At 61.4% G+C, this 51,115-nt stretch carries 45 protein-coding genes (1 of these 45 cut by a window edge); 20 read left to right on the top strand and 25 right to left on the bottom strand.

Annotation, left to right across the window (positions count from 1 at the left end):
- From KX729_RS24215 to KX729_RS24245, 7 genes are all read left to right on the top strand, one after another.
- On the top strand, positions 1-312 hold the 3' portion of the coding sequence (locus tag KX729_RS24215) for a M48 family metallopeptidase (protein ID WP_219745050.1). Its footprint begins 450 nt before the window's first position; 312 of the gene's 762 nt are visible here — the last part of the coding sequence; its start codon lies beyond the left edge, outside the window; it ends in the stop codon at positions 310-312.
- A 65-nt stretch (positions 313-377) separates the two neighbouring features.
- Complete coding sequence (locus tag KX729_RS24220; RefSeq protein ID WP_219745102.1) at positions 378-779, top strand: endonuclease domain-containing protein; 402 nt, start codon at positions 378-380, stop codon at positions 777-779.
- Positions 780-1,524: 745 nt separating this feature from the next.
- Complete coding sequence (locus KX729_RS24225) at positions 1,525-2,181, top strand: phosphoribosylanthranilate isomerase (RefSeq protein ID WP_219745051.1); 657 nt, start codon at positions 1,525-1,527, stop codon at positions 2,179-2,181.
- A gap of 10 nt (positions 2,182-2,191) precedes the next feature.
- A complete protein-coding gene (gene trpB, locus KX729_RS24230; protein ID WP_219745052.1) occupies positions 2,192-3,412 on the top strand; it encodes a tryptophan synthase subunit beta in 1,221 nt (406 codons plus the stop codon).
- 1 nt (position 3,413) lies between these two features.
- Positions 3,414-4,253: a tryptophan synthase subunit alpha gene (gene trpA / locus KX729_RS24235; protein WP_219745053.1), complete on the top strand. Its 840-nt coding sequence runs from the start codon at positions 3,414-3,416 to the stop codon at positions 4,251-4,253.
- A gap of 47 nt (positions 4,254-4,300) precedes the next feature.
- Positions 4,301-5,197: an acetyl-CoA carboxylase, carboxyltransferase subunit beta gene (accD, locus tag KX729_RS24240; protein ID WP_219745054.1), complete on the top strand. Its 897-nt coding sequence runs from the start codon at positions 4,301-4,303 to the stop codon at positions 5,195-5,197.
- A gap of 25 nt (positions 5,198-5,222) precedes the next feature.
- On the top strand, positions 5,223-6,575 hold the full coding sequence (locus tag KX729_RS24245) for a bifunctional folylpolyglutamate synthase/dihydrofolate synthase (RefSeq protein WP_246617810.1): 1,353 nt from the start codon (positions 5,223-5,225) through the stop codon (positions 6,573-6,575).
- Positions 6,576-6,653: 78 nt separating this feature from the next.
- Here the strand turns inward: KX729_RS24245 and trxA are convergent, their stop codons facing one another.
- The 13 genes from trxA to KX729_RS24310 all read right to left on the bottom strand — a co-directional run bounded on the left by trxA (position 6,654) and on the right by KX729_RS24310 (position 24,717).
- A complete protein-coding gene (gene trxA / locus KX729_RS24250; protein WP_219745055.1) occupies positions 6,654-6,974 on the bottom strand; it encodes a thioredoxin in 321 nt (106 codons plus the stop codon).
- Between the two features lie 72 nt (positions 6,975-7,046).
- Positions 7,047-10,610 (bottom strand): double-strand break repair helicase AddA, encoded by a 3,564-nt coding sequence (gene addA / locus KX729_RS24255; protein WP_219745056.1) that lies wholly within the window; start codon positions 10,608-10,610, stop codon positions 7,047-7,049.
- Positions 10,603-13,812 carry a double-strand break repair protein AddB gene (gene addB, locus KX729_RS24260; RefSeq protein ID WP_219745057.1) on the bottom strand — a complete coding sequence of 1,070 codons (3,210 nt, stop codon included), beginning with the start codon at positions 13,810-13,812 and terminating at the stop codon, positions 10,603-10,605. The genes addA and addB overlap by 8 nt, the downstream gene beginning before the upstream one ends.
- 5 nt (positions 13,813-13,817) lie before the next feature.
- The gene (locus tag KX729_RS24265) at positions 13,818-14,564 is read right to left on the bottom strand and encodes a nucleotidyltransferase family protein (protein ID WP_219745058.1); all 747 of its coding nucleotides are present in this window, start codon (positions 14,562-14,564) and stop codon (positions 13,818-13,820) included.
- Between the two features lie 12 nt (positions 14,565-14,576).
- The gene (gene tsaE / locus KX729_RS24270) at positions 14,577-16,100 is read right to left on the bottom strand and encodes a tRNA (adenosine(37)-N6)-threonylcarbamoyltransferase complex ATPase subunit type 1 TsaE (protein WP_219745059.1); all 1,524 of its coding nucleotides are present in this window, start codon (positions 16,098-16,100) and stop codon (positions 14,577-14,579) included.
- Positions 16,097-18,676, bottom strand: a complete 2,580-nt coding sequence (locus KX729_RS24275) for a sensor histidine kinase (protein ID WP_219745060.1) — start codon at positions 18,674-18,676, stop codon at positions 16,097-16,099. The genes tsaE and KX729_RS24275 overlap by 4 nt, the downstream gene beginning before the upstream one ends.
- A gap of 227 nt (positions 18,677-18,903) precedes the next feature.
- Positions 18,904-20,316, bottom strand: coding sequence for an adenosylhomocysteinase (gene ahcY, locus KX729_RS24280; RefSeq protein WP_376776055.1), 1,413 nt, complete (start codon positions 20,314-20,316; stop codon positions 18,904-18,906).
- Positions 20,317-20,465: 149 nt separating this feature from the next.
- Complete coding sequence (locus tag KX729_RS24285; RefSeq protein ID WP_219745062.1) at positions 20,466-20,744, bottom strand: HPr family phosphocarrier protein; 279 nt, start codon at positions 20,742-20,744, stop codon at positions 20,466-20,468.
- Between the two features lie 32 nt (positions 20,745-20,776).
- Positions 20,777-21,178, bottom strand: coding sequence for a PTS sugar transporter subunit IIA (locus tag KX729_RS24290; RefSeq protein ID WP_219745063.1), 402 nt, complete (start codon positions 21,176-21,178; stop codon positions 20,777-20,779).
- A 123-nt stretch (positions 21,179-21,301) separates the two neighbouring features.
- Positions 21,302-21,766 carry an HPr kinase/phosphorylase gene (locus tag KX729_RS24295; RefSeq protein WP_219745064.1) on the bottom strand — a complete coding sequence of 155 codons (465 nt, stop codon included), beginning with the start codon at positions 21,764-21,766 and terminating at the stop codon, positions 21,302-21,304.
- Positions 21,763-23,541 carry a sensor histidine kinase gene (locus KX729_RS24300; RefSeq protein ID WP_219745104.1) on the bottom strand — a complete coding sequence of 593 codons (1,779 nt, stop codon included), beginning with the start codon at positions 23,539-23,541 and terminating at the stop codon, positions 21,763-21,765. Before KX729_RS24300 ends, KX729_RS24295 begins: the two co-directional genes overlap by 4 nt.
- Before the next feature lie 102 nt (positions 23,542-23,643).
- Positions 23,644-24,375, bottom strand: a complete 732-nt coding sequence (locus KX729_RS24305) for a response regulator transcription factor (protein ID WP_219745065.1) — start codon at positions 24,373-24,375, stop codon at positions 23,644-23,646.
- A 183-nt stretch (positions 24,376-24,558) separates the two neighbouring features.
- Complete coding sequence (locus tag KX729_RS24310) at positions 24,559-24,717, bottom strand: hypothetical protein (RefSeq protein WP_219745066.1); 159 nt, start codon at positions 24,715-24,717, stop codon at positions 24,559-24,561.
- Between KX729_RS24310 and KX729_RS24315 the strand changes: the two genes are divergently transcribed.
- The 3 genes from KX729_RS24315 to KX729_RS24325 all read left to right on the top strand — a co-directional run bounded on the left by KX729_RS24315 (position 24,716) and on the right by KX729_RS24325 (position 27,500).
- Positions 24,716-26,329: a phosphoenolpyruvate carboxykinase gene (locus tag KX729_RS24315; RefSeq protein ID WP_219745067.1), complete on the top strand. Its 1,614-nt coding sequence runs from the start codon at positions 24,716-24,718 to the stop codon at positions 26,327-26,329. The genes KX729_RS24310 and KX729_RS24315 overlap by 2 nt on opposite strands.
- 108 nt (positions 26,330-26,437) lie before the next feature.
- Positions 26,438-26,872, top strand: coding sequence for an alternative ribosome rescue aminoacyl-tRNA hydrolase ArfB (gene arfB / locus KX729_RS24320; protein WP_219745068.1), 435 nt, complete (start codon positions 26,438-26,440; stop codon positions 26,870-26,872).
- Positions 26,873-26,888: 16 nt separating this feature from the next.
- The gene (locus KX729_RS24325; protein WP_219745069.1) at positions 26,889-27,500 is read left to right on the top strand and encodes an alpha-ketoglutarate-dependent dioxygenase AlkB; all 612 of its coding nucleotides are present in this window, start codon (positions 26,889-26,891) and stop codon (positions 27,498-27,500) included.
- 73 nt (positions 27,501-27,573) lie between these two features.
- On the opposite strand, the gene coaA is transcribed toward KX729_RS24325, so the two are convergent.
- The 4 genes from coaA to hisA are packed head-to-tail and all read right to left on the bottom strand — an operon-like array spanning position 27,574 to position 30,447.
- Positions 27,574-28,560 (bottom strand): type I pantothenate kinase, encoded by a 987-nt coding sequence (coaA, locus tag KX729_RS24330; protein ID WP_219745070.1) that lies wholly within the window; start codon positions 28,558-28,560, stop codon positions 27,574-27,576.
- Positions 28,561-28,585: 25 nt separating this feature from the next.
- Positions 28,586-28,906 carry a phosphoribosyl-ATP diphosphatase gene (locus KX729_RS24335; RefSeq protein ID WP_219745071.1) on the bottom strand — a complete coding sequence of 107 codons (321 nt, stop codon included), beginning with the start codon at positions 28,904-28,906 and terminating at the stop codon, positions 28,586-28,588.
- Between the two features lie 12 nt (positions 28,907-28,918).
- Positions 28,919-29,707 (bottom strand): imidazole glycerol phosphate synthase subunit HisF, encoded by a 789-nt coding sequence (gene hisF, locus KX729_RS24340; protein ID WP_219745072.1) that lies wholly within the window; start codon positions 29,705-29,707, stop codon positions 28,919-28,921.
- Positions 29,704-30,447 (bottom strand): 1-(5-phosphoribosyl)-5-[(5-phosphoribosylamino)methylideneamino]imidazole-4-carboxamide isomerase, encoded by a 744-nt coding sequence (gene hisA, locus KX729_RS24345; protein WP_219745073.1) that lies wholly within the window; start codon positions 30,445-30,447, stop codon positions 29,704-29,706. The genes hisF and hisA overlap by 4 nt, the downstream gene beginning before the upstream one ends.
- Before the next feature lie 263 nt (positions 30,448-30,710).
- On the opposite strand from hisA, the gene KX729_RS24350 reads away from it, so the two are divergent.
- Complete coding sequence (locus tag KX729_RS24350; protein ID WP_219745074.1) at positions 30,711-30,995, top strand: hypothetical protein; 285 nt, start codon at positions 30,711-30,713, stop codon at positions 30,993-30,995.
- On the opposite strand, the gene hisH is transcribed toward KX729_RS24350, so the two are convergent.
- Genes hisH through hisB form a run of 3 tightly spaced genes read right to left on the bottom strand, consistent with a single transcriptional unit; the run spans position 30,992 to position 32,770 of the window.
- Entirely contained in the window at positions 30,992-31,642 is a 651-nt protein-coding gene (gene hisH / locus KX729_RS24355) for an imidazole glycerol phosphate synthase subunit HisH (protein ID WP_219745075.1), read from the bottom strand. The genes KX729_RS24350 and hisH overlap by 4 nt on opposite strands.
- Positions 31,642-32,127, bottom strand: coding sequence for a DUF2628 domain-containing protein (locus KX729_RS24360; RefSeq protein WP_219745076.1), 486 nt, complete (start codon positions 32,125-32,127; stop codon positions 31,642-31,644). Before KX729_RS24360 ends, hisH begins: the two co-directional genes overlap by 1 nt.
- 34 nt (positions 32,128-32,161) lie before the next feature.
- Positions 32,162-32,770, bottom strand: coding sequence for an imidazoleglycerol-phosphate dehydratase HisB (hisB, locus tag KX729_RS24365; RefSeq protein WP_219745077.1), 609 nt, complete (start codon positions 32,768-32,770; stop codon positions 32,162-32,164).
- A 218-nt stretch (positions 32,771-32,988) separates the two neighbouring features.
- Between hisB and hslV the strand changes: the two genes are divergently transcribed.
- From hslV to KX729_RS24405, 8 genes are all read left to right on the top strand, one after another.
- Positions 32,989-33,513 carry an ATP-dependent protease subunit HslV gene (hslV, locus tag KX729_RS24370; RefSeq protein ID WP_219745078.1) on the top strand — a complete coding sequence of 175 codons (525 nt, stop codon included), beginning with the start codon at positions 32,989-32,991 and terminating at the stop codon, positions 33,511-33,513.
- Positions 33,500-34,024 (top strand): GNAT family N-acetyltransferase, encoded by a 525-nt coding sequence (locus KX729_RS24375; protein ID WP_246617811.1) that lies wholly within the window; start codon positions 33,500-33,502, stop codon positions 34,022-34,024. The genes hslV and KX729_RS24375 overlap by 14 nt, the downstream gene beginning before the upstream one ends.
- Before the next feature lie 17 nt (positions 34,025-34,041).
- Positions 34,042-35,349: an ATP-dependent protease ATPase subunit HslU gene (gene hslU, locus KX729_RS24380; RefSeq protein WP_219745079.1), complete on the top strand. Its 1,308-nt coding sequence runs from the start codon at positions 34,042-34,044 to the stop codon at positions 35,347-35,349.
- Between the two features lie 219 nt (positions 35,350-35,568).
- Entirely contained in the window at positions 35,569-36,504 is a 936-nt protein-coding gene (locus KX729_RS24385) for a DUF1402 family protein (RefSeq protein WP_219745080.1), read from the top strand.
- Between the two features lie 168 nt (positions 36,505-36,672).
- Positions 36,673-38,103, top strand: coding sequence for a cytochrome P450 (locus KX729_RS24390; RefSeq protein ID WP_219745081.1), 1,431 nt, complete (start codon positions 36,673-36,675; stop codon positions 38,101-38,103).
- A 52-nt stretch (positions 38,104-38,155) separates the two neighbouring features.
- The gene (locus tag KX729_RS24395) at positions 38,156-40,159 is read left to right on the top strand and encodes a hydantoinase/oxoprolinase N-terminal domain-containing protein (RefSeq protein WP_219745082.1); all 2,004 of its coding nucleotides are present in this window, start codon (positions 38,156-38,158) and stop codon (positions 40,157-40,159) included.
- A 77-nt stretch (positions 40,160-40,236) separates the two neighbouring features.
- Positions 40,237-41,166 (top strand): LysR family transcriptional regulator, encoded by a 930-nt coding sequence (locus tag KX729_RS24400; RefSeq protein ID WP_219745106.1) that lies wholly within the window; start codon positions 40,237-40,239, stop codon positions 41,164-41,166.
- Between the two features lie 92 nt (positions 41,167-41,258).
- Positions 41,259-43,430 (top strand): malate synthase G, encoded by a 2,172-nt coding sequence (locus tag KX729_RS24405; protein ID WP_219745083.1) that lies wholly within the window; start codon positions 41,259-41,261, stop codon positions 43,428-43,430.
- A gap of 226 nt (positions 43,431-43,656) precedes the next feature.
- Here KX729_RS24405 and KX729_RS24410 read toward each other — a convergent pair whose 3' ends face one another.
- Positions 43,657-44,334, bottom strand: a complete 678-nt coding sequence (locus KX729_RS24410) for a L,D-transpeptidase (RefSeq protein WP_219745084.1) — start codon at positions 44,332-44,334, stop codon at positions 43,657-43,659.
- A 175-nt stretch (positions 44,335-44,509) separates the two neighbouring features.
- Here KX729_RS24410 and KX729_RS24415 point away from each other — a divergent pair, with 175 nt between their 5' ends.
- The gene (locus KX729_RS24415; RefSeq protein WP_219745085.1) at positions 44,510-45,013 is read left to right on the top strand and encodes an MmcB family DNA repair protein; all 504 of its coding nucleotides are present in this window, start codon (positions 44,510-44,512) and stop codon (positions 45,011-45,013) included.
- 6 nt (positions 45,014-45,019) lie between these two features.
- Here the strand turns inward: KX729_RS24415 and KX729_RS24420 are convergent, their stop codons facing one another.
- The 4 genes from KX729_RS24420 to lhpI form a co-directional block, all read right to left on the bottom strand.
- The gene (locus KX729_RS24420) at positions 45,020-45,595 is read right to left on the bottom strand and encodes an ActR/PrrA/RegA family redox response regulator transcription factor (RefSeq protein WP_281423259.1); all 576 of its coding nucleotides are present in this window, start codon (positions 45,593-45,595) and stop codon (positions 45,020-45,022) included.
- A gap of 86 nt (positions 45,596-45,681) precedes the next feature.
- Complete coding sequence (locus KX729_RS24425; protein ID WP_219745086.1) at positions 45,682-46,989, bottom strand: ActS/PrrB/RegB family redox-sensitive histidine kinase; 1,308 nt, start codon at positions 46,987-46,989, stop codon at positions 45,682-45,684.
- A gap of 106 nt (positions 46,990-47,095) precedes the next feature.
- Positions 47,096-49,582: an ATP-dependent helicase HrpB gene (gene hrpB, locus KX729_RS24430; RefSeq protein ID WP_219745087.1), complete on the bottom strand. Its 2,487-nt coding sequence runs from the start codon at positions 49,580-49,582 to the stop codon at positions 47,096-47,098.
- The gene (gene lhpI, locus KX729_RS24435) at positions 49,582-50,535 is read right to left on the bottom strand and encodes a bifunctional Delta(1)-pyrroline-2-carboxylate/Delta(1)-piperideine-2-carboxylate reductase (protein ID WP_219745088.1); all 954 of its coding nucleotides are present in this window, start codon (positions 50,533-50,535) and stop codon (positions 49,582-49,584) included. The genes hrpB and lhpI overlap by 1 nt, the downstream gene beginning before the upstream one ends.
- Positions 50,536-51,115: the final 580 nt, after the last annotated feature.

Consider the following 51,115-nt stretch of genomic DNA (forward strand, 5'->3'; position numbering starts at 1 on the left):
GACCTCGAAATCCTCGTCGCCCGCCACGCGGCAGCGATCCGCAAACCGGTCAAGTCCGTCAGTATGAAGGACACCCGCAGCCGCTGGGGCTCCTGCTCCTGGGATGCAAACCTGAGCTTCTCCTGGCGCATCGTCATGGCACCGCCGGTGGTGATCGATTATCTCGCGGCCCATGAAGTGGCACATCTGAAGGAGATGAACCACGGACCGAAATTCTGGGCGCTCTGCAAGGAGCTCTGCCCCCGGATGGAAGAGGCGCGGAAATGGCTCAAGCAGCATGGGTCGCAGTTGCACGCGATTGATTTTGAGTAGGTAGCGCGGCTCAAAAGGGAAGGCCGGGTTGCTGTGATTGTCTTTTCACAAGGAGGCTGATGACGGTGAGGGGGCCTGAAGAAAAGACGACAGCGCGCGCAAGAGGGCTTCGGCAAATCGAAAACGACGCGGAAGAAAAGCTTTGGAGCGACCTCCGCAATCGGCGCCTGAATGGTTTCAAATTCGTCCGACAGTTCCCCATCGGCCCTTATTTTGCAGACTTTGCTTGCCGGGACGCGCATTTGGTTATCGAGGTCGATGGCAGTCAGCATGCGGATAGCGTCCATGACCGGAGACGTGATGCGTTTATGGTTGCCGAAGGGTGGTCTGTGGCACGGTTCTGGAATGTCGATGTGTTGAGTGACATCGCGCTGGTTCTTGAAACGATTATCGCGATTTTGGATGGTCGAATAGTCGATGAAGTTCGGTCCTACGATTTCAACTTTGCGCCTGCACGACGTCTTTGAGTGTTTCCCACGCCGCGGCCCCTCATCCGCCTGCCGGCACCTTCTCCCCGTTAAAACGGGGAGAAGGAAACGAGCCGCACCGTTCCTCCCACGATCTCAACCGTCGCGCAGGGCACGTCCCCTCTCCCCGTCAGAACGGGGAGAGGGTTAGGGTGAGGGGCACGATACAAACTCTGCCGGCAACGATTTCAGTATCTTAAGCATTTTCTCATCCCCGCCTCAAGCACCGCACCTACAATCTCCCCGTCCCGCTTCGGCTACACCGGTCGGCATAACCGGCGAGGCGGGACCGGTGATCCGGAAAACCGTCCTTATGCAGGCGGGTTTCCGGGGGCTGCGCAGAAAATGGTTCCCCTCTCGTCGGCTCGATCGGCGGGGCGTGCGTGTGTCGCACACATACCGGTCCTTATAACCATAACCAAAGGGGGCCGCCGCAGAGGAACCGGAGTTGCGTGGACAAACACACCGAACGGGACACGTCGCGTGTCATTTATAAAATTTCAATCAGAGGCACCCGACGTGTCCCGGCCGAAACAAAATTCCCAGGATCGCCAAGGGTTCATTGCGTCCGCACTCCCCTCAACCGGGCAAGGCGGACCCGAAGATGGCTCCACGCGCAACGCGCCGTACCGCTGCGCACAAGCCTCGCCGCCGTCATCCTGCTGTCATTAGTTTTTGGCCGAGTTCGATGCGAAAGAATGGATTTGCCTCGACTCCGGCAAAATTTCATGTCAATCCGCCCATCATGAGACCTGATGTCAAATTCTGCGGGTTGAAGACCCCCGAGGCCGTCGATCGCGCCGTCGCGCGGGGCGCCACGCATATCGGTTTCATCTTTTTTCCAAAGAGCCCACGCAATATCTCTCCCGATCTCGCCGGTGAACTGGCCGACCGCGTTCGCGGCCGCGTCAAGGTCGTCGCCGTCACGGTGAATGCCGATGACGAGGAGCTGGACGACATCGTTTCGCTGCTGCGTCCGGATATCTTGCAGTTCCACGGCAATGAAAGCCCGGAACGCATTCTGCACGTGAAGGCGATCTACGGCCTGCCGGTCATGAAGGTGTTTTCGATCCGCGAAGCCGGCGATCTCGATCGCGTCGATCCGTTCATCGGCGTCGCCGACCGCTTCCTGTTCGATGCGAAGGCGCCTGCCGGTTCGGAACTGCCGGGCGGCAACGGGGTTTCCTTCGACTGGAGCCTGATGGCTTCGCTTGACGAAAGCGTGGATTACATGCTTTCCGGAGGATTGAACAAGGATAATGTCGCGACCGCACTCGCATCCACGCGGGCAACCGGTATCGATATGTCGTCCGGCGTGGAAAGCGCGCCGGGTGTGAAAGATCTTGGCATGATCGATGCGGTCTTCGACGCCATCGCGGCGGCGAACAGGAAGATCGCCTGAGGAGTTTTAAGTGAACCAGACGCCCATTCCCAATTCGTTCCGTTCCGGCCCCGACGAAGACGGCCGTTTCGGTATTTTCGGTGGACGCTTCGTCGCCGAAACGCTGATGCCGCTGATCTTGGAACTGCAGGGCGAATGGGAAAAGGCCAAGAACGATCCGGCCTTCCAGGCTGAACTGGCCGATCTCGGCACCCACTATATCGGCCGTCCGAGCCCGCTCTATTTCGCTGAACGCCTGACCGAGCACCTCGGCGGCGCCAAGATCTATTTCAAGCGCGAAGAGCTGAACCACACCGGTTCGCACAAGATCAACAATTGCATCGGCCAGATCCTACTGGCCAAGCGCATGGGCAAGACCCGCATCATCGCCGAAACCGGCGCCGGCCAGCATGGCGTGGCGTCGGCCACCGTTGCCGCCCGCTTCGGTTTCCCCTGCGTGGTCTATATGGGCGCCACCGACGTCGAACGTCAGGCCCCGAACGTCTTCCGCATGAAGCTCCTGGGTGCCGAAGTCATTCCAGTGACAGCCGGCAACGGCACGCTGAAGGATGCCATGAACGAGGCGCTGCGTGACTGGGTCACTAATGTCGACGATACCTATTACCTGATCGGCACGGCTGCCGGCCCGCATCCCTATCCGGAACTCGTGCGCGATTTCCAGTCGGTGATCGGCAAGGAAGCCCGCGAACAGATCCTGGCGGTCGAAGGCCGTTTGCCGGACATGGTCATCGCTGCCGTCGGCGGCGGTTCGAACGCGATCGGCATCTTCCATCCGTTCCTGGATGACGAAGGCGTGCAGATCGTCGGCGTTGAAGCCGGCGGCCGCGGCCTGCAGGGCGTCGAGCATTGCGCCTCGATCACTGCCGGTTCGCCGGGCGTGCTGCACGGCAACCGCACCTACTTGCTGCAGGACCATGACGGACAGATTCTCGAGGGCCATTCGGTTTCGGCCGGCCTCGATTATCCCGGCATCGGCCCGGAACACAGCTATCTGCACGATATCGGCCGCGCCGAATACGTGCCGATCATGGACCAGGAAGCGCTCGACGCCTTCCAAGTGCTGACCCGTCTTGAAGGCATCATCCCGGCGCTCGAGCCGAGCCATGCCTTGGCCGAGGTGATCAAGCGCGCGCCGAAAATGCGCAAGGACCAGATCATCGTGATGAACCTCTCCGGTCGCGGCGACAAGGACATCTTCACCGTCGCCAAGATTCTCGGAATGGATATGTGACATGACCGCTCGTATGGACAAACGTTTCGCGGCCCTCAAGGCTGAAGGCCGCCCCGCTCTCGTGACCTATTTCATGGGCGGCGATCCGGATTTCGAAACCTCGCTCGGCATCATGAAGGCGCTGCCTGGCGCCGGTTCCGACATTATCGAACTCGGCATGCCCTTCTCTGATCCGATGGCCGACGGCCCGGTCATTCAGATGGCCGGCCAGCGTGCCCTGAAGGCCGGCCAGACGCTCGGGAAGACACTTGAACTCGCGGCGAAATTCCGCGAAACCGACAGCGACACGCCGATCGTCATGATGGGTTACTACAATCCGATCTATGTCTACGGCGTCGACAAATTCCTCGACGACGTGTTGGCTGCCGGTATCGATGGCCTGATCATCGTCGATCTGCCGCCGGAAATGGATGACGAGCTCTGCATCCCGGCGCTCGCCAAGGGCATCAACTTCATCCGCCTGGCGACGCCGACGACGGACGACAAGCGCCTTCCGGCCGTTCTCAAGAACACCTCGGGCTTCGTCTATTACGTCTCGATGACCGGCATCACCGGTTCGGCGCTGCCGGATACGACGAAGATTTCCGGTGCCGTGGAGCGCATCAAGGGCCATACGGACCTGCCGGTCTGCGTCGGTTTCGGCGTCAAGACGGCCGATCATGCCAAGGCGATCGGCGCTGCGGCAGATGGCGTCGTGGTCGGCACCGCGATCGTCGCCCAGATCGCCGGTAGCCTCACAAAGGACGGCAAGGCTGGACCGGATACGATTGCCTCGGTCGCGACGCTCGTGAAGGGTCTTTCGACCGGCGTTCGCGCCGCCCGCCTTGTTGCTGCCGAATAGGCGGCCCACATAAACGACAATAAGACAAACAAATCGGAGTACGACCAGTGAACTGGATTACCAACTACGTCCGGCCGCGCCTCAACTCCATGCTCGGCCGCGAAAGCAAAGTTCCGGAAAACCTCTGGATCAAATGCCCTGAAACCGGGGAAATGGTCTTCCACAAGGACCTCGAAGAGAACAAGTGGGTCATTCCGGCCTCCGGCTTCCACATGAAGATGCCGGCCAAGGCGCGTCTGACCGACCTGTTCGACGGCGGCGTTTTCGAATCGCTGCCGCAGCCGAAGGTCGCCCAGGATCCCCTGAAGTTCCGCGATTCCAAGCGTTATGCCGATCGCCTGAAGGACAGCCGCGTCAAGACCGAGCAGGAAGACACGATCCTCGCCGGCCTCGGCCAGGTCGAAGGGCTGAAGCTTGTCGCAGTCGTGCATGAATTCAACTTCATCGGCGGTTCGCTCGGCATGGCGGCCGGCGAGGCGATCGTGAAGGCCTGCGAACGTGCGGTCGCTGAAAAGTGCCCGCTCATCATCTTCCCGGCGTCCGGCGGCGCCCGCATGCAGGAAGGCATTCTGTCGCTGATGCAGCTCCCGCGCACCACGGTTGCGGTCGATATGCTGAAGGAAGCCGGCCTGCCTTACATCGTCGTGCTGACCAACCCGACCACAGGCGGCGTCACCGCTTCCTATGCAATGCTGGGCGACGTCCACATTGCCGAGCCGGGCGCCGAAATCGGCTTTGCCGGCAAGCGCGTCATCGAACAGACGTTGCGCGAAAAGCTGCCGGAAGGTTTCCAGACCTCGGAATACCTCCTGGAACACGGCATGGTCGACATGGTGGTCAAGCGCCACGACATTCCGTCGACGCTGGCGCGGATTCTCAAGATCCTCACCAAGCAGCCGGCCAACCAGTCGGCGGCGACGGTGCCGGCGGCGATCAGCGCCTGACATTATCGGGGAATTGGGCGGCGGGATGACGACGATGGGCGAAGCCGTGACGAGCGAGGCGGAACGCGAGATCGACAGGCTGATGACCCTTCATCCGAAAGGTTTCGACCTTTCGCTTGATCGTATCATCCGGCTTCTCGCGCTTCTCGGCGATCCGCACAAAAAACTGCCGCCGGTCATCCATGTGGCCGGCACCAATGGCAAAGGCTCGGTCACGGCCTTCTGTCGTGCGCTTCTGGAAGCGGGCGGGTATGCCACCCATGCCCATACCTCGCCGCATCTCGTCCACTGGCACGAACGGTACCGGATCGGCGTCAAGGGCGGTCGCAGCCAGCTGGTGGACGATGCATTGCTCGCCGATGCGCTTCGCCGCATCGCTGCCGCCAATGACGGCCAGCCGATCACCGTTTTCGAAATCCTGACAGCGGCAACCTTCCTGCTGTTTTCCGAACAGCCGGCCGATGTGGTGATCCTCGAAGTCGGCCTTGGCGGCCGTTTCGATGCGACCAACGTCATTTCCAATCCGGCCGTTTCGGTCATCATGCCGATCTCGCTCGACCATCAGGCCTATCTCGGCGACCGGGTCGAACTGATCGCGGCTGAAAAGGCCGGCATCATGAAACGCGGCCGGCCGGTGGTGATCGGTCAGCAGGAATTCGACGCGGCCCGCGAAGTGCTGGTCTCGACCGCAGAACGGTTAAGCTGTCCGATGTCCGTCTACGGTCAGGATTTTTCCGCCCACGAGGAATTCGGCCGGCTGGTCTATCAGGACGAAGACGGCCTGCACGATCTGCCTCTGCCCAGGCTTCCCGGCCGGCATCAATATGCCAATGCGGCGGCGGCGATCCGCGCCGTCAAGGCGGCCGGTTTTCCGGTTACCGATGCGATGATGGAAAAGGCCATGACGACGGTCGAATGGCCGGCTCGCCTACAGCGCCTCACGGACGGCAAGCTCATCGAACATGCGCCGGAAGGGTCGGAAATCTGGCTGGATGGCGGCCATAATCCGGCCGGCGGCGAAGTGATTGCCGAAGCTATGGCGGCTTTCGAGGAACGCCAGTCGCGCCCTCTCTACCTCGTGACCGGCATGATCAACACAAAGGATCCAGTCGGTTATTTCCGCGCCTTCGCGGATATCGCCGAACACGTCTTCACCGTCCGCATCCGCGGCAGCGAATCGGCGCTTGATCCCGTGGTTCTCGCTCACGCCGCCTTCGACGCGGGGCTGGTGGCGGAACCGGCCGGCTCGACGGTCGAGGCTTTGCAAGAGATTACCCGCCGCCACGTGCCGGGCGCACAGCCGCCGCGTATCCTGATCGGCGGTTCGCTCTATTACGCGGGCAATGTTCTGGCCGACAACGGCACTCCGCCGACCTGAGACGGGCTCGGATCGGACAAAAGAAAAGCCCGGCTGAATCGCTTCAGCCGGGCTTTTTCATGCAATCAACTCAACCGATCAGGCGGCGCTGGAAATCCAGGCCGAAAGCGCGGTCTTCGGGGCAGCGCCGACCTTGATATCGGCCACTTCGCCGCCCTTGAACATGGCGAGCGTCGGGATCGAACGTACGCCGAACTGGGCAGCCAATTCCGGGTTTTCGTCGATGTTCAGCTTGACGACCTTGACCTTGCCGGCGAGCTCGTTCGAGATTTCCTCGAGGCTCGGGCCGATCATCTTACAAGGGCCGCACCATTCAGCCCAGAAATCCACGACAACCGGCTCTACGGAGTTGAGGACTTCGGCCTGGAAATTGCTGTTATCGACTTTCACGGTAGCCATGGGGCTCTCCTTAACGATTCTCTGTTGACCCAAATGTGAGCGCGAGCCCCACATATTTCAATGTCCGTCATCTCACTTTGTTTTGAGTTCCGCAAGCGAGCGCGACATGAGCTCCGGCGACAGGCGGATGAGGGCAGCTGATTCGGTATAGACCAGAACGCAGTCCACTTCCCGGCCGGGATAAAGCGGCATCAGAATTTCGCGATAGATGGCAAGCTGCGCCCGGTGCGGCAGCGCCACGTCTTCGGCATCCTTCGGCGGCATGCGGTTGGTCTTGTAGTCGAGGATGACGACGCGGTCGTCTGTCACCACCAGCCGGTCGATCCGGCCGGAAATAGCAAAATCCCGGCCTTCCAGCGTCAACGTCCCCATGATCGAGACTTCGGACTGGCTGCGGGCCGAAAAGACGTCGGCCAGATCCCGATGGGAAAGCACCGACATGACGGCCGCGACAAGCTTTTGCCGTTCCGCCGCCGGCCAGAACCGGGCGGCACGCTCCGCATAACGCCTTGCCGCCGCTTCCCGTTCGGTCTCGGCAAATTCCGTCAGCATCTGCAGCATGCGGTGAACGAGCTTGCCCTTCTGCAGCGCAAGTCCAGCGCTCTCCCGATCGCCGAAAAGCGGCGAAGTGACGATCAGATCGTCCGCATCGTCATCGATCATCGTACCGGCGCCGGAAGGGCTCAGCGGGCGCGGCAAAACCTTTTGGGCCGGCAGGCTGCGCGACAGGGCAGGCGGCAAAGGCTGTTTCTCGGCCGGGGCGTTTTCCCGATGCTCGGCCTTCGAGATCTTGCCGCCGGTATTCGGCAGCCGCCACTGAAGCCCACCCCATTGCCCGTCCCGGTCGACAAATTCTTGCGTGCTGCAATGATGTTCGTCGCCGGCGAGCGCCCGCGAAATCGTCGCCGCCCAGGTATCCGGGTTGTCTATCTTGCCGCGATAACCGCAAACGATCAGCCGGTCGGCGGCGCGCGTCATGCCGACATAGAGCAGGCGGCGATATTCTTCTTCGGTCAGGGTCTTGAGCCGGGCATCGTCGGTGGCCGTCAATGCGTTTCCGAGCCCCTTGCCGGGCACCCAGGCCGGGACCTCTTCCACGCCGACCCGCAGCAGCCGGAATTTCGGCACATGCGAGGAGATAAAGGCCTTAGAGCCGCTATCGACGAGGAAAACCACCGGCGCTTCCAGACCCTTGGAAGCATGCACGGTCATGATCCGCACTTCGTTGCGGCCGCCATCCTGTTCGCGCTTCACTTCCGGTGATTCGAGCTCCAGCGTCGAGACAAAGGCCTGCAGGCCGGGCAGGCCGGAAGTTTCGTGGTCGAGCGCAAAGGTCAGGAATTCGTCGAGAATGTCGCCGGCCTCGGTGCCGAGCCGGCCGAGAAACTTTCGCCGCCCGCCATATTGGCCGAGAATCCGGGCAAACAGATCATGCGGACTGAGCTGGCGGGAGAGGAACAGCAGGTGATGCAGCCGCTCGGATGCGTCGCGGAATTGCAGCGGCTGTTCCTCGGCCAGGCGGTTGAGCTGCGCCCAGGCGCTGGCTCGGTCCGAACGAAGGGCCGTGACCTCGAAAACCTCATCTTCGGAAAGGTTGAAAAGCGGGCTCTTCAGAAGCGCGGCCAGCGAAAGATCGTCCTGCGGCAACAGGAGAAAGCGTCCGAGCGCCAAAAGGTCCTGAACGGCGATATGGCTGGTCAGCCGCAGCCGGTCGGCACCGGCGACGGGAATATTGTCGCGCCGCTTCAACGCCCGGGTCAGCGCGTTGACGAAGGCATCGCGCTTGCGCACCAGAACGAGGATGTCGCCCGGCTCGATCGGCCGCGCCACGGAGCCGTCGGCGCCCTTTTCGATGATCGTTTCCTTGCCGATCATCTCTTCGATACGGTTGGCGATCCGACCGGCAAGAATGGCGGAGGGCGCCTTGTCCGGCGTCGAATCGAACGGCGCGGTCCAGTCCTCCTCCCGTTCGGAAACCTCCGGCACGACGACATCCCAGAGATCGACCTCGCCGGGATGGCCCATGCGGTTCGAACGATGCTGGACAGGGTCGCCGATGGCGCTCAGGCCTTTCGCATTCTCCTCCAGCGAAAACACCTGGTCTACGGCGGCCAGCACATCGGCGGTGGAGCGGAAGGAAAGCGGCAGGCGGATGGCATGGAAGGACTGGCCGCTGCCGCGCACCCGCTTTTCCGTCTCGCTGCGTTCGTCGGCAAACCGTTCCGGCCGGGCGCCCTGGAACGAGTAGATCGACTGTTTTTCGTCGCCGACCGCAAAGATAGTGCGCAGCGTCTCGCGGGCGCTGGTGCCGGAGTAGAAATCCTCGGCGAGCGACTTGATCACCGTCCACTGGATCGGGCTGGTATCCTGCGCCTCATCGACGAGAATGTGGTCGATGCCCTGATCGAGCTTGTAATGCACCCAAGCGCCGACGCCGTCGCGGGTCAGGAGATCGGCGGTGCGGGCGATCAGGTCCTCGAAGTCGAGCAGGCTGCGGCTCTTCTTCAGGTCCTCGTAATCGTCGTTCAGCCGCTGGGCGAGCGTCAGCGCCGCCCTGGTCGCCGCGAACATACGGATCAGCCGCAACCGGTCGCGGCAGGCGACGATGTGGTTGCGGGCGGCATCCACGGCACCGGCCAGTTCCGGCGCCATGGTCACCATCGCCTTGGCGACCAGCGACGAATCCGCCTTCGGCTTGCCCTCGCGGGTAAGAAAAATCTGGTCGAGATAATCGGCGCGCTTGAAAGGCTCGGTCTCCCGCATCGCCATTCGCAGACCATAGGCGACCTCGGTCACCTTCGAGCCGCCCTTCTGGTCGGCGAGCGACAGGTAGAGATCGAGCGTAATGCCGGAAAGCTCCGGCAACGGCCAGTAGCCGGCGGCGATACTCTCTTGCGTATCCGCCGGTCCAAGCCCCATAATACGTTTCAGCTCGGCGCCGATGCCGCCATGGCGTTCAGCGAAGGCCGTGAACCGGCGGATTGCGGTGCGATTGGCGATGATGTCGCCAAGCAAGGTCTCCAGCCCGAATTCGTCACCGAGATCGAGGACATGCGCAAAGGCTTCCGCCAGATCGGGGTCATCCTCCGCCGAGGTGGCAGTCAGCAGCGAACGGCGCGCTTCTGCAAGCAGTGTCGAGGCGGCCCGGTCGTCGAGCACTGAAAAATGCCCGGCGACATTGGCCTCCAGCGGAAACTGATGCAGCAGCGCCTCGCAAAAGGCATGGATGGTCTGGATCTTCAGCCCGCCCGGCGTTTCCAGCGCCTTGGCAAACAGCCGCCGCGCTTCGGCAAGCTTGAACGAATCCGGCTCATGACCTTCGACATCCCGGATCCTTTTGGCGAGATCCATGTCGGAAAGCACGGTCCATTCGGAAAGCCGCTGGAAGACACGGTTCGACATTTCGGACGCCGCAGCCTTGGTATAGGTGAGGCAGAGGATGGAGGATGGCCGGCTGCCGGCAAGCAGCAGCCGGATGACGCGCTGGGTCAGCACATGCGTCTTGCCGGAACCGGCATTGGCCGACACCCAGGCCGAACTTTTGGGATCGGAGGCGCGCGATTGCTGGACGGTCGTCCAGTCGATCCATTTGATCGGGTCGTCATCGGCGGGGAGATCATCGAGATGGTCACTCATCCGCTTCGGCCTCTCCATCGTCATCGGCTGTCGACCATTCCGCTACCCGCGCCAGATGGTCGTATTCGCCGCCGAAATCGCCCTGGGCAAACGGAACGAGCCGCGATGCGAAACCGGCCTCGCCATTCCTCAGCGTCGCCACGAACCGGGTAAGCTGTTCGATCGATTCCTGCGCAAGATCGAGAGCAGATTTCGGCTGGCGTTTGGCCGTGGCCGTCGTGCCCTCGTTATTGACTTTCTCGGCCCGGAACCGATCGCCCGGTCGAAGCCGGACATAGAGCAGATCGCCCGGTCGCTGCGCGCCTATATTGCGGAAAGCGCCGGCCTGCAGAGCTGCGGCCTCCAGTGCCAACTGCGGATCGAGCAGGGCGCGGGCCTGCGACACCGAAGGGCTGAGACCGGTCTTGTAATCGATGAGATCGGTCTCGCCGGATCCCTTGATGTCGATCCGGTCGGCAATGCCGGTGACGCGAATGCCGGCGGCTTCTACCTCGAAACCGGCACTGACTTCGGTTGCCGTGCTGCGGATATCCGGCGCCCGGCCGACTTCCCAGTCGAGAAAGGCGCGCGCCACCTCGACGAAACGTGGCCGCCAGACCCGGTCGATATGCGGCGGCAACTGCTCGGCATCGAACATGTCTTCCGTTATCCGGCTCATTGCTTCACGTGAAACGGGCGTGCCGGGCTTGTGGCCTTCGCGGGTATAACGATCGATGATCGCATGATAGAGCGTGCCGCGCTGGGCCGCACCCGGATCTTCGTTGAACGGCGCCAGCGGATCGAGTTTCAGGATGCGCCGCGCATAGATCGAATAGGGATCGCGGCGCAGGCGGCCGACTTCGCTGAACGAATAACTTTTTGGCTGCAGATCGGCCGGAGGTTTTGGGGCAGGGCGCTTGGCGCCCGGCTGGTTTTCCCCCACGTCGATCGCCGTGGCCCAATGTCGGAAATCCACGCCGCGCGCCTTGAGTTCCGCCGCAAAACCCTTGCCTCCCAGCGCCAGCAGCCGCTGCAGCCAGCGCGAAGCGACGGTCGGCGTCGAGCCCTGCCGCATCGAACGCGACAGGATGAGATTGCGCGTGCCGCAGGCCATTTCGAAATCGTGCGCCAGCTGGCCGATGCGCCGTTCGGGCGGCTCGAGCCCCATATCCGTCTTCATGGTGCGGGACAGGAACGGGTTGTTGACCGTCTGGCCCGGCCAGGAGCCTTCGTTCAGGCCGCCAAGGATCATCGTATCGACGCTCTGCAGGCGTGCTTCCAGCGTACCGAAGATGAAGACGCGCGGATGGGCGAGCGAACGGGGTTTCACCGCGCCGCCAGTCGTCAGCGCCATGACGATATCGATCCATTGCGGCCCGTCCGCTTCCATCTGGCCGTCGGTCTCCATGACTTCGGAGAGGAGGCCGGCCAGTCTTTCGCCGGCTTCGCCCGACCAGAGCAGGCCGAGGCTGCCGCGCTCGTCGATGCAGAGCGCTTCCAGGACGCGGCCGGTGCGGGCCGCCCAATCGGAAAGCGTGAGTTTTGCCGTCAGCCCGCGCCCGTCGGGTCGGCGGCGCAGGAAAGCGGAGACCAGCGGCTCGACCGCCTTGGCGAGTTTCCGGGCAAGCTCGGCCGCCTTGTCGTCGGCTCCCTCATGCAACGAAAGGCGCCAGCGGGGCGGGTGCCGGTCATCGGCCTGTTCTTCGATCTGCCGCTCTAGAAGCGGTTCCAGTGCCGAAATGTCCATTTCGCCGATGCCGCCGCGCAGGGCGATCACTTCCAGCGCCTCGACGGCCTCCCGCAACTCGTTCGCCGGCAAACCGAGGCGCAGGAGAGGGTGTTTCAGCAGGCCGACGATCGCCACCGGGTCGCCGGGGCGAAGCGTCGCTTCGAGCAGAAGCTGGGTGAGCGTGCCCTGCGGCGTGCCGGACAGCGCTGAACCGGCTGAATCATCGGCGATAATGCCGAAACGGGCAAGTTCCGCGGTTACCCGGCGGCCGAGCGCACGATCCGGCGTGATCAGCGCCGCGACCGCTTCGCCGCCGTTCTTGCCCGGTTTTTCGAGTGCCAGGCGTAGCGCGATGGCGATCGCTACCGCCTCTTCGCGCTCGTTGGCCGCTTCTATCAGGGATACATCGGTAAAAGCCCGGCTGAGGTCATCGGGTTTAGCCTCCTCCCGCCATGTGCTCCAGCGGTCGGTCGCCTTGGCAGGCACCAGCGCCTGGGAGATCGCGGCCGCGCGGAAAGCGAGGTCGGCGGGTGCTTCGGCAAGGCCAAGAACGTCGTCGCGGCCGATACCGATCTTTTTCAGAAGTTGGGAAAGCCCGAATTGCGGGTGGCTGCGGCTTGCCGGCTCCGGCTTTCCGTCGAAACTTTCCTCGCCGACCAATGCCCATTGGTCCGGCGGCATGGATGTATCGAGGCCGGGAAGCACGACAGTGCCTTCAGGCAGGCGCGAGATTGCCGCGATGAGATCGGCCGCGGCCGGCACCGAGCCGGTGGAACCGGCGACGATCACCGGCCCCCTATGTGGCCGCTCCATGATCCGCCGGGCCTCGCCGCGCAGAATGGCGGCCTGGTGTTTGGCCGGCGACGAGCGGCGCAATTCCTCCAGCCGCGTCGGCCAGAAGGCGCTAGCGATTTTCAGGAATTCCGTCGTCAGTTGCCACCAGAGTGCATGTTCGCCGGTGTCGAGACCTTTGAGGTCTTCCCAGTCGCGCTCTTCGGTATCGACAGCGTCGATCAGTTCGGCAAGCGCTCGGGCAAGCCAGATCGCGTCAGCAGGACTGGCGGGTGCGACAAGCGGCGATTCCGAATGTACGTCGAGTACGATCTTCGGCAACTGGTTGCGCCAGGCCAAAATCAATCGGCCGAGTTCCAGAAGCCGCGCCGTGCTACCGATCGGCAGGGCTAGGTCCATTTCTTCCGGCGCGACGAGATCGAAGAAACCGCTGTCGTCATCCGTCTCGCCGAGCGGGCGGATGACGGGAAGGATAGCCGACTTGCCACCCAGCAGGTCAACGAATTCCGAGCGCAGCACGCGGGCCGAACGGCGCGTCGGCACATAGATCGTCACATCGGCAAGCGAGATCGGATCGGCGGGATCGTAACGGAAATTTCTGTCCAGCCGGCCGTCGCATAGTGCGGCCGCAAGCGTCTTGAGGAAAGGCACGCCGGCGGGAATGGTGAAGACGCGGGGCTGTTCTCGTGTTAGGCCTGCCATCAAGCTCACGCCGGCGCCCGGAACCGCCGGATCGTTTCTTCGGCGTCGTCGATCGCTTCCGGCGTGCCGACGGTCAGCCAATGGCCGTCCATCATCATGCCATAAAGCCTGCCACGGGAAATCGCCTTGTCGAAATAGGTGTTGATGTTGAACGGATCGCGCGGCGCGTCGTCGAGGAATTCCGGCTTCATTGCGAAGGCGCCGGCATAAACGACCGGATTGGACGGATCATCGCGGAAGCGGGTCAGCTTGCCGTCCGCCGCCATGCTGAAATCGTTGACGCCATTATGGCCGGTCGTGTTCTCGATCTTCACGCAGAGCATGGCCATATCCATGCGCTCCGGATCGAAGAAGGCGCTCAATCGGTCGAGATTGCTCGGTTTGCCCGGTTCTTCGCCGATCCAGAACAGGTCGGCATTCATCTGGAATATCGTATCGCGTCCGAGCAGGGGCAGAGCCTTCACGATGCCGCCGCCATTGTTCATCAAGCCGTCGCGCTCGTCCGAGATCAGGATCTCCATCCCGTCATAGGACTTGAGATGCGCTTCCATCTGGTCGGCGAAATGGTGCACGTTGACCGCCGCCCGTTCGACACCCGCCTGTTTCAGCGAATCGAGGACGTAGTCGATCATCGGCTTGCCGGCGATCGTCACCAGCGGCTTTGGCATCGTATTGGTGACGGGGCGCATGCGGGTGCCGAGACCGGCCGCCAGCACTATCGCCTCTTTGATAGGGGCTTCTTTGATTGTCATCGGAACCGCTATTTAGGTTTCGGGCAGCTCTATTCCAGCCCGCCGGCACCAGTCGCGCAAGGGGGTGAGCGCCTGATGCTGAAGCGCCGTCGCCAGATAACGAAGCGTGCGGGGCATATGCTTCAGATAGCCCGGCTTGCCGTCTCGCTGCAAGAGCCGCACCCAAAGTCCGGCAAGCTTGCAGTTGCGCTGAGCCGCCATGATCGACCAGGCCTTCATGAAGGTGATCTCGTCGAAGGAGCCCAAGGGCGTGGCAAGCGAGCGGCGAAGCGCGAAATAGTCGATCATCATCTGGTCGGCCAAAGCCTTCGGCATGTCGACGCGGGCATCCTGTACCAGCGATGCGACATCATAGGCCGTCGGGCCGATCATCGAATCTTGGAAATCGATCAGGCCGACGCGCCGCACGCCGGATTCGTTCGGCCGCCAGATGATGTTCGGCGAATGAAAATCCCTGAGCAGCAGGTTCTTTTCGACATCCGCCAGCTCGCCGATCAATCCGTCCCAGATGGCAAGATATTCGGCGCGTTCTTCGTCCGTCGCCGGCGTGCCGCGTTTCCAGGGCACGTGCCAGTCGAGCAGAAGCCGGGCCTCCATCTTCATGGCGGTCGCGTCGAAAAAGGGAATGTGGTGGATATGGCCGTTGCCGACCGGCAGGTCCTGCCGCATCTCATGGCTGTGAAGGTAGGCGAGGCAGACGACCGCTTCGCGATAGCGCTCCGGGATCGGCCTGCCTTCTGCATCCAGCGGACCGTCATCGCCAAGGTCCTCGATCAGCAGAATGCCCTGCTCGTAGTCGGTATGCAGGATTTCCGGTGCCGCGAGCCCGAGTTCGCGCAGATATTCGTCGACCGCCACGAACGGGTAGGGGTCGAGCGCCAGATGTACGACCTTGGGATAGGGCTTGCCGTCCATCACGACAGGGCCTTCCGGCGGTCGCGGCCAGTCCATCAGGATCAGCGCTTCGCCTTCAGGGGTAATCACCGTCTCATAGGCTCGCGTCGACGCATCGCCGGTGAGGAAACGCCGGCGGGCGCCGTTATAACCATGATTGTCGAGGAATTCGCGGATCGCCAGCACACGGCGGATGCGCTCCATCTGCGCTTCCGGGGCCGTAATCGTCGCCTGCCGACCGCTGCCGTGATGTTCGAGTTTGAGTGTGATACGCACCTGCGGCAGCAGATCATCGGCCATTTCCGGCCATTCGACCAGACAGACGCCGTTGGCCAAGGCCTCGTCGAAGCCGAGTTCGTCGAGTTCGGAAGCATCGCCCAGCCGGTAGAGGTCGAAATGCGAAACCGAGATGCGCAGCTCATAGGCCTGCACCAGCGTAAAGGTCGGGCTCGGCACTTCGAGCGACGGATCGTCGGCCACTGCCCGCAGGAACGCTCGGGCCAGCGTCGATTTACCGGCGCCGAGATCGCCCGAAAGCGCCACCCAGTCCCCTTTGCCAAGCGCCAGCGCCAGATCTTCGCCGAGACGGATCGTCTCGGCTTCGTCTGCAAGCGTCAATGTCAGGGAGAGACCATCGCTCATTCTGCGGCGACGGAACGCGCCGCGTCGGCGCTCGGAATACGGCAGGTTACGGTCGTGCCTTCGCCGGGCTTGCTGTCGATCTTCACCTGGCCGTGGTGCAGGTTGACGAAGCTTTCGACGATCGACAGGCCGAGGCCCGCACCGCTGCGCTTGCCGCCCTTGGCATTGGCCGAGAAGCGATCAAACACGGTCTTCAGCATCTCTTCCGAAATGCCCGGACCCTGGTCGGTCACCGAGAAGAACACATCGTCCTTGGCACGCCAGCAATTGAGCGTGATCGCCGTGCCTTCCGGCGCGAAATTCGTGGCATTGGTCAGGAGCTTGATAAGAATCTGTTTCAGGCGCTGCTGGTCGGCAACGATCGAGCCCAAGCCCGCCGGTGCCGTGATCGACAGGGTCACGTTATTTTCGTGCAGCCGGTCGGCGATCTGCATCGCGACATCGTCGAGCAGGTCGTCGATCGCCATTTCCGAATAATGCAGCTCCATGATGCCGGCATCAACGGTCGCGAGATCGAGAATGTCGTTGACGATGGTCAGCAGCACCGATGACGAGGTGGAGATATGGTCGATATATTCCGCCTGCCGCTCGTTGAGCGTGCCGATGCCCGGCGTCTTCAGGAGGTCGGTGAAACCGATGATATTGGTCAGCGGCGAGCGAAGCTCGTAAGACACATGCTGGACGAAATCGTTCTTCAGCTCGTCTGCCTTCAGCAGCGCTTCGTTCTTTTCCTTGAGCGCACGTTCGGCCTGCGCGGTCGCCGTCATGTCGACGAAGGTCAGCATGGTCTGGGCGTTCGGCAGCGGCGTCGCGGCATAATCGAGGATGATGTTCGAATAGAGCTCGAACGTGCCCTGCAGCGATTGCCGCTCGTCGTCGAAATTCGTCAGGATCTGCCCGAATCGGCGCCAGCCATCTGGCTTGTCGTAGGAGGTCGCGCAGGCCGCTTCGATCGCCTTGATATGCGTGCCGGGCTTCGCCTCTTCGGCGGTGATGCCCCAAAGCGCCCGGAAAGCCGGGTTGGAAAGGCGAATACGGCCGTCCGGCCCGAACACCGCGACGCCTTCGGTCAGGTGGTCGATGGTTTCGCCCTGTACCTGAAGCAGCGTGTTGTAACGGGTCTCGAGATCCACCTGTTCCGTCAGGTTCTCGAACACCCAGGTTGCGCCGCCCTGCGGATGCGCGGTGGCGATGACGCGCAAGGTCTGGCCGTTCGGCAGGTGCCAGAGATCGGTCTGGGTATCCGGCGAGCGATAGACGGACAGCGCCGTCTCCTTCCAGCTGCGCCAGTTCAACTGTTCCGGCAGCTTGCCTTCGCTGCGCAGCCGGTCGAGCAGCTCGCTATTGTCGGGCTTGGAATCGAGGAAGGGCAGCGTCAACGCCCAGAGCTGCACGAAAGCCTGGTTATAGAATTGCAGGCGGCGGTCGCGGTCGAAGATCGCAACCGGAGTTGCGAGATGATCGAGCGTTTCCGCATGGCTTTTCAGCGTCCGCTTCAGCTCTTCCCGTACCGCTTCGGCTTCCGACACGTCGATCGCCAGACCCGCGGAACCGCCCGGCACGACAACATCGACCACGTCAAACATGGCGCGGTTGCCCCGGGCGACGGTCGAGATGCGGTCCTGGAACGGTGAGGTGGATGTCGCCGTCGCCTTGATCTTTTCGCGGGCAATAGTGCCGAGAAACTCGCGGCTCTCTTCGACCGCCTGGGCGGGCGTTGCGGCCTCGACGGCATCGCCATATGCGTGGTTGACCCAGCTCAGCTTGCCCTGCGCGTCACGGCGCCAGACGGGTTGTTCGATCGCATCGAGCAGCGAATGGAAGATGGCGATCGAACCGGTCAGCCGCTCGCGTTCGATCTTCAGTTCGGCAAGTTCCGCACGCAGATTGTTGAGCGCGATGAAGCGCACGAAGGCCTTGCCGCCGGAAACCCGGCCCTGCACTTCGAGGATTTCGTCGCGGCTGGTCTCGACGACCATGTCGAAAGAGCGCGCATCGCCGCGCAGCTGCTCGATCGCTTTTTCCAGATCGCTGGCGGAACTGGCGCGCAGCCAGCGGCCGAAGGCGAGAAATTCGCGATCCAGTTGCGGTGCACCGGTCTCCGGCGGCAGCTGGCCGAGGAATTCCGGCTTCGAGGCGCCGCTTTCCCAGACCACGATCCGGCGGTTCTTGTCGGCGATCAGCGCCTCGTATTTGGAAATGCGCTGTTGTGCATCGGAAAGCGCAGAACGCATTTCCTGGGTCTCGGCTTCCATATTGCCACGCTGGCGCACCAGCCAGACGGCTGAAAGCAGGGCAGCGCCAAGCGCGCCCAGAACCAGCGAGGAAACGACAACTTCGGTCGAGGAAAACAGGCGGATCGCCGCATTGTCCGACTGCTGCGCAAGAGCCGCCGTGGCGAGCCCCGAGAGAGCGGTGCCCGATAGGAACGCGCTGCCAAAAAGCGCCAGACGCCGCATCCTCCCGGCGACCGCACCGCGATCCGAAGCCTCGGAAACGGAGTGGGCGGCCGGGGCTTTTGCACCGTCGCGAGAAGGATCGGCCTGCTTTAACAGGCTCGTTTTTATAACCGACATACCCGGTCTGTCTCCGTCCAATTGCCGCTCATCGACAAGACATACCATTCCGTGCCTTGCCCGGAGCCGACGACAACAAGTGCCGGGTCCAAGTTTGGGAAGCCACGAATCAATCTCAAAACAATAGCTGCTGGCGGAATCGCCGGGAAGGGATGCGCCCAAAAAAGAAGCCGCCGCCTTTTGTCAAGGCGGCGGCTACCATATCTTGTGGATTAACCGGCTACGGATTAGTAGCGGTAGTGTTCAGCCTTGAACGGGCCCTGCTGCGATACGCCGATATAGGAAGCCTGCTCGTTAGACAGTTCCGTCAGCTTCACGCCGAGCTTGGCGAGGTGCAGGCGGGCGACCTTTTCGTCGAGGTGCTTCGGCAGGATGTAGACTTCGTTCTTGTACTCGCCCGGCTTGGTGAAGAGCTCGATCTGGGCCAGCGTCTGGTTGGTGAACGAGGCGGACATCACGAAGGACGGGTGGCCGGTGGCGTTGCCGAGGTTGAGCAGGCGGCCTTCCGAGAGAAGGATGATGCGGTTGCCCTTCGGGAATTCGATCAGGTCGACCTGCGGCTTGACGTTGGTCCACTTGAGGTTCTTGAGGGCGGCAACCTGGATCTCGTTGTCGAAGTGGCCGATATTGCCGACGATCGCCATGTCCTTCATCGCACGCATATGGTCGATGCGGATGACGTCCTTGTTGCCGGTCGTGGTGATGAAGATGTCGGCGCTATCGACGACGTCTTCCAGAACGACGACTTCGAAACCGTCCATGGCGGCCTGCAGGGCGCAGATCGGATCGACTTCCGTGACCTTGACGCGGGCGCCGGCGCCAGCGAGCGAAGCAGCCGAACCCTTGCCGACGTCGCCGTAACCGCAGACGACGGCAACCTTGCCGGCCATCATCACGTCGGTGCCGCGGCGGATGCCGTCGACCAGCGATTCCTTGCAGCCGTACTTGTTGTCGAACTTCGACTTGGTGACCGAGTCGTTGACGTTGATCGCCGGGAAGGGCAGCAGGCCCTTCTTGGAAAGTTCGTACAGGCGGTGAACGCCGGTCGTGGTTTCTTCGGTAACGCCCTTGATCGCGTCGCGCTGCTTGGTGAACCAGCCAGGCGAAGCGGCGAGGCGCTTCTTGATCTGCGCGACGAGGATTTCTTCTTCTTCCGAAGTCGGGTTCGAAAGAACGTCCTCGCCGGCTTCGGCGCGGGCGCCGAGCAGGATGTACATGGTGGCGTCGCCGCCGTCATCGAGGATCATGTTGGAGAAGCCGCCATCGGCCCACTGGAAGATCTTGTCGGTATATTCCCAGTATTCGGTCAGCGATTCGCCCTTGACGGCGAAGACCGGAATGCCGGCAGCAGCGATTGCGGCAGCAGCGTGGTCCTGGGTCGAGAAGATGTTGCAGGATGCCCAGCGGATGTCGGCGCCGAGTTCCTTCAGCGTTTCGATCAGCACGGCCGTCTGGATGGTCATGTGCAGCGAGCCGGTGATGCGCGCGCCTTTGAGCGGCTTCGACGCACCGAATTCTTCGCGGCAGGACATCAGGCCCGGCATTTCGGTCTCGGCGATATCGAGTTCCTTGCGGCCATAGGCGGCAAGGTTGATATCCGCGATAACGTAATCCTTCTCAGTGCTCATAAAGCTCTCCATGTTCGGTGGCGACCCGTGTCCGGTGGTTGAGCGATGGACATGGCTCGGGGCCGCCCGACCAGGCGGCAACTGCCGAGCGGTGTAGCAGGCTTACTGCAAACAGGCAATGGGGATATAAAGATGTCTTTATATGTTTATGTCGAAGAGGGTTAAGCTTCTTCGCCGAACTTGTTGGCGACGAGCGCCTCGAGCGCATCCAGCGCTTCGACGGCCTGGGCGCCGCTGGCGGCAACCTCGATCGTACAGCCGGTGCTGGCTGCCAGCATCATCAGACCCATGATCGACGTGCCGCCGACCGTCGAGCCTTCCCGGGAGACGGTGATCTGCGCGTCGAAAGTCTCGACCATCTGCACGAACTTTGCGGAGGCGCGCGCGTGCAGGCCACGCTTGTTGACGATCAGGAATTCGCGGGGGGAAGGTTCGGACATTCAGTCTTTTTTCTTATTCGTAGGGTCGTTTCTTATTTGCCGCTGAGAACGCGGCTCGCGACGTTGATATATTTGCGGCCGGCTTCGGAGGCCTCGGCCAGAGCCTTGTCCATGTTGTTGTCGCTGCGCACGCCGGCAAGCTTGATCAGCATCGGCAGGTTCATGCCGGCGATCACTTCGATACGGCCGCTGTCCATGACCGAGATCGAGAGATTGGAGGGCGTGCCGCCGAACATGTCGGTGAGGATGATGACGCCATGGCCATCCTCGGCGCGGGTCACGGCATCGACGATATCCTGGCGCCGCTGGTCCATGTCGTCTTCAGGGCCGATACAGACGGTCTCGATAAATTTCTGGGGTCCTACGACATGCTCCACCGCGTGTCGAAATTCCTCAGCCAGCTTGCCATGAGTGACAAGCACAAGTCCGATCATGAAAAATGCCCCCTGCTATGGAAACTATCGGTCATATCGCAACGCAATAAGCCGTCCAGCGGTGGGTTGCCATCTTCTCCAAGTCGAGATCAAGTGCAAGTCAAAAATCAGGCGGCCGGATGATCAAAACGGCATCTCGCCGTGAAAAGCGGGCACGAGAGCGCCGATAACAGCCAGCGGATCGGGCATTCCGCTCCAGATTCGGATCAAAGGTAGTTCGCCGAGGCCATTTATCGCGAAGCGTTCGTTTTCGGGAGGCAGGCGATCGTCTTCTGGCAGCGAGATCACTCTTATCGCAAGATCGAGGGCCGCTTCCGGAATACTTTCGATCCGCGCGATGCCGCTGCCGCGCAGCTCGATAAGCCCGGCGGTCGCCTCCGGTCGATGCGCGATGAGACGATCGTCCCGCCGGCTGATGAAGACCTGATCGTCACCCACCAGGGCCGCAGACGCGCCCCGCCGTTTCGCCGCCGCGAAGCAGGTGAAGGCGAGCATGGATTTACCGCTGCCGGAGGGGCCGGTGAAGATGAGGCCACGCCTGCCGATGACGATCGCCGTCGCGTGGATATTGATCCGGCCCGTCGTCATTGCGTGCCGCCGGCCGGCAGCGACAGGGTGAAGCGTGCGCCGGTCGTGGCGCCGGTCTTCGCATCATGCAGGTTGTCGGCTTTCAGCGAGCCGCCATGCGCCTCGGCGATCTGGCGGCTGATGGAAAGGCCGAGGCCGGAATTCTGGCCAAAACTCTCGCCTTCCGGACGGTCCGTATAAAAACGTTCGAAAATGCGGTCGATATCTTCCGCCTGGATGCCGGGACCGTTGTCGTCGATCGTCGCCACGACGCGATCCTTGATGCGCGACAGGCGGATCGAGATACGGCCACCCTTTTCCGGCACGAAGGACCGGGCGTTTTCGATCAGGTTGGTAACGATCTGGCCGAGGCGCAGGTCGTGGCCGTTGACCAGGAAGGCCGTCTTGTTGCCGGCCTTGCTGTCGGCGACCAGGTTGATCTCGACGGGCTTGCGGCCGGTGCGGATCTGCCGGGAAATATCGACGAGATTGCCGAACAGGTTTTCCATGTCGACGGGCGCCGAATCGGAACGCGCCAGTTCCGCATCGAGGCGGGAGGCGTCGGAAATATCGCTGATCAGACGGTCGAGACGGCGCACGTCGTGGAAGATGATTTCCGTCAGCCGCCGTTTGGAATCCTCCGACTTGGCGAGCGGCAGCGTTTCCACGGCACTTCGAAGCGAGGTCAGCGGGTTCTTCAGTTCATGGCTGACATCGGCGGCAAAACTTTCGATCGCGTCGATGCGGTCGTAAAGCGCATTGGTCATTTCGCGCAATGCGATCGAAAGGTTGCCGATCTCGTCCTGGCGATAGGCAAAATCGGGAATCTCTTCGCGCTGCTTGGCGCCGCGTCGAACACGGATGGCGGCCGCGGAAAGGCGCCGCAGCGGATTGGCAATCGTCGAAGAGAGAAGCAACGACAGCAGGATGTTGACCAGGGTCGCGACACCGAAGACGCGCATGATCGCCAGCCGCTCGGCATGGACAATCTTGTCGATATCGCCGGCCTGAGTGGAGAGCAGCAGCACGCCGAGCACGGCGCGGAAGCGCTGCACCGGCACCGCGACCGAAACGATCAGCTCGCCGCGTTCCGTCACGCGAACCAGCGCACCGCGCACACCGGTCAGCGCGTTCATGACTTCCGGATAGATCGAACCGTCGCCGCCCGGTGCTTCCTTGTAGACCGGCAGGTTGCCGGGCTGCAGCAGGCGGTTAAACAGGCCGGCAAACCATTCGCTCCAGGTCTGCTGTTCGGTCTCCACCGGCGGCAGGTCGTAGCGCAGCACCTGGCCGCGCGAATAGAGATGGCGGGAATCGAGCAGCAGGTTGGCATCGGCGTCGAAAATGCGGGCACGGGTACGGGTCGGCGAAATCAGCCGCCTCAGAACCGGCGCGACACGTTCCGGATCGATCGGGAAGTCGAGATCCTCATCATTCGGCACCGGCGTGATGCTCTGGCCGGCCTGCAGTTCGAGCAGCTTCTGCGGATCGATGGTGATCGAATTGGTATCCACCGAGGCGGAGGCCGAGATCGCACCGGCGATGATTTCGCCCTGGGTCAGCAGGCTTTCGACGCGGGCGTCGATCAGCCCTTCGCGGAACTGGTTGAGATAGAGAATGCCGGCGACCAGGACCACGGTCGCCGCGATGTTGAAGAACAGGATACGGCGCGTCAGGCTCGAAAAGACGGCGTGGCCGAAAACCCTTCGAATGAGCGTGAACGGGCGCGACCAGAACCGCCGCTGCGGGCGGCGGGTTTCGGCTCCGCGAATCTCGGTTTTGGTGTCACCGGTCATCTCGCTATCGAATGTCTGATCCGCCACAACAGTCCTTCCACCGGCCGATTTTATCGCCGGTCCGGGCGTGGCCTCAAGTTAAGCTTTCGCAACAATCGGCGGTCAGGCCGCCTCGCGGAAGCGATAACCGACGCCGTAAAGCGTCTCGATCATGTCGAAGTCGTTATCGACCATCTTGAACTTCTTGCGCAGCCGCTTGATGTGGCTGTCGATCGTCCGGTCATCGACATAGACCTGCTCGTCATAGGCCGCATCCATCAGCGCGTCACGGCTTTTGACGACGCCCGGACGCTGCGCCAGCGAATGCAGGATGAGGAACTCGGTGACAGTCAGTGTTACCGCTTCGCCCTTCCAGGTGCAGGTATGGCGTTCCTGGTCCATGGCAAGCTGGCCGCGTTCAAGCGTGCGTGCGGCGATCTGGTCGGCCGTAGGCTTTGCGCCACCCGTGCCGCCAGCGGCCTGGGCTTCCTTTGCACCCGCGCGGCGCAGGATCGCCTTGACACGCTCGACCAGCAGCCGCTGCGAAAACGGCTTGGTGATGAAGTCGTCGGCGCCCATCTTCAAGCCGAACAGCTCGTCGATTTCCTCGTCCTTAGAGGTGAGGAATATCACCGGCAGGTCGGATTTCTGACGCAGCCGCCGCAGCAGTTCCATACCGTCCATGCGCGGCATCTTGATATCGAAAATGGCAAGCTGCGGCGGGCGGGCGACAAGCCCGTCGAGCGCAGAGGCGCCATCCGTATAGGTCTCGACCTTGTATCCCTCAGCCTCCAGCGCAATCGACACCGAAGTCAGGATATTGCGGTCGTCATCTACGAGCGCGATTGTCTGCATTCTCTCCGTCTCCGTCACCATATAAGCGCTTCTCCTGGAATCACCCCTGCCCAAGGCGGCACCAGCCGACGCGCTTCTTGAGTATAAAGGTGGAACAAATTGTGGCAAAGATAAAGGGGTGGCTTACGGTCGTAGCCGAATGAGGGGACGCGCAGCCCGGATTAAAAGCGTTCGTAAACCGATTTAAAGAGGAATAAATTTTTTTAAATCGATTAAATAATTGATTTTGTTAAACAAATTTCCGAGCATCCCTTGCTCTTTCAGGAAACTGTCATTAATTTCGCGCCAGCTTTCCACGGCAGCAGCTAGTTTTTTTCCCGACAGCAGAAGGAGTGCGCGCATGGAAGAGTTTGGACTTCACAACCCGGCCAACGGGTTAGCGGCAATCGGTCTCGGCAATGTTTCGCGCGTTTTTTACAATTCTTCCGAGGTCGAACTCTACGAAGAAGCCATTCGCCGCGGTGAAGCCGACCTCACCATCGACGGTGCTCTGCGCGCCATAACCGGACAGCACACCGGCCGTTCGCCCAAGGACAAGTTCATGGTTCGGGATGCCGAAACCGAGAACCGCATCTGGTGGGGACCGGAGAACAAGCCGATGTCGCCGGAGCACTTTGCTGTGCTCAAGGCCGACATGCTGGCGCACGCTGCGGGCAAGGAACTGTTCGTTCAGGACCTGATCGGCGGTGCCGATGACGAATACGCTCTGCCGACCCGCGTCGTCAGCGAATTCGCCTGGCATTCGCTGTTCATTCGCAACCTTCTGATCCGTCCGAAGCGCGAAACGCTGTCGGGTTTCGTGCAGAAGCTGACGATCATCAACCTGCCGAGCTTCAAGGCCGATCCGGCCCGCCACGGCTGCCGCACCGACACCGTCATCGCCTGCGATTTCACCAATGGCCTGATCCTGGTCGGCGGCACGTCCTATGCCGGCGAAAACAAGAAGTCGGTCTTTTCGGTCCTCAACTACTTCCTGCCGGAAAAGGGCGTCATGCCGATGCACTGCTCGGCAAATGTCGGCCCGGACAACGACACGACCCTGTTCTTCGGCCTCTCCGGCACCGGCAAGACCACGCTGTCTGCCGACCCGAATCGCACGCTGATCGGTGACGATGAGCACGGCTGGGGTGAAAACGGCGTCTTCAACTTCGAAGGCGGCTGCTACGCCAAGGCGATCAACCTCTCGGCCGAAGCCGAGCCGGAAATCTATGCCGCGACCCGCCGTTTCGGCACGGTCATCGAAAACGTCGTTCTCGACGAAAACCGCGTTCCGGATTTCAACGACGACTCGCTGACGGAAAACACCCGCAGCGCCTATCCGCTGGATTTCATCCCGAACGCCTCGCGCACCGGTCTCGCGCCGCAGCCGAAGACGATCATCCTGCTTGCTGCCGACGCTTTCGGCGTCATGCCGCCGATCGCCAAGCTGACGCCGGAACAGGCCATGTACCACTTCCTGTCCGGCTACACCGCCAAGGTGGCCGGCACGGAAAAGGGCGTGACCGAGCCGGAAGCGACCTTCTCGACCTGCTTCGGCAGCCCGTTCATGCCACGTCATCCGGCTGAATACGGCAACCTGTTGAAGGAACTGATCGCCAAGCACGGTGTCGATTGCTGGCTGCTCAACACCGGTTGGACCGGTGGTCAGTACGGCGTCGGGCACCGCATGCCGATCAAGGTCACCCGCGCTCTTCTGAGCGCCGCCCTTGACGGCAGCCTGAAGAATGCCGAATTCCGCACCGACGCAAACTTCGGCTTCGCAGTTCCGGTCGCGGTCGACGGCATCGACAGCAAGATCCTCGACCCGCGCTCGACCTGGGCCGATGGCGCTGCTTTTGACGGCTACGCCAAGAAACTGGTCTCGATGTTCATCCAGAACTTCGAGCAGTACGAAGATCACGTCGATAGCAATGTTCGCGGCGCCGCTCCGGGCATCCTGGCCGCTGCCGAATAAGCTTCGATCCGATAAGGATTCACGTGAAACCGCCGGCCTTTGTGCCGGCGGTTTTCTTTTTGCGGTCTTTGTGGGAAACATGCGGCCACAACAGGCATTCGGAAACCCATGGCCAGCAATCCGCTCGAAATCAACAGCCGCATCACCATCGCCGGATGGGAGCTGACCGAACAGTTCGTGCTGGCCGGCGGGCCGGGCGGGCAGAACGTCAACAAGGTCTCGACCGCCGTCCAGCTCTTCTACGACCTCGTCAATTCGCCGTCGCTGCCGGTGCGCGTCAAGGAAAACGCCATCAAGCTTGCCGGAAAACGGGTGTCGAAGGATGGCGTGCTGATGATAGAGGCCAATAAATTCCGCAGCCAGGAGCGCAATCGCGAGGATGCACGCGAACGGTTGAAGGAACTGATTCTCAAAGCCGCGGAACCACCGCCGCCGCCGCGCAGAAAAACCAAGCCGACCAAGGGGTCCGTCGAACGCCGGCTGAAGGCGAAGTCCGGCCGGTCGGACGTGAAGAAGATGCGCGGCAAGCCGAGCGGGGACTGATCTTGGGAGAACGGGTTTGGCAACGCTGCTGAACGGAATCAAACACCTGCCCGATTATCTGGACCGCGCCACCCAGGAGCGGCTGGTCGGATCGATCCGCGGCATCGTGGCGGAAGCCCCGCTTTACACGCCCGAAATGCCCGGCACCGGCAAGCCGATGTCCGTCCGGATGACCAATTGCGGGCCGTTGGGCTGGGTAACGGACAAGCAGCAGGGATATCGCTACCAGCCCTTCCATCCGGCCACCAAAAAGCCTTGGCCCGCCATTCCGGACGAACTTCTGGCGCTCTGGGAAAAACTCTCCGACTACCCGAAACCGCCGGAAGCCTGTCTCGTCAATTTCTATTCCGACGATGCCAAGATGGGCCTGCATCAGGACAAGGACGAGACGGAGTTTTCTGCACCGGTCATCTCCATCTCGCTGGGCAATAGCTGCCTCTTTCGCGTCGGCGGCTTGAACCGCAAGGACCCGACCGGCTCGTTCAGGTTGTCGAGCGGCGATATCGTTCTGATCGGCGGGGAGGGGCGGCTTGCGTTCCACGGGGTCGACCGGATATATCCCGGTACGTCAACCCTGCTCAAGAACGGCGGTCGTATCAACCTGACGCTCCGCCGGGTCAATAGCTGACGATTCATGGTTAATAGCCGGCGATGCATCGCCGCCTATCGTGTCCCAGTCCCGCACAGTTTTCTCAATCAGATTAGAGCTTTCGCAGCGAAACCGTCTCGATGAAATGGTTGCGGCCCTTGCGCAGGATGAGATCGGCGCGGGGGCGGGTCGGCAGGATGTTCTGGCGCAGGTTCTTCAGGTTGATGTTTTCCCAGAGCCCTTCGGCGACGGCGCGGGCCGCATCCGCGTCGATCGCCGCATATTTCTTGAAGAACGAGGTCGGATCGCGGAAGGCGGTTTCACGCAGCTTCATGAAGCGCTGCACATACCACTGGTGAATCTGCTCCTCTTCGGCGTCGATATAGATCGAGAAGTCGAAGAAGTCGGAAACGATCGGCACGATCTTGCCGTCGGCCGGCAGCGCCCGCGATTGCAGCACGTTGATACCTTCGAAGATCAGGATATCCGGCCGGTCCACCAGCGTATATTCGTCCGGCAGCACGTCATAGGTCAGGTGCGAATAACGCGGTGCGCGAACGTTCGGCTCGCCGGCCTTGATCGCCGAGAGAAAGCGCAGGATCGTTCCAACATCGTAGCTTTCCGGAAAGCCTTTGCGCTCCATCAGGTTTTCGCGGTTCAACACCGCGTTCGGATAGAGAAAACCGTCGGTGGTGATCAGGTCCACCTTCGGGCTCGCCGGCCAGCGCGCCAGAAGCTCCTTCAGGATACGCGCGGTGGTCGACTTGCCGACCGCCACCGAACCGGCAATGCCGATGATGAAGGGCGTCTTGTTGTCCGACAGGCTGAGGAACTGATTGCGCTGTTGGAAGAGGCGCTGCGAGGCTTCCACATGGGTGGAAAGCAGGCGCGACAGCGAAAGATAGATTCGCCGCACCTCATCGAGATTGATCGGGTCGTCCAGCGAGCGCAGCCGTTGCACCTCGTCGGCAGTCAGCGTCAGCGGCGTATCGGCCCGGAATTTCGCCCATTCTTCCGCCGTGAAGGAATGATAGGGCGAGTAATATTCCGAGGTGGCGCCGGTTTCGCTCGGATCGGCAGGCTGCGATGCGATGTTCATGGCTGGAAACTCGTGATCGGATTCGTCACTTGGGCCGGCTCGCCTTTTCCTGCAGGCCGGATTGGCCGGTCCTGCGCTGCAATTCGTCGAGCACATCCTGTAACGGCAGCGCCGCAATATTCAAGACGACTAAAAGATGATAGAGCAGGTCCGCGCTCTCGGAAGTCAGGTTTTGCCGATCCTGCTTGATGGCTGCGATCACGGTTTCCACCGCCTCTTCACCCAGCTTCTTGGCGGCCTTTTCCTGGCCGGCGGCGACCAGCTTGGCCGTCCAGGATTCGTCCGGCGATGCCTTGGCGCGGGCAGCGACGATCTCTTCGAGATCTTGCAGGGAAAACTCACTCAAAACCGCCTCCCGTCAGTCGAGCCGCATGGCAATGCCATGCTCCGACATATAGCGCTTCGCCTGGCCGACGGTATAGGTGCCGAAGTGGAAAATCGAGGCGGCCAGAACCGCCGTTGCATGGCCTTCCTTGATGCCGGCGACCAGATCGTCAAGGCTGCCAACGCCGCCGGAAGCAATCACCGGCGCGCGGACGCTGTCGGCGATCGCCTGCGTCAGTTCCAGATCGTAGCCGACCTTGGTGCCGTCGCGGTCCATCGAGGTGACGAGCAGTTCGCCCGCACCGCGCTCGACCATCTTCACGGCAAATTCCACCGCATCGATGCCGGTCGCGTTGCGGCCGCCATGCGTATAGATTTCCCATTCGCTGCGATTGTCGCCGCCGACAGATTGCGTCAGCCGCCGCTTGGCATCGATCGACACGACAATGCACTGGTTGCCGAACTTGTCGGCCGCTTCCGCCACGAAATCCGGATTGGCGACCGCCGCCGAATTGATCGCCACCTTGTCGGCGCCGGCCAGCAGCAGCTTACGGATATCGGCAACCGCACGCACGCCGCCGCCGACGGTGAGCGGCATGAAGCAGTGATCGGCCGTGCGGGCGACGACGTCGAAGATCGTTTCGCGATTGTCGGAAGACGCGGTGATGTCGAGGAAGCAGAGTTCGTCGGCCCCGGCCGCATCATAGGCCTTCGCTGCCTCCACCGGATCGCCGGCATCGACCAGATCGAGAAAGTTGACGCCCTTGACGACGCGACCGTCCTTGACGTCCAGGCATGGGATAACGCGGGCTTTGAGGGTCATGCTGCACGACCTTTCTCTGCGCGGATCAGCGCCAGCGCTTCCGCAGGATCGATCCGGCCGTCATAAAGCGCGCGACCGGAAATGGCGCCTTCCAGCCGGGCCGCATCCGGCTCCAACATGCGGCGAATGTCATCGAGCGAAGCAAGTCCGCCGGATGCGATCACCGGGATGGAAACGGCATCGGCGAGTTCCAGTGTGGAAGCCCAGTTGATGCCGGCCAGAATGCCGTCGCGGTCGATATCCGTATAGATGATCGCCGAAACGCCGGCGCCCTCGAATTTTTTCGCAAGTTCGATCACGCCGAGTTCGGACGCTTCCGCCCAGCCCTCGACCGCAACCTTGCCGCCCTTGGCATCGATGCCGACGGCGACCTTGCCAGGAAACTGCTTGCAGGCTTCGATCACCAGTGCCGGATCGCGCACGGCGACGGTGCCGAGGATGACGCGCGTCAGGCCCCGGCTCAGCCAGTTCTCGATATGGTCGAGCGTACGGATGCCGCCGCCGAGCTGCACCGGGTTTTTGGTGGCCTTCAGGATGGCATCAACGGCCGCGCCGTTGACACTTTCACCGGCGAATGCGCCGTTGAGATCGACGACATGCAGCCACTCGAAACCCTGGTCCTCGAAGGCTTTGGCCTGCGCGCCGGGGTCGGGATTGTAGACGGTGGCCTGGTCCATGTCGCCGAGCTTGAGGCGCACGCACTGGCCATCTTTCAGGTCGATTGCGGGAAAGAGGATCATAAGAAGGGCCTATTAGCACAAAAGAAGAACAATTCTGGCTGTGAATCAGGCGACTCCAGCGAGACTCCAGAATGGAATCGAGTTAAGACTCGATTCGCCAACACAAAAAGCCGGGATCGCGGCCCGGCTTTTTGCTTCCGAAGCAGTCGAGATGCCACGGAATAGGATACTCCTACAGGACGGCAAAGAGCACACGCCCGATATACCGTCAAATCAAATCCGCTGATGGCTGGCATCTCTCGAATCCATCGGAGTTGTAAGAAATGGCATACAGCAGTGATGAAGAGGCAATCGAAATCTGGAAAGCGAAGTGGCGGGGCGAAGGAGTTCAATCTCTTGTATTGCGATACAAGAAAAGCCCCTTCCGCTTCTACGAAATTTGGACCGAAGCCAAAAATCCGGGTACGCGATTGATTGCCTTTGAGCAGTTCAAGCACGAGGCGCCTCACTTGGCGTTGCATGTTGATACTTCACCTCATACTCCCAAAAGGAAGGTTATCGTGCCGCCACCCGGCGATTCATCTCCCCAGTTGGACATGTTCCCTTAAGGCTTCCATCTGAGAAAGTTCGAAATTAGAGCCAGACCTAGCGTCTGGCTCTTTTCCGGATGGAACTGCGCGCCGGCAATGTTGTCGCGGCCGACGAAGGCGGTGGTCGCGCCGCCATATTCGGTCGTGGCGATCACGTCGCTCCGGTGTTTGGTGGCCAGATGATAGGAATGCACGAAATAGGCATGCAGCCCATCCGAGCCTGTCTGGATGCCGTCGAAAAGCGGATGCGGATGATGGATATCGAGCGTGTTCCAGCCGATCTGCGGGATCTTCAAGTTCGGATCGTCCGGCGTCATTTCCACGACATCGCCTTCGATCCAGCCGAAACCGTCCGTCGTGGTCTTTTCCAGCCCACGCGACGACATCAGCTGCATGCCAACGCAGATGCCGAGGAAGGGGCGGCCCTTGTGCTCGACGACGTCGATGATCGCTTCCTTCATGCCCGACACGGCGTCGAGCCCGGCGTGGCAATCCGCATAAGCGCCGACACCCGGCAATACGATCCGGTCGGCGGTGGCGACCGCATCTGCCTTGTCGGTCAGATCGATTTCAGCATCGATGCCGGCTTCACGGGCGGCCCGCTCGAAGGCCTTGGTGGCGGATCGGAGATTGCCCGATCCGTAGTCGATGATAGCGACGCGCATCAGCGTCCTCCCTGATGGTCGAAAAGGCCGGTATGCGGCCCGTTCCAACCGGTTGTCTGGCCGGCAGCCGGGGCCTTGGCCCACTCGGCGGAAACTGGCATTGGTTGTTTTTCCGGTTCCGGAAGTCCGGCGAAGAAGATTTCTTCCGCCGCATCCAGGTTCGGTGCGGAAATCACGGCTTCCAATGTCCAGCCGCGGCGGATCAATGTCTCGGAGCGATAATGTAGTCCCTCAAGCGCGACGAGCAGGCTGAGCGCAAAGCCGAACAGGCCGCCGGCAAGCTGAAATTGCGGCATGCTTGCCAGATAGCCGCTTAAGCCCTGCAGCAGGAACACGACAGCACCGGCGATCCAGAGCCGGTTCCAGAGGAGCCAGATCCAGGGAAACAGCAGCGCAGTCCAGGAAAACCCGTCCGGCAGGACGAGCGTGCGGCGGTGGTCTTTGTCGGGGCCGCCGGGTGGTGTCAGAACGAGATAGCTTCTCATGGTCGCTTCCTTGGGGAATTCCCCCTGGAGAAGGTCAGACCAGCATTCCCTTCGTCGAGGGAACGCGATTGGCCTGCCGCGGATCGATTTCGGTCGCGGTGCGCAGAACGCGCGCCACGGATTTGAAGCAGGTCTCGGCGATATGATGGTTGTTGGCGCCGTAATGGTTCAGCACGTGCAGCGTGATGCCGGCATTCTGGGCGAGCGCCTGGAAGAATTCCCTCACCAGTTCCGTATCGAACGTGCCGATCTTCGGCGCGCTGAACGCGACATTCCAGACGAGGAAGGGCCGGCCGGAAATATCGACCGCTGCCTTGGTCATCGTTTCGTCCATGGCGAGGTCGAGCGAGGCGTAGCGGGCAATGCCGCGACGGTCGCCGAGCGCCTTGGAGATCGCTTGGCCGATCGCAATGCCGGTATCTTCCACCGTGTGATGGTCATCAATATGCAGGTCGCCCTTGACGTCGATCTCCATGTCGATGAGCGAATGTCGCGAAAGCTGGTCGAGCATATGGTCGAAAAAGCCGACGCCCGTGGAAATCTTGGCCGCGCCGGTGCCGTCGATATTGACGGAAACGGAAACGGAAGTTTCGTTGGTCTTGCGGGAAATCGTTCCCACTCGTGCGGCTGTCGTGTCACCCATAAGGGTCTCTCCATGCTCAGGGCCGGATATAGGCGTTGTTTGGCCCTTTGATCAGGGCTCCTTATCAGGCGTTTTACGAAATATCCAGCAAAAGCCGGGGCATCGATGCCGCATTGCGTCATGAGATTGCATTCGCCCGAGCCCTGCTTACATAGGTTCCAACGGAGCCGTTTTAACCTCCCAACCAATGCCCCCGAGATGGGGCGAACAGGTGCCGAATGACAACGATTATTACAGTCCGCAAGGGCGGCAAGGTGATCATGGCCGGCGACGGCCAGGTGAGCCTCGGCCAGACCGTGATGAAGGGCAATGCCAGAAAAGTACGCCGCATCGGCAAGGGCGAGGTGATCGCCGGTTTCGCCGGTGCCACCGCCGATGCCTTCACGCTGCTCGACCGGCTCGAAAAGAAGCTCGAACAATATCCCGGCCAGCTGATGCGCGCCGCCGTCGAACTCGCCAAGGACTGGCGCACCGACAAGTATCTACGCAATCTTGAAGCCATGATGCTGGTCGCCGACAAGACGACGACGCTTGCCGTCACCGGCAACGGCGACGTGCTGGAACCGGAACATGGTACGATCGCCATCGGCTCCGGCGGCAATTACGCCTATGCGGCAGCGCGCGCCATGATGGATTCGGACAAGTCGGCCGAAGAGATTGCCCGTAAGGCGCTCGATATCGCCGCCGATATCTGCGTCTATACCAACCATAACCTGGTGGTGGAGAGCCTTGACGCCGATTGACCCGAAACGGATTGGTTTCATCCCGGTAGAGCCGGCGCATTATCCGCTGCTGCACAAGTGGCTGAACGAACCGCATATGCGCGAGTGGTGGGGCGATCCGGATGAGGAGCTTGGTTCCATCAGGAACAAGGTGGAGGGAAGGGATACGACCCGCCCGTTCATCTTCACCGTCGATGCCGAGCCCGTCGGTTATATCCAATACTGGTATCTGGGCCATCCGCAGAACGAACAATGGCTAAAAGACCATCCGTGGCTACGTGAATTTCCGTCCGAAACCGTCGGCGTCGATCTTTCGATCGGCGATCCCGGCAGGCTCTCTGGCGGAATTGGTTCAGCGGCGCTGAAGAGCTTCGTCGCCATGCTGCGCGGCCTTGGCCACGAAACCATCATCATCGATCCCGATCCCGCCAATACAAGAGCGGTGAAAGCCTATTTCAAGGCCGGTTTCCGGCCCGTGGCAGCACTCGAAGGCCGAACCGGCAGCGACACGCTGATCATGCAACACGATTAGAAAGCGAACGAGACACCATGACCAATTTTTCCCCCCGCGAAATCGTCTCCGAACTGGATCGCCACATTATCGGCCAGCATGACGCCAAGCGCGCCGTGGCGATCGCGTTGCGCAACCGCTGGCGCCGCCAGCAGCTCGACGAGAGCCTGCGCGACGAAGTCATGCCGAAGAACATCCTGATGATCGGCCCGACCGGGGTCGGCAAGACGGAAATCTCCCGCCGCCTGGCCAAGCTTGCCGGCGCGCCTTTCATCAAGGTCGAAGCCACCAAGTTTACCGAAGTCGGTTATGTCGGCCGTGACGTCGAACAGATCATCCGTGATCTGCTCGAGATCGGCATCGGGCTGGTGCGCGACAAGAAGCGCGCCGAAGTGCAAGTCAAGGCACATATGAGTGCCGAGGAACGGGTGCTCGACGCGCTGGTCGGCGCCACTGCCTCGCCCGCCACCCGCGACAGTTTTCGGAAGAAGCTCCGGTCCGGCGAGCTGGACGACAAGGAAATCGAAGTCGAAGTTGCCGAGAGCGGTTCCGGCATGCCCGGTTTCGAAATCCCCGGGATGCCGGGCGCCAATATCGGCGTGCTGAACCTGTCCGAAATGTTCGGCAAGGCGATGGGCGGCCGTACCAAGAAGGTCAAGACCACGGTCTCCAAATCCTATGCCGAACTGATCCGCGACGAATCCGATAAGCTGATCGACAACGAGGTCATCCAGCGCGAGGCAGTCCGTTCGGTCGAAAATGACGGCATCGTCTTCCTCGACGAAATCGACAAGATCGCCGCCCGCGACGGCGGCATGGGCGCCGGTGTGTCCCGTGAAGGCGTACAGCGCGATCTTTTGCCGCTCGTCGAAGGCACGACGGTTTCGACCAAGTATGGCCCGGTCAAGACAGACCACGTCCTGTTCATCGCGTCCGGCGCCTTCCACGTGGCGAAGCCCTCCGATCTTCTGCCGGAACTGCAGGGCCGCCTGCCGATCCGCGTCGAGCTTCGGCCGCTGACCAAGGAAGACTTCCGCCGCATCCTGACGGAAACCGAGGCAAGCCTTATTCGCCAGTACAAGGCACTGATGGGCACCGAAGAACTGGCGCTGGAATTCACCGACGACGCGATCGACGCTTTGGCCGACGTCGCCGTGCACCTGAACTCCTCGGTGGAGAATATCGGTGCCCGCCGCCTGCAGACCGTGATGGAACGCGTGCTCGACGAAATCTCCTTCAACGCGCCGGATCGCGGCGGCTCGGCCGTGACGATCGATGCGGAATACGTGAAGAAACATGTCGGCGATCTGGCGGCCGATACGGATCTGTCGCGCTACATCCTCTGATCCGGCTCGGACTCGTCAAAGTGGCAGCCGGGCAACGTCCGGCTGCCACTTTTTAGTATCTGACGGGATTTTGAATGACCCCATCTCGACATCAGGGTCATGCTTCACGTATGGGAAGCGCGTTTTCATGGTAAATTGTCGTCTCAGCCCTAGTTGAGTCGGCGATATGACTTGAGCATCCCTTGCCGATTTCGGCATAGACGTCCCGGGACACGCATCTTGAAACGCATTCTTCTGCCTTTGCTGCTTGCCGTCGCGGTCATTGCGACCACTCCCGTCTTTGCGGGTGCTGTGACAATCGTGCCCGAAGGCAACCGCAATGCCGAGCAGCCGAAGATCCCGGGCGCTTCCGTGCGCCGCACCCGCGCCGGTCGCACTACGTTCGACGACAAATACGACAAGATCAAAGACCTGTTGTCCAACGACAAGCAGCTGATCTCCAAGATCAAGTCGACGGCCGCCGATTACGGCATCGACCCGATCCACATGATCGGCGCGATCGTCGGTGAGCATACCTATAATGTCGATGCCTATGACCGGCTGCAGACCTATTACGTCAAGGCAGCCGCCTATGCCGGCAACAGCTTCCGCTTCGGTTACGGCGGCGAGACGATTGCCCAGTTCGTCAGCCGCCCGGAATTCGACAAATGCGACGTGTCGACCGATTCCTACAAGCTCTGGAACTGCCGCGAAAACATCTGGGAAAAGACGTTCCGCGACCGCAAGGTCGACGGCAAGTCCTATCCGGATAACCGCTTCAGCGCCGTCTTTTTTCAGCCGTTTTTCGCCGGTCAAACTTTCGGCCTCGGCCAGGTCAACCCGCTGACGGCGCTGATGCTGTCCGACATGGTGGCGAAGACCTCGAATTATCCGAAGCTGGACGAGAACAAGGCCGCCGAGGTCTATGACGCGATCATGGATCCGGACAAGTCGCTCGCCTATATGGCGGCCAACATTCGTCGCTCGATCGACGACTACAAGTCGATCGCCGGCATGGATATTTCCCGCAATCCCGGCATCACCGCGACGCTTTACAACACGGGCGGTTCGGCGCAGCGCGCTGCCGCGCTTCGGTCCCGCGGCGGCCTGCCGGAAGAGAATTATTATGGCTGGCTGGTCAACGACAAGCTCGCCGAGCTGAAATCGCTTCTCTAAAGCGTGTTCCGATCTTTGGGATTTGCTCTGCGCGCTTCGGCGCCTTGTTTCATCGCATGTCGTGATCGCAAGACCGCTGCACAATTTTGCGCGATATGCCCTGGTTGAAATCGGGTCGCCGGACCCTGATATCCTTGCCGTGGGGCTGACCCGCAAGGAGCGCTGTCGATGGATATCCGTCCCGAACCTTTCGTGCCGCCGGCCCCGGTGCCGCGCACTCGCATCCTGACGGCGCCGGAGGTGATCTGGACCGCGCTTCGCAACCCGCTGGAGCTCTGGGGGCAGGGCGCTTTCACCATGCCCTGGATGAATACCAAGCTCTTCAAGGAGCGAACGCTGGTCGTCAATCATCCTGGCCTCATCCGTCATCTCCTGGTCGACAACGTCTCCAACTACGTCATGTCGGAAATCCGACAGCTGGTGTTGCGGCCGATCCTGCGCGACGGGCTGCTGACGGCGGAAGGCGAGGTCTGGAAGCGATCCCGAAAAGCGATGGCACCGGTCTTCACGCCAAAGCACTCGCGCGGTTTTGCCGATCAGATGCTGCAGAAGTCGGAAGAGTTCGTCGAGAAATATGCTGACGCCGGACCTTCCGGCATGGTCTGCGATATCTCGGTCGACATGACCGAACTGACCTATGTCATCCTGGCCGAGACACTGTTTTCCGGCGAGATCGCCGGCGGCACGGACAATGTCTCGGAAGACGTCGACCAGCTCCTGCACCGGATGGGCCGGATTGATCCGGCGGACATGATGCGCGCACCGCCCTGGGTGCCGCGCCTCACCCGGATCGGCGGCCGCAAGGTGCTCGACAAGTTCCGCAATGTCGTGGCCGAAACCATGGCGATGCGGCAGCGTCGCATGCAGGAGATGCCGGACGACGTGCCGCAGGATTTCCTGACCCTGCTGCTGCAGCTTGTCCGGTCCGATGATGTCCCGGATGGTCTGTCTCTGGACGAGATCGAGGACAATATTCTCACCTTCATCGGCGCCGGCCACGAAACGACAGCCCGCGCACTGGCCTGGACGCTCTATTGCGTTTCCCAGTCTCCGCATGTGCGCCAGCAGATGGAAGACGAGATCGACCGGGTTATCGCAACCGGCGCCAATCCGGTGGAATGGCTGGACCAGATGCACTGGGTGCGCGCCTCATTCGAAGAGGCGCTGAGGCTTTACCCACCGGCACCTTCGATCAATCGCGAGGCGATCAAGGCCGACAGCTGGACGAGCCCGGAAGGCGAGACGGTCACCATCGATCCGGGCGTCACCGTGCTGGTCATGCCCTGGACGCTGCATCGACACGAAATGTTGTGGGATCGGCCGCGCGCCTTCATACCGGAACGTTTCCTGCCGGAAAATCGCGGCAGCATAAACCGCTTCCAGTATCTGCCTTTCGGTGCCGGACCGCGCACCTGCATTGGCGCGACCTTCGCGCTTCAGGAGGCGGTGATCGCGCTTGCCGTGCTGATGCACCGTTTTCGCTTCGACATGACGGAAAATACCAGGGTGTGGCCGGTGCAGAAACTCACCACCCAGCCGCGCGATGGCCTGCCCATGCGGGTCAGCCCGCGACATCGGACGTCTTCCGCAGTCAATTGATCTTCGCCGGCCATGCGGTATTGATCGGAAAACGCTTGTTCAGGATTTCCTCGTGGCCTCTTCCCTGTTTCTCGGCATCGATACCGGCGGCACCTATACCGACGCCGTGCTTTTCCGCGAGGGGGAAGGTGTGGTCGCCAAGGCGAAATCGCTGACCACGCGCCACGATCTTTCCGTAGGCATTGCCGGTGCAGTGGGCACCGTGCTGGAGAAAAACCTCACATCCGCCTCGGAAATCGGCCTCGTCTCCCTTTCCACGACATTGGCAACCAATGCACTGGTCGAAGGGCAGGGCGGCCGCGCCGCGCTGATCATGATCGGTTTCGGCCCCGATGACCTCACCCGCGGCGGACTGTCCGAAGCGCTCGGCCCCGATCCGGTGATCTTCCTGCCCGGCGGCCATGACGTGCATGGCAATGAGACGCCGCTCGATCTCACCACTCTCGAAGGGGCGCTGCCGAGCCTTGCCGCCAATGTTTCCTCCTTCGCGGTGGCCGGCTATTTTGCGGTCCGGAATCCGGCTCACGAAATTCGCGTTCGCGATCGTATCCGCGAACTCTCGCATCTCCCCGTCACCTGCAGCCACGAACTTTCGTCCAGGCTCGGCGGCCCGCGTCGGGCGCTGACGACGCTTCTGAATGCCCGGCTGGTGTCGATCATTGATCGGCTGGTCGGTTCCTGCGAAGACTTTCTGGACCGCCAAGGCATTCGTGCGCCGATGATGGTCGTTCGCGGCGACGGTGCGCTGATCTCGGCGGCCGAAGCCCGGCTGCGGCCGATCGAGACCATCCTCTCCGGCCCGGCGGCCAGCCTCGTCGGAGCGCGGTACCTCACGGGCCTCGATCAGGCGGTGGTTTCCGATATCGGTGGCACGACGACGGATGTCGCTGTTCTCGACGGCGGTCGGCCCAGGCTTGCGGAAGAGGGCGCGGTCGTCGGCGGCCACAGGACGATGGTCGAAGCGGTCGCGCTGCGCACCTACGGTCTCGGTGGCGATTCGGAGCTGCATGTCGACGATCGCGGACTGGAGGCGAGATTTTCTCTCGGCCCCCGCCGGTTACTGCCGCTGTCGCTTCTAGCGATAGCGCATGGTGAAATCGTCCTCTCGACCCTCGAAAAGCAGCTACGCGCCACCCATGCCGGCCGTCACGACGGGCGGTTTGCGATCCGCACCGGCGTGCCTGACCAGATGGCGCAGGGCTTGCAGCCACCGGAGCAAGCGCTTTATGGACGGATCGGCGCGAGGCCCATCTCTCTGAACGACCTGTTGGTTATGAACTCGCAAAAGGCCGTGCTTGATCGTCTCGTGGCGCGGGGATTGGTGCATCTTTCCGGTGTCACGCCCTCAGATGCTCTGCACGTGCTCGGCCGGCAGGGGCAATGGAATGGCGAGGCCGCTCGGCTCGGCCTCGAACTCGCCGCCCGCCGCAAGGATGGCGCCGGCCGTGAGATCGCTACCTCACCTGAGGTGTTGGCGGAAAAGATCGTGAGCCGGCTGACGCGCCAGTCTTCCGAAGCAGTGCTCACCGCCTGCCTTGCGGAAGACGGTGCCGAAGCGATCGATCCGGCTGTTTCGCTCGCCGTCGATCGCGCGCTAAAGCGAACACCCGGCATCGCCCGTTTTTCGATCGCTCTCGACCGGCCGCTGATTGGACTTGGAGCATCGGCTCCGGTCTATTATCCGGCGGTTGCCGATATGCTCGGTGCCGTTTCTGTGATTCCCGGCGATGCGGATGTGGCGAATGCCGTCGGTGCCGTGGTCGGGCAAATCCGTGCTTCAGTTACGGTCTTGGTCACCGCGCCGGAGGAAGGTCGTTTTATCATCTCCGGAGCCGGCGAACGGTTGTCGATCCTGGGCGAGCCGGAAGCCCTGCAGGCGGCTCGCGAACGAGCGGTCGCTGCAGCAATAGCTCAGGCAAAAGCCGATGGCGCCGACGATGCGGCCGTCTCCGTGTATGAAGAGCTGGATGCGCCGGAAATCGAAGGCTCGCGAAAATTCGTCGAAGCCCGCGTCACCGCAACGGCAACCGGCCGCCCGCGTATCGCTACCGGCTGACAAAACCGTTGCGGATGATGTGGCCGAAGCTGTATGTGGTCTCTCGGTATTTATTCCAATGAGGAAAAAATCGAGTGATCACCAACCTCGGTGACCTGGAAATCTTCGTCAAGGTTGCGGCAAGCGGCAACATGTCCGCGGCGGCCAAGTCGCTCGGCATTTCGCCCGCCGTGGTGTCCAAGCGCATCAAGCGGCTGGAGCAGCAGCTCGGCACCCGGCTTTTGCAGCGAACCACCCGCCAGATCGGCCTGACGGATGCCGGCAAGGGATTTTACGACCGTATCGGGCATCTCCTCACCGGCATCGAGGATGCCGAACAGTTCGTCTCCGGCGAATCGACCGAAATTACCGGAAACCTGCGGATCTCGGCACCGACATCGTTTGGTCGCATGCATATCGCGCCGCATCTTCCTAGTTTCATGCAGGCGCATCCGCGGCTGTCCATCGATCTCACGTTGTCGGATGAGTTCACCGACATCATCGCGGAAGGTTTCGATGTGGCGATCCGCATTTCGGAGCTGAAGGATTCGAGCCTGATCGCCCGCAAGCTGGTGCAAGTGCGGCGTATTCTCTGCGCCGCGCCGTCTTATGTCGAACGGTTCGGCATGCCCCCGACGATGGACGATCTGGTCAATCACCAGTGCCTGTCGCCCCATAACGGCGAGCCCTGGCGGCTGGAAAGCCCTGCCGGACCGCTGGTCTATCGCCCCGCCGGCAGGCTTGCCACCAATTCCAGCGAGGTGATCCGCGAGGCGGTGATTGCCGGTCTCGGTATCGCGCTGCGCTCCACCTGGGATATCGGCGGCGAGCTGAAAGAAGGCCGGCTGGTGCGGGTGATGCCGGATTATGAAGGTTCGAAAAACGTCTCGATTTCGGCAGTCTATCCCAGCCGCCAGCATCTTCCATCGAAGGTTCGCGCCTTCATCGAATTCCTGAGCGATCTTTATGGGCCGATCCCGCCCTGGGAGAAGTCGGTCGACGCTGGAATTATTTCCGAAACGGCATAAGTCATGTGAAATTTGCGCGATTGCTATTTGGTGCCGCGCAATCGAGACTTCGCCCAAACAATCCTGAAATGATCCTGTATGGGGAGCGCATAATGGCACGCATCGAAAAGAACGGTCTCGCGATCGACGAGAAGCTCCATGATTTCCTAGTCGATGAGGCCCTGCCGGGCACCGGCGTCGATGCCGAACTCTTCTTCTCCGAATTTTCCAAGATCGTCCACGATCTCGCGCCGAAGAACCGCGAGCTGCTCGCCAAGCGCGATGCCTTTCAGGTGATGATCGACGAATGGTACCGCAAGAACGGTGCTCCCAGCGATCTCGGCGTCTACGAAGCCTTCCTGCGCGACATCGGTTACCTTCTGCCGGAAGGTCCGGACTTCAAGGTGTCGACCGAGAACGTCGATCCGGAAATTGCGACGCTCGCCGGCCCGCAGCTTGTCGTGCCGGTCATGAATGCCCGTTATGCGCTGAATGCAGCCAATGCCCGCTGGGGTTCGCTCTACGATGCGCTTTACGGCACGGATGCCATTCCGGAAACGGATGGGGCGGAAAAAGGCAAGGGCTATAACCCGGTCCGCGGCGCCAAGGTCATCGCCTGGGTGCGCGATTTTCTCGATCAGTCGGCGCCGCTTTCCGGCTCAAGCTGGACGGGGGTCACGTCCTTCGTCGTCACCGACGGCAAACTGAAGGGGGCGGCCCAGGATGGCCAGGCCGTCGAACTTGCCGATCCGGCTCAGTTTGCCGGCTATCTCGGCGAAGCTGCCGAACCGACGCAGATCCTTTTGAAGAAGAACGGCCTGCATATCGAAATCCTGATCGACCCGACGACGGCCATCGGCAAGACCGATCCGGCCAGGATTTCCGACGTCTGGCTGGAATCGGCGCTCACCACGATCATGGACTGCGAGGATTCGATTGCGGCCGTCGATGCCGAAGACAAGGTCGTCGTTTACCGCAACTGGCTCGGCCTGATGAATGGCACGCTGACGGAAGAGGTTTCCAAGGGCGGCAAGTCGTTCACCCGCAAGCTCAATCCCGATCTCGACTACAATGCGCCGGATGGCTCGACCTTCGAGCTGAAATGCCGCTCGCTGATGCTGATCCGCAATGTCGGCCACCTGATGACCAACCCGGCCATCCTCGACAGCGAAGGCCGCGAAGTGCCGGAAGGCATCATGGATGCGATGGTCACCGCGCTGATTACTATCAACGATATCGGACCTAACGGTCGCCGCAAGAATTCCCGCGAAGGCTCGATGTATGTCGTGAAGCCGAAGATGCACGGACCGGAAGAGGTCGCTTTCGCCTGCGAAATCTTCTCCCGTGTCGAACAGGCGCTCGGCCTGCCCACCAACACCATGAAGATGGGCATCATGGACGAGGAGCGTCGCACCACGATCAACCTCAAGGAATGCATCCGCCAGGCGCGCGAGCGTGTCGTGTTCATCAATACCGGCTTCCTCGATCGCACCGGTGATGAGATCCATACCTCGATGGAGGCCGGCCCGATGATCCGCAAGGGCGACATGAAACAGGCGGCCTGGATTGCGGCCTATGAAAACTGGAACGTCGATATCGGGCTGGAATGCGGCCTGTCCGGCCATGCGCAGATCGGCAAGGGCATGTGGGCCATGCCGGATCTGATGGCGGCGATGCTGGAGCAGAAGATCGCCCACCCGAAGGCCGGCGCCAACACCGCCTGGGTCCCGTCGCCGACGGCTGCGACGCTGCATGCCACGCATTACCACAAGGTTGATGTCGCCTCCGTCCAAGCCGGCCTGAAGAGCCGCACCCGCGCCAAACTTGGCGACATCCTCTCCGTTCCGGTCGCGCCGCGGCCGAACTGGACGCCTGAAGAAATCCAGCGCGAGCTCGACAACAACGCTCAGGGCATTCTGGGCTATGTCGTCCGCTGGGTCGATCAGGGTGTCGGTTGCTCCAAGGTGCCGGACATCAACAATGTCGGCCTGATGGAAGACCGCGCGACGCTGCGTATCTCCGCCCAGCACATGGCGAACTGGCTGCACCACAAACTGGTCAGCGAAGCGCAGATCGTCGAGACGATGAAGCGCATGGCGGCTGTCGTCGATGGGCAGAATGCCGGCGATCCGCTGTATGTGCCGATGGCAAAGGACTTTGATGGCTCGATCGCGTTCCAGGCGGCGCTGGAACTGGTGCTGAAGGGGCGGGAGCAGCCGAATGGTTATACGGAGCCGGTTCTGCACCGCCGCCGGTTGGAGCTGAAGGCGAAGCTGGCTGGGTAAGTAACCGTTGCGCAGCCCCTCATCCGGCTGCCGCCACCTTCTCCCCGTTCTGACGGGGAGAAGGGATATGCCGCACCGTTGTACCCGAGCCGAAACGCTTCTTGAGGCACGTCCCCTCTCCCCGCATGCGGGGAGAGGGTTAGGGTGAGGGGCAACTATCCCGACAAAACAAAAAGGCCGCCTGGGATGTCCCGGCGGCCTTTTCTCATTCCAGTCGAATATCGACTTACTGGATAACGACGACCTTGGTCTGGCGGCCCGGACGGACGCGGCTGTAGAGGTCGATGACGTCCTGGTTGATCAGGCGGATGCAGCCCGAAGAAGCGGCGGTGCCGATCGAGGCCCATTCCGGCGTGCCGTGCAGGCGGAAGAGCGTGTCCTGGCCCTTTTCGTTGAAAAGGTACATGGCGCGGGCACCGAGCGGGTTGGAAAGGCCAGGGCCCATGCCGTCTTCGACATACTTAGCGACGTCGGGGCGGCGGGCAGCCATTTCCTTCGGCGGATGCCAGGTCGGCCATTCCTGCTTCCAGGCGACGTAAGCGGTGCCGGACCATGCAAAACCGGACTTGCCGACGCCGATGCCGTAACGCATCGCCTTGCCGTTCGGCAGGGTGTAATAGAGGTGGCGCTCGCGGGTGTTCACAATGATCGTGCCGGGCTTTTCAGCCGTCTGATAGCTGACGATCTGGCGAACGAATTCCTTGTTCACCTTGCTGATCGGGATCGCCGGCAGCGTGTAACCTGCATCTTTCACCGAACCATAAGAGTCGGAAAAGATCTTGTCGGTGTAGCTGACGCCGGTACCGGCGCTGGCGACCTCGTTACCGGGAAGCGTGGAAGAGCAGCCGGCCAGGGCGGCAGTTGCCAACAGGCCGAGTACGAGCATGCTAGTGCGGAAGCGCATGGAAATCTCTTGAAAACGAATCGATTGAGACAGGCATATGATCGCCTTTGTGCATCGGTTATTTTCGATTACACTGCGCTTGGCAAGCCGCGCCAGCGCAGCGGGAGACACCCGGCGCATGATTGCAAAGTGCCATTGTGTTTTTGCAACATGATTGCCCGCGCGATAGGAATTCATGACTATACTCAACGTTGCCGGTAACAATCCGTTAATAGATGGGCGCCAGTCGGCGCGCGCCATGATGGTGCGCAAAGGAGTACAGATCCTGCTCAACGACATGCGCCACGCGCTGCTACCGGAACTGGTTCTGGCGAGCGGCCGACGTGTGGACCTGATCACGGTATCCGACAAGGGCGAAGTCTGGATCATCGAGATCAAGACATCGATCGAGGATTTCAAGGTCGATCGGAAATGGCCGGAATATCGGAACTATTGCGACCGACTGTTTTTCGCCACCCACAAGGACGTGCCGCGCGAGATATTTCCGGAAGACTGCGGTCTGTTCCTCTCCGACGGTTATGGCGCGCACATGTTGCGCGAGGCCACGGAACACAAGCTGCCGCCCGCGACACGCAAGGCGGTGATGCTGAACTTCGCCCGCGCCGCCGCCCAGCGCCTGATGCTGGCGGAGTGGGCGGCCGGCAGGAGTTTCGAAGACGCCGTCCCGGACGGCGACTGACGTCTTTTATTTCGGCGCACGTTTGGCAAGGATGCGCTGCAGCGTGCGGCGATGCATGTTGAGCCGGCGGGCCGTCTCGGAAACATTGCGCTCGCACATTTCATAGACCCGCTGGATATGCTCCCAGCGCACCCGATCCGCCGACATCGGATTTTCCGGCACGTCGGCCTTTTCGCCCGGCCGCTGCGTCAGCGCGTTGAAGATCTCGTCCGCATCGGCAGGTTTCGCCAGATAATCGAGCGCGCCGAGCTTCACGGCGGTCACGGCAGTGGCGATATTACCGTAGCCGGTCAGCACGATCACCTTGGTGTCTTCGCGACCCTGGCGGATCGCCTCGATCACGTCGAGCCCGTTGCCATCGCCCAGCCGCAGGTCGCAGACCGCATATTTCGGCGGGCGGGCTTTTGACTTGGCAATGCCTTCCGCCACCGATTCCGCCGTATCGACCAGAAAGCCGCGGCTTTCCATGGCGCGGGCAAGCCGGCGCAGAAACGGGCCGTCGTCATCAATGATCAGCAGCGTCGGATCCGGGCCAAGCCCGTGGTCGATAGTGTCCATCGTCTTTTCCAGATGCGTTTCCATCTCTTGTCTTCTCCGCGGATTTTCACGCTATCCGCATTTTCGCTCATTATCACCCGTCGCGCCATCGTCGCGTCGGCATCGCAAACTCATTTCGTTTCGCCGGCATCCATGACTGAGCGCGGCCAATAGATATTGATACGCGCACCGGGCTCGCCATTGTCGCGGTTGCCGAACCGGATCGTCGCGCCTGACCGCTCCAGAAGCGTCTTGGCGATGAACAGGCCGAGGCCCAATCCGCCGGCCCTCTCATGTTCGCGCGGCCTTTTCGTCATATAGGGTTCGCCGATGCGCGAAAGAATATCCGGCGCATAACCCTGACCATCGTCTTCGATGGTGATCGCCACCCGTTCGGCATTATGCTCGACCGTGATCGTCACCTTGCTCCTGGCATAATCGACGGCATTCTCGATGAGATTGCCAAGTCCGTAGATGATCCCGGCGTTTCGGTTTCCGACAGGTTCGTTTGTGCGGCCGTTCTTCTCTACAAGCGCGATCTCGATCCCGAACTGCCGGTGAGGCGCGATCACATCCTCGACCAGCGATGAGAGCGGCAGTCGCCGCATATGTTCCTCGTTCTCGGCGGAAAGGGACGTAAGCCGGCGAAGGATATCGCGGCAGCGCTCGCTTTGGCTTCGAAGCAGCTGTACGTCTTCCCGATATCGCTCGTCGCCGGCAAGTTCGCGCTCCATCTCCTTGGCGACCACGGTGATCGTCGCGAGCGGCGTACCGAGTTCGTGCGCCGCCGCCGCCGCCAGGCCGTCGAGCTGTGACAGATGCTTTTCGCGTTCCAGCACAAGTTCGGTTGCGGCAAGCGCATCGGCCAGAAGCGATGCCTCGACGGAAACGCGATAGGCATAAAAAGCCGCAAACATCATCATCGAGGCAATAGCGCACCAGACGCCGAGCTGCATGACCGGCTGGATGCGCAGCGTTTCGCCCTCGTACCAGGGCACGTCATAAGGCGAAAACGCCAGCACCGTGATGCAGATCAGCGCGAAGATGATGAGCGCCAGAGCATGCCTGAGCGGCTGAGAAGCGAAAGCAATGATGACGGGCACGCAGATCAGCGGCGCAAAGGGATTGGCCAGTCCGCCGGTGACGAAAAGCAGTGCCGCCATCTGCAACAGGTCGAAACCCAGTAGCGCCAGCGCCGATTTTGGCCCGAGCCGATGGGTTTGCGGAAACCAGATCGACAGCGCCAGGTTGGCAATCGCCAGCGCGCCAACAAGCACCGCCGCTTCCTGGATCGGAATAGGGAATTTGAGAAGCAGCCCGACGATCAGAACCGTTATCGTCTGGCCGGCCACCGCCAGCCAGCGCAGCCACACCAGCGTCTGAAGACGGATGCGGCGGCTGGATGGACCGAATTGCGCATGCCGCAAGGATGGCTGCATGGATGAATTGTCGCTGCTCAATGCCTGAACCCGTCTTTCCGCAGGACCTTATAAAGTCAGCCTGCTTCTTAAACCGGCTCGCCTTCAGGTCGCAGGCGGCATACTGTCACGTCCCGCGCGGTTTGGCACGCGTTGTCGGCATCGCCTCCGCCGGGTCTTCCGGCCAGGGATGTTTCGGATAACGCCCGCGCATTTCAGAGCGTACATCCTTCCAGGAGCCGGCCCAGAAGCCCGGAAGGTCGCGGGTGATCTGGATCGGCTTCTGTCCCGGCGAGGTCAGTTCGAGCAGAAGCGGTAGCTTGCCTCCCGCAATCGCCGGATGTTTCTTCAGCCCGAACAATTGCTGGACGCGGATCGCCAGCACCGGCTCCTCGCCGTCGTAACGGATCGGATGCCGCTCTCCCGTCGGCGCCTCGAAATGCGTCGGCGCCAGCTTGTTGAGGTCCTGCGAAACGGAATGGGGAATGAGTGATCGCAACCCGTCCGAAAGACTTCCGGGATTGATCGAGTCGAGACCGGACACATTTCCCTGAAACGGTACGAACCAATCATCAAGTGACGAGAGCAGCGCATCGTCGCTCGTGTCCGGCCAGGGCTCACCGATGGATCTATATAAAAAGCCCATCCGCTCACGTAGCTGCGCGCCATCTTTCGAGAATGGCAAAACCTGCAGGCCAAGTTCCCGCACGCCATCTGCCAGGGCGCGTGCCGCCTGTTCCCCGGTCGGCCGGGGCAGCGGCTTTTCCTCGAAAATGATGGCGCCAAGCCGCGTCACCTTGCGGGCACGCACCTGCCGGCTGGCCCGATCGAAGAAACATTCGTCCTTCTGGACGATCGCGCCGGCAAGTTCTGCCTCGACCTCCGCGCGGCCGGTTTCCGCTGCGGCCAGGATACGCGCCTGCGCCGCCCGCCCGGTCAGATCGGCAATCACCAGCATTTGCGAGGCAGCAAGCCGTTCGGTTTCCGGCAGCTCCGCGCCGCGTCCATTCGCCATCACGAACCGCCCGCGACCACCGCGCTGCAGGGCGATCCGGTCCGGATAGGCATGCAACAGCAGTCGCCCGGCTGAAGGCACGTCATTGTTCTGCGGCCCTTTTGGCAGATTTGAGGCGATCCTTTCGGCCAATTTCCGTGCCGATTCGGCTCGTTCGCCCCGCTCGTTCCTGAAGCGCCGCAGCCGTTCGTCGAGATCGACGTCATTGCCGCCAAGCCCCTGTTCGGTCAGCAGCACCGCCAGCAGGCAGGCCGTCCGCGAGAATCCTTCCTCGGCCGTCGAGATCGCCATGGCCGAAAGCCGCGGCGTAAGCGCCAATTCGCGCATCAACCGCCCTTTCTCGTTCAGGCCACCCTGAACATCCAAGGCTCCAAGCTGGGTCAGTAGAACCTTTGCCTCGTTGAAGGCCGGGCCGGGCGGCGGGTCGAGAAAGGCAAGCGCCTTCGGATCCTGCACGCCCCAATGGGCAAGGTCGAGCACCAGGCCGGAAAGATCGCTGGCAAGAATCTGCGGCGGCGTAAAAGCTGGAAGTGCGGCTGTCTGCCCGGCATGCCAGAGCCTTATCGCGATGCCCGGTTCCGTACGCCCGGCACGCCCGGCACGCTGATCGGCCGAAGCGCGCGACACGCGCACCGTTTCCAGCCGCGTGATCCCAGTCGCGGGTTCGAAGACCGGCAGGCGCTGCATGCCGCTGTCGATAACGATCCTCACCCCGTCGATGGTGATCGAGGTTTCGGCGATCGACGTCGCCAACACGATCTTCCGCGTCCCGGCAGGGGCCGGCTTGATCGCCAGATCCTGTTCCTTCTGGGAAAGATTGCCGTAAAGCGGGACGACCACCGTTTCGGCCCCGAAGCGCCCATTGAGCCGTTCCACCGTGCGGGTGATTTCCGCCTGGCCGGGCAGGAAGGCGAGGATCGAACCCGTCTCGCTCCCATGCGCTCCGACGATCGCCTTGGTGACCGCATCCTCGACTCGCTCGTTGGGAGCGCGATCCCGATATTGAATATCGATCGGAAAGCTTCTGCCCTCACTCTTGATCACTGGCGGATCATTCAGCAATCCCGCTACCCGTTCCACATCCAGCGTTGCCGACATGACCAGGATGCGCAGATCGTCGCGCAGCGCCGACTGCACATCAAGCGCCAGCGCCAACCCGAAATCCGCATCGAGCGATCGTTCATGGAATTCGTCGAAGATCACAGCCGACACGCCGGAAAGCTCTGGATCGTCGAGGATCATTCGGGCAAACACGCCCTCGGTCACCACCTCGATCCGTGTTTTGCCTGACACTCTATTATCAAGGCGCATACGATAGCCGACCCGCTCGCCGACATTTTCGCCGAGCAGTGACGCCATCCGCGCCGCCGCCGCCCGCGCCGCCAGCCGTCGCGGTTCGAGCAGAATGATTTTTTCCGCGCACCAGTCCTGGTCCAGCAGCGCCAGCGGCACCAGCGTCGTCTTGCCGGCCCCCGGGGGTGCAGACAGCACGGCGCGCAATCCGTCGGCAAGTGCGGCGGTGATGTCGCCAAGCACCTCGGTAACCGGAAGTTTCGGCAAGCCTTGCGTAATCGACCCAACCTTTTGCGCTTCAGACATCAGCGCGAAACCTGTCCGCTCGCATGCCGGAAAGCGAGGATGGCGCCGGCCAGATCTTCAAGTGCGGCGCCCACCGATTTGAAGAGAGTGATTTCTTCAGCACTCGTCCTGCCGGGATGCGTCCCGTGAGCCAGTTCCGCCATCTCCGCCTTGATATCATTCTTGGAAATAATGCCGGCCTGAATCGGCTGAACGATATCTCCGCCTTCTTTAAGGGCGCCCGCGCGCGTATCGACGAATAGCGAGGATCGCCGAACTGCCATATCGTCGCTTTCGCGCATGGTCGGTTTATACGCGCCGATAAGATCGAGATGTGAACCGGGCTTGAGCCACTCACCGCGGATCAGCGGTTCGCTGGAAAGCGTCGCGCAGGAAATAATGTCCGCTTCGCTGGCGGCGGTGGCGAGATCGCCGGCGAAAACAGCATCCAGTCCGATCGTCTGCGCCTGACGCACGGTCTCTTCCGCTTTCTCTTTATTACGCCCCCAGATCAGAAACCGTTTGAGCGGCCTTCCAACCGCATGTGCTTCCATCAGATTAAGAGACAGGCGGCCGGTTCCGACCATCAGCATGGTGCTGGCATCCTCTCGCGCCAGATATCGCGCCGCAAGCGCAGAAGTCGCCGCAGTGCGCCGCGCGGTCAGCTCCCCGCCCTCGACCATGGCCAGCATTTCGCCCGTCTTGCCCGACGACAGAAGATAAGTGCCGATAATTGTCGGAAGCGACCGCAGATGATTGTCCGGAAACAGATTGAGGATTTTGACGCCGATATGGTCGCCCGGCACCCAGGCCGGCATCAGCAGCATCACAGCCGTCGCCTCGCCAGGCACGTCCATATCATGGTGATGGCGCACCGGCATGACGCAGTCGCTGCGGAACATGTTCGCAATCGTCTCTATGAGTTCAGGGAAGGGGAGGGCGCCGCGCGTCTGCTCCTCGTTCAATACAAGCATGTCTGTCTCCGCTTTGCTCAATTCGGCCACTACACTATCAATTGGAAATAAGCGGATAAAAGCGGTTTTTAGGCTCTGAAAACTGCCCTTTCCTTAGCCGCCGCACATTTTCTATGCGGTTTTGCCCGGATTTTGCGGCTCGGGGAAGAAAGATGACATTTTTGCAAAAAGCCTGTTGACGCTTTGGCATGGCCTGAGTATAACCCGCTTCACAGAACGAGGGCGGCGGCGCTGCAGGCGACGACTTCTTTTGTTCTGGAAAAATCGCTAAAAGTTGGCTGAGATGCTGCTGGGACCGGATTACGGTTTGGTCTCGAAGGTAACTCTGTCTTGGTGGTTTTGGTAATTATAGAGACGGTTTTTGCTGATGCAGAATGATCGTCGGTTATTTGACAATTGAATATGAGAAGAAAGAGAAACGTGGTCGGCGGCGTCTCGCGGATCCTCTAACGGGGATCTTCTAGAAGACAAAGTGACGGTCACGTTTTGATATGAGAACACCAGGTACCTGGCGCAGTGATGCGGTTGGTACCGAGTGAGTTCTCGTCGATTCAGAACAAAGTGATTAGTCACGGATTGG

This window comes from Neorhizobium populisoli (assembly GCF_019430945.1).
In the GTDB taxonomy this organism is placed as follows: domain Bacteria; phylum Pseudomonadota; class Alphaproteobacteria; order Rhizobiales; family Rhizobiaceae; genus Neorhizobium; species Neorhizobium populisoli.

Bases quoted from the DNA above. Each gene is read 5' to 3' on its own strand.
- KX729_RS24225 (WP_219745051.1), top strand. From the start codon at position 1,525: ATGAGACCTGATGTCAAATTCTGCGGGTTGAAGACCCCCGAGGCCGTC.
- trpA (WP_219745053.1), top strand. From the start codon at position 3,414: ATGACCGCTCGTATGGACAAACGTTTCGCGGCCCTCAAGGCTGAAGGC.
- KX729_RS24245 (WP_246617810.1), top strand. From the start codon at position 5,223: ATGACGACGATGGGCGAAGCCGTGACGAGCGAGGCGGAACGCGAGATC.
- trxA (WP_219745055.1), bottom strand. From the start codon at position 6,974: ATGGCTACCGTGAAAGTCGATAACAGCAATTTCCAGGCCGAAGTCCTC.
- addA (WP_219745056.1), bottom strand. From the start codon at position 10,610: ATGAGTGACCATCTCGATGATCTCCCCGCCGATGACGACCCGATCAAA.
- addB (WP_219745057.1), bottom strand. From the start codon at position 13,812: ATGGCAGGCCTAACACGAGAACAGCCCCGCGTCTTCACCATTCCCGCC.
- KX729_RS24265 (WP_219745058.1), bottom strand. From the start codon at position 14,564: ATGACAATCAAAGAAGCCCCTATCAAAGAGGCGATAGTGCTGGCGGCC.
- tsaE (WP_219745059.1), bottom strand. From the start codon at position 16,100: ATGAGCGATGGTCTCTCCCTGACATTGACGCTTGCAGACGAAGCCGAG.
- KX729_RS24275 (WP_219745060.1), bottom strand. From the start codon at position 18,676: ATGTCGGTTATAAAAACGAGCCTGTTAAAGCAGGCCGATCCTTCTCGC.
- ahcY (WP_376776055.1), bottom strand. From the start codon at position 20,316: ATGGAGAGCTTTATGAGCACTGAGAAGGATTACGTTATCGCGGATATC.
- KX729_RS24285 (WP_219745062.1), bottom strand. From the start codon at position 20,744: ATGTCCGAACCTTCCCCCCGCGAATTCCTGATCGTCAACAAGCGTGGC.
- KX729_RS24290 (WP_219745063.1), bottom strand. From the start codon at position 21,178: ATGATCGGACTTGTGCTTGTCACTCATGGCAAGCTGGCTGAGGAATTT.
- KX729_RS24295 (WP_219745064.1), bottom strand. From the start codon at position 21,766: ATGACGACGGGCCGGATCAATATCCACGCGACGGCGATCGTCATCGGC.
- KX729_RS24300 (WP_219745104.1), bottom strand. From the start codon at position 23,541: ATGACCGGTGACACCAAAACCGAGATTCGCGGAGCCGAAACCCGCCGC.
- KX729_RS24305 (WP_219745065.1), bottom strand. From the start codon at position 24,375: ATGCAGACAATCGCGCTCGTAGATGACGACCGCAATATCCTGACTTCG.
- KX729_RS24315 (WP_219745067.1), top strand. From the start codon at position 24,716: ATGGAAGAGTTTGGACTTCACAACCCGGCCAACGGGTTAGCGGCAATC.
- KX729_RS24310 (WP_219745066.1), bottom strand. From the start codon at position 24,717: ATGCGCGCACTCCTTCTGCTGTCGGGAAAAAAACTAGCTGCTGCCGTG.
- arfB (WP_219745068.1), top strand. From the start codon at position 26,438: ATGGCCAGCAATCCGCTCGAAATCAACAGCCGCATCACCATCGCCGGA.
- coaA (WP_219745070.1), bottom strand. From the start codon at position 28,560: ATGAACATCGCATCGCAGCCTGCCGATCCGAGCGAAACCGGCGCCACC.
- hisF (WP_219745072.1), bottom strand. From the start codon at position 29,707: ATGACCCTCAAAGCCCGCGTTATCCCATGCCTGGACGTCAAGGACGGT.
- hisA (WP_219745073.1), bottom strand. From the start codon at position 30,447: ATGATCCTCTTTCCCGCAATCGACCTGAAAGATGGCCAGTGCGTGCGC.
- KX729_RS24350 (WP_219745074.1), top strand. From the start codon at position 30,711: ATGGCATACAGCAGTGATGAAGAGGCAATCGAAATCTGGAAAGCGAAG.
- hisH (WP_219745075.1), bottom strand. From the start codon at position 31,642: ATGCGCGTCGCTATCATCGACTACGGATCGGGCAATCTCCGATCCGCC.
- KX729_RS24360 (WP_219745076.1), bottom strand. From the start codon at position 32,127: ATGAGAAGCTATCTCGTTCTGACACCACCCGGCGGCCCCGACAAAGAC.
- hisB (WP_219745077.1), bottom strand. From the start codon at position 32,770: ATGGGTGACACGACAGCCGCACGAGTGGGAACGATTTCCCGCAAGACC.
- hslV (WP_219745078.1), top strand. From the start codon at position 32,989: ATGACAACGATTATTACAGTCCGCAAGGGCGGCAAGGTGATCATGGCC.
- hslU (WP_219745079.1), top strand. From the start codon at position 34,042: ATGACCAATTTTTCCCCCCGCGAAATCGTCTCCGAACTGGATCGCCAC.
- KX729_RS24390 (WP_219745081.1), top strand. From the start codon at position 36,673: ATGGATATCCGTCCCGAACCTTTCGTGCCGCCGGCCCCGGTGCCGCGC.
- KX729_RS24405 (WP_219745083.1), top strand. From the start codon at position 41,259: ATGGCACGCATCGAAAAGAACGGTCTCGCGATCGACGAGAAGCTCCAT.
- KX729_RS24410 (WP_219745084.1), bottom strand. From the start codon at position 44,334: ATGCGCTTCCGCACTAGCATGCTCGTACTCGGCCTGTTGGCAACTGCC.
- KX729_RS24415 (WP_219745085.1), top strand. From the start codon at position 44,510: ATGACTATACTCAACGTTGCCGGTAACAATCCGTTAATAGATGGGCGC.
- KX729_RS24420 (WP_281423259.1), bottom strand. From the start codon at position 45,595: ATGGAAACGCATCTGGAAAAGACGATGGACACTATCGACCACGGGCTT.
- KX729_RS24425 (WP_219745086.1), bottom strand. From the start codon at position 46,989: ATGCAGCCATCCTTGCGGCATGCGCAATTCGGTCCATCCAGCCGCCGC.
- hrpB (WP_219745087.1), bottom strand. From the start codon at position 49,582: ATGTCTGAAGCGCAAAAGGTTGGGTCGATTACGCAAGGCTTGCCGAAA.
- lhpI (WP_219745088.1), bottom strand. From the start codon at position 50,535: ATGCTTGTATTGAACGAGGAGCAGACGCGCGGCGCCCTCCCCTTCCCT.